Here is a 56,399-nt window from a genome sequence, read left to right as displayed (position 1 = left end):
CCAAGCTGATGATGAGGGTTCGATTCCCTTCACCCGCTCCAAAATGAAATGCGTAGGCGACTGTTCACAGGAGCCGAAGCTAGACAAAATGGGCCTATAGCTCAGCTGGTTAGAGCGCACGCCTGATAAGCGTGAGGTCGATGGTTCGAGACCATTTAGGCCCACCATTTTATATTATTGTTCCGCAGTAGCTCAGTGGTAGAGCATTCGGCTGTTAACCGAACGGTCGTAGGTTCGAATCCTACCTGCGGAGCCATATATGGGGAAGTACTCAAGTGGCTGAAGAGGCGCCCCTGCTAAGGGTGTAGGTCGGGTAACCGGCGCGAGGGTTCAAATCCCTCCTTCTCCGCCATATTGGCCCCTTGGTCAAGCGGTTAAGACACCGCCCTTTCACGGCGGTAACACGGGTTCGAATCCCGTAGGGGTCATACAAAAAAGCTGTCAACAATTTGTTGGCAGCTTTTTTGTTGTCTGTTCTGCTCCAGTTTACCCCCCCGTTAGCAGCTTCTCTGTTTTTAATCATACCTCTCTTCTTCCCTGCTTAATTTATTGCCGGGATTATTCAAGTCGATATCAGAGGATATACCCGTATATGGGCCTCTAAACATATCACCAGTGGCCATAATCTTTCCATCCGGTGCTTCAAATAGCGGAATCCTTATTTCCTCTTTGGATGCCTCATTCAATAAATGCTCCTCTTCTTTATTGCTCAAAATATTATTCTCCTTTCATTTTTTACTTGCATATTTTGTTTTATTTTGTCTAAGTTTACCGGAGATTATGTCGAAGACTGTTAAAATGGGCAAAATGCTATCGGTTATTAGCGGAATATGAACGTTGTTGTCATAAAATTAAAAAAACTTTTACAAGGACTTTTCAAAGGTGCAGCGAATATAACAGGAAAGTCAAAAGAAACGAGACTGGGTGGGGAGAAGGATGGTAGTGGATACTTTATTTCCAACCGATTATCAGCTGCATTTGTTTCATGAAGGGACATTTTATGAGAGTCACCAGTTATTTGGTGCACATGTAGTATCAAACGGAGAAGCAGTGATTACCCGTTTTTGTGTGTGGGCACCGAATGCTGAAATTATCAGACTAGTCGGTGATTTTAATGATTGGAATGGAGATGGCTATACCTTACATAGAGTGAATAATGAAGGTGTCTGGATTATTCAGCTGGATGGAAACATGGAAGGTGCCTTATATAAGTATGAAATTAAAACAAAGAGAGGAGATATGCTATTAAAGGCTGATCCTTATAGCTTTTTTTCAGAAGTAAGGCCTAATACAGCTTCTAAAGTATATTCGCTGGACGGGTATCAGTGGAATGACAGCAAATGGATGCTAAAAAAAGAAAAGAAGCCTATTTTTACAGAGCCTGCGGTCATTTATGAGGTACATCTGGGTTCGTGGAAGCAAAAAGAATCTGGAAGTCTGTATACCTACCGGGAGCTTGCAGATGAGCTCATTCCTTATGTGGTAGAGCATGGGTTTACGCATATAGAATTGCTTCCTCTAATTGAGCATCCGCTCGACGCTTCCTGGGGCTATCAGGGTACAGGTTATTACTCCATTACAAGCCGTTATGGCAGCCCGCATGATTTTATGTATTTTGTTGATCAGTGCCATCAACATGGTATTGGGGTCATTCTGGACTGGGTGCCGGGGCACTTCTGCAAAGATGCCCATGGCCTTTATCAGTTTGATGGCTCGTATTTGTATGAGTATGAAACAGAAGGCGACAGAGAGAACCGGGTTTGGGGAACCGCCAATTTTGATCTCGGCAAAAATGAAGTGCAGAGCTTTCTTATCTCCAACGCTGTTTTTTGGATGGAGAAATACCATATTGACGGCTTTCGGGTTGATGCGGTGGCTAATATAATTTATTGGCCGAACCGGGATGGAAAAACAGAAAATCCGTTTGGTACCCTTTTCCTGCAAAACCTTAATAAAGTGGTTTCGCAATATGATTCTTCCTTTCTCATGATGGCAGAGGATTCAACAGATTGGCCGCAAGTAACTGCACCAGTTCATTATGGAGGGCTGGGTTTTCATTACAAGTGGAATATGGGCTGGATGAATGACGTTCTTACATATATGGAAACAGAGCCCGAGAGGCGATCTGGTGTCCATGGGAAAATGACATTTTCGCTTTTGTATGCTTTTACAGAGAACTTCATACTGCCTTTTTCACATGATGAAGTTGTCCATGGGAAAAAATCGCTGCTGGATAAAATGCCGGGAGATTACTGGCAAAAGTTTGCCCAATACAGGCTCCTGCTAGGCTATATGATTGCCCATCCCGGCAAGAAGCTTCTTTTCATGGGAAGTGAGCTCGGGCAGTTTTCCGAATGGAAAGACAAAGAACAGCTTGATTGGCATCTGCTGGATTACGAGATGCATAAAAAGGCAAATGATTATGTGAAAGAATTAATAAAGGTTTATAAACGTTCCAAGCCTCTTTTTGAGCTTGATCACCTTCAGGGTGGCTTTGAATGGATTGATTGTCATAATTCACACCAATCCATCTTTTCCTTTATCAGGAGAGGCTCTAAAGAGGATGATTATCTCGTGATTGTCTGCAATTTTACACCGGCTATATATCCCAAATTCCGTATAGGCGTTCCAAATATGGGAACTTATCGGGAAATACTTAACAGTGACAGTGATAGCTTTGGAGGATCAAATTGCATCAACAAGAGGGTCATTAAGAGTGAGGAAAAAGAATTTCATGGAAAGCCATTCAGTTTGGAATTGTCTATCCCGCCATTTGGCATTTCAATATTACGCCCTGTAAAACATCGGAAGGAGAGGAAAGAAAATGGGAAAGAAAAAGTGCGTCGCAATGCTATTAGCAGGAGGGAAAGGGAGCAGGCTTAGTTCTCTGACAAAAAGCCTGGCGAAACCGGCCGTTCCTTTTGGAGGAAAGTATAGGATCATTGATTTTACATTGAGCAATTGCACTAATTCCGGAATCGATACAGTCGGTGTTCTGACACAATACCAGCCGCTGGTTCTGAATTCGTATATTGGCATAGGCAGCGCATGGGATCTTGATAGAAAGAACGGCGGCGTGACAGTGCTGCCCCCTTACAGCGAATCATCGGAGGTCAAATGGTATACAGGAACAGCCAGTGCCATTTATCAAAACCTTAACTATTTAAAGCAGTATGATCCTGAATATGTCCTGATTTTATCGGGTGATCATATTTATAAAATGAATTATGAGCTGATGCTGAATTATCATATTGAAAAAGGTGCTGATGCCACTATTTCTGTTATTGAAGTGCCTTGGCCGGAGGCAAGCAGATTCGGCATCATGAACACGGATGACGAGATGCGGGTCGCAGAATTTGAGGAAAAACCGGCATATCCAAAAAATAATCTGGCCTCCATGGGAATATATATATTTAATTGGTCTGTTTTAAAGGAATATTTGGAAATGGATGACCGCAATCCGGAATCAAGTCATGACTTTGGAAAGGATATTATTCCATTAATGCTTGACGAAAATAAAAGGCTGTTCGCATACCCGTTCAATGGTTACTGGAAGGACGTTGGTACAGTTAAGAGCCTGTGGGAAGCAAATATGGATTTACTGGATGATGAATGCGAGCTGAATCTTTTTGATCATGACTGGCGGATTTATTCGGTGAATCCGAATCACCCTCCACAGTATATTTCAACTCAGGCAGAGGTTGCAGAGTCCTTGATAAATGAAGGCTGTACGGTTGAGGGCGAAATTGAAAAGTCAGTGCTATTCCAAGGGGTTCTGGTTGGGAAGAATACGGTGATCCGTGAATCGGTCATCATGCCTGATGCTGTGATTGGCGAAAATGTTTATATTGAAAAAGCGATTGTGCCAAGCGGAATGAACATTCCTGATGGCGTTGTGATTAGTGCTTCCGAAGAAGATGATGAAATTATTCTGATAACACAGGAAATGATACAGGGAATTTGTTCTTAATTTACAGCTGGATGCCAAAACGGCTCCTGGCCAATAAAACGGGAGGGAATGTCATGAAGAAGAGAATGCTTGGTGTAATAGACGCAACAACCTACCATGAAGATTTAGAGGAATTGACAGTACACAGGTCGCTCGCAGCTGTTCCGTTTGCAGGCCGCTATAGGCTGATCGATTTTGTTCTCTCCAATATGGTCAACTCGGATATTGAGAGTGTGGCTATATTTCCGAAGTATCAGTATCGCTCTTTAATGGATCATCTTGGTTCAGGGAAAAACTGGGACCTGAATAGAAAAAGGGATGGGCTATTCTTTTTCCCGTCTCCTTTGCTGGATAGTCCAAGTAAAGGGATCGGATCTTTTAATCACTTTGCTGCCAATTTGGATTATTTTTATCGCAGCAAGCAGGAGTATGCATTGATCTCAAACTGTTTTACCGTTTTTAATATGGACTTCAGGCCTGTTCTGGATAGACATATTATGACGGGGTGTGACATTACAGTTGTTCGTCAGGATGGACGCTCCCTTGAAATGTACCTTGTAAAAACTTCGCTGCTTATTAATTTAATAGAAAATAGAAACGAAACAGGATACACGTGTATGAGTGATGTTGTTACAGATATCCACCATTCGTACACGATATGCAATTATGAATATACTGGTTTGGCTGTCATGATTGATTCCATTGAAAATTACTTTGCGGCAAGCATTGGGCTATTGGAACCTGAGGCATGGAAAAATATTTTTCTGCGCAGCCAGCCGATTTATACAAAAGTAAAGGATGAACCGCCAACCCGTTATATGAAAGGTGCGAGTGCAAAGAATTCGATGATTGCGAATGGATGCATGATTGAAGGGACAGTCGAGAACAGCATTATCTCCCGCGGGGTAAAAATTGGCAAGGGTTCAGTCGTGAAAAACTGCATAATTATGCAAAAAACCCAAATTGGAGAAAACTGTGTTTTAGACTCCGTTATTTTAGATAAAGATGTTAAGGTAGAATCCGGTGCCAGGATTGAGGGAAGACATGAAATGCCTCTGGTTATTCGCAAAGGCACCGTACAAGGAGCGCTGATGAACTCGTGAAAGTATTGTTTGCTGTTTCTGAATGTGTTCCATTTGTTAAATCCGGAGGTCTTGCTGACGTAGCCGGTTCTCTCCCGAAAGAACTTGCCAAGCAGGGGACTGACGTACGGGTTATCCTTCCTAAGTATGGTTCCATATCAGATGATTTAAAAAAGAAAATGACTAAAAGGTGCGAGTTTACAGTTCAGGTAGGCTGGAGAAACCAGTATTGCGGAATTGAGGAACTTGAGCATCAGGGAATCCTATTCTATTTTGTTGATAATGAATACTACTTCAACCGTGAAAAATTATACGGTTATTATGATGATGGAGAGAGGTTTGCCTATTTTAACCGGGCCGTGCTGGATGCTCTTCAGCATATTGATTACTATCCAGATGTCATTCACAGCCATGATTGGCATACCGGGATGATTCCTTTTCTGCTCAGGGTTGAGTATCGTGCGAAAAAGGGGTATGAATTCATTCGGACAGTATTCACCATTCATAACCTTCAGTTTCAGGGGATTATGCCGGGTACTGCTTTAGGGGATCTATTAGGGCTTGACTATAGCCACTTTCATCCGGATAAGCTTGAATTCTTCGGAAATATCAATTTTATGAAAGGCGGACTTGTCGCTGCTGATAAGATTACAACAGTCAGCCCTACGTATAAAGATGAAATTCAAACAGAGTATTACGGTGAGAAGCTGCATGATTTGCTGAAGCGCAGGGCTTGTGACCTGGAAGGAATCTTAAATGGGATTGATGATGAATTTTATAATCCTGAGAAGGATCCTTATATAATAGAGAAGTATTCCGCTGAAAAGCTGCAGATTAAAAAAGAGAATAAAGTTCATCTTCAGAAAAAATTCGGCTTGCCGGTGAAGGAAAAGGTTCCTTTGATTGCCATGGTTACGAGGCTGACAAAGCAAAAGGGCCTGGACCTTGTAAAATGTGTGTTCCATGAGCTTATGCAGGGCGATGTTCAAGTCCTGATTCTGGGAACTGGAGATCCTGAATTTGAGCAATTTTTCAGGGAGATGGAAGCGGGCTGCCCAGATAAGTGCAAAGCATATATTGGGTTTGATGAAGGCCTTGCACATGAATTCTATGCAGGGTCCGATTTATTCTTAATGCCTTCACAATTTGAGCCCTGCGGGTTAGGGCAGATGATTGCGATGAGATATGGATCCATTCCTATCGTCAGGGAAACAGGCGGTTTAAATGATACTGTTCATTCTTACAATGAATACACAGGAGAAGGAAATGGTTTTTCCTTCAGCCATTTTAATGCCCATGACATGCTGTACACCATTCGAAGAGCAATAAGCTTTTACAGTGACAGCAAAATATGGGAGCAGATTATGAAAAATGCAATGGGAATGGATAACAGTTGGGCACAATCTGCTTTCAAATACAATCAGCTATATGCAGGCCTTGTTTCAAGGAGTGAAAGCCATGTTTTCTGACCGTGATGAGTTCAAAGAGGAATTCCTGAAAAAACTGGAGATGACCTGCGGAAAAAGCTTTGGTGAAAGTACAGAAAGAGATCAATACTTCACGCTTGGAAATATGATCAGGGAACATGTGAGCACAGAGTGGATTAATACAAATGAGCGATACCGCATCGACCGTGAAAAGCAGGTATATTACCTATCCATCGAGTTTTTATTGGGTCGCCTGCTTCATCATAATCTGATAAACCTGGGAATTGAGCAGGTTGTAAAAGATGGCCTGGCTGATCTGGGCATTGACCTCAACCGCCTTGAAGAAATCGAAGCAGATGCAGGGCTTGGGAACGGGGGACTGGGACGGCTGGCGGCGTGCTTTATGGACTCGCTGGCATCTTTAAACCTTCCTGGCCATGGCTGCGGAATTCGCTATAAGCATGGCCTATTTGAGCAGAAAATTGTGGATGGCTATCAGGTGGAGCTTCCGGAACAGTGGCTTCGGAACGGCCATGTCTGGGAAGTTCGAAAAGCAGATCTGGCAATCGAAGTTCCTTTTTGGGGCAAAGTCGAAACGGCAGAGGAGAACGGCAGGCTTGTGTTCCGCCATGTGAATGCTGAGACAATTTCGGCTGTTCCTTACGATATGCCTGTGGCCGGGTATCAAACAGATACGATTAACACTCTAAGGCTTTGGAATGCTGAGCCGTCTCCTTATCCTGTAAATCATGATATTTTAAAATATAAGCGGGAAACCGAATCTGTTTCCGAGTTTCTGTATCCTGATGATACCCATGATGAGGGGAAGATACTGAGGCTGAAGCAGCAATACTTTCTTGTTTCGGCCAGTATCCGTTCCATTGTACGTTCCTATCGAAAGCAGCATACTAGTTTAAGAGATTTCCATGAATATGTGAGCGTTCATATTAATGATACACATCCGGTCCTTGCCATTCCTGAACTTATGAGAATCCTGCTGGATGAAGAGGGAATGGGATGGGAAGAAGCCTGGGATATTACGGTCCGGACGATTGCCTATACGAATCATACAACTCTTTCAGAGGCTTTGGAGAAATGGCCAGTCCGCATTTTCCAGCCCTTGCTTCCGCGGATTTATATGATAGTGAATGAAATTAATGAGCGCTTTTGCCGCGAACTTTGGGATAGATACCCGGGTGACTGGAAGCGGATTGAGGATATGGCCATCATCGCACATGACCAGGTGAAAATGGCACACCTTGCCCTAGTCGGCAGCTCCAGCGTAAATGGTGTTGCTGCCCTTCATACAGAAATCTTAAAGAAGCGGGAAATGAATCAGTTTTATGAAATTTTCCCTGATAAATTTAATAATAAAACCAATGGGATTACACACAGAAGATGGCTGCTGAAAGCAAATCCGCTTTTGTCAGGTCTTATAAATGAGACCATTGGGGCAGGCTGGATTAGGGAACCGGAAAAGCTTAACGAACTGGCAGATTTTAAGGATGATAGAGTTTTCCTTGGACAGCTGCATCAGATTAAGCAATTGAACAAGGAAAGATTGGCAAAGCGCATTCAGGACCAGCAGGGCATTAAGGTTGATACGTCTTCCATTTTTGACATTCAGGTTAAGCGTCTGCATGCTTATAAGCGCCAGCTGTTAAATATTCTTCATGTTATGCATCTATATAACAGGCTGAAGGAAGATTCCAATTTTCGCATGCACCCCCGGACTTTTATATTCGGGGCAAAAGCATCCCCTGGCTATTACTACGCAAAGAAAATCATCAAATTAATTAATACGGTTGCTGAAAAGGTAAACAACGATCCGCAAACGAGAGATGTTCTAAAGGTTATCTTTCTTGAAAATTACCGGGTTTCGCTGGCGGAGGAAATTTTCCCCGCTGCAGATATCAGCGAGCAGATTTCTACAGCGAGCAAGGAAGCCTCCGGCACAGGCAATATGAAATTCATGATGAATGGCGCTTTGACAGTAGGCACACTGGATGGAGCCAATATTGAGATAAAAGAAAAAGCAGGAGATGACAATATCTTCATCTTTGGATTAACAGCAGATGAGGTGCTCAGCTATTACCAAAATGGCGGTTATAATTCCAGGGAGTATTACCATCATGATAAGCGAATCCGCCAGGTGACCGACCAGCTTGTGAATGGATTTTTCCCGGATGCTGATGATGAGTTCGAGCCTATTTTTGACTCACTGCTGATGGAAAATGACCAATACTTTGTCTTGAGGGATTTTGCTTCGTATGTCAATATTCAGAAAGAAGCCGGGAAGGCTTATGAGGATCGGAATCATTGGCTGAAAATGAGCTTAATGAACATTGCAGGTTCAGGTTATTTTTCAAGCGACCGGACAATCAGCGAATATGCGCGCGAAATATGGAAAATCAAACCCGCTGGCGTTGAGATGATGAATAAGTAAAAAGAAGAACAGCCCTTCTCGTGAGAAGAGGCTGTTCTTGTGTTGAACAGAGGATCTATCCTTTACTCCGTCTAACCGGCATGGTACAGCAGCGGAAGGCTCCTCCTGATTTGATGATTTCTGTGATATCCACCTCGATAACCTGGTAGCCTCTATCTCTCAGCTCTTTATTGACATTTTTATTAACGGGAAGACTAAATACTTTTTTATTGCCAATTGAGAGGACATTCGTTCCTAGTGTGAATTGCTCCTCTTCCGTCACTTTTATTAAATCATAGCGTGATTCCAGCATTTTTACTTTTTCCCCGTGAATCTCTCCTGGAAAAATAAGAGCTTCGTCTGGTGAAATGATATTAAATACACAATCAAGGTGAAGATATGTATCAGTGAAGGGGACGGATATGACTTCATAATCTGGCATAAGGCTGCGAAGATGCTCAATTGCTTCTTCGTGGGTCCGGCTGCTGACTCCGGCATATATAGTCTGGCCATCGATGAGTACATCTCCTCCTTCTATACGGTCACCCGTAAGATTGTAAAAAGGAACCTGGTTTACTTCCAGCCATTGTTTCAGAACATTTTCCTCTCCCTGCCGGATATCAGCTGCCATTTCGGCAACATAAACCTTTTCTCCAAGCGTGAATCCTATGTCACGGGTAAAAACCTGCTCAGGATATTTTTCAAGCGGGGGCAGCAAAACGACTTCGATTCCCTGATCCTTTAATGCACTGACAAAATGCCTGTGCTGTTTCATCGCCATGTCGATATTAATTCCCTCTTTTTCATAATGCTTCTGCGTTTCATTAATGGTATCCACTATCGTCATGTACTTCGGTTCACATAACAATACTTGTTCAAGTTTGTCGTATTCTGAAAAGCATGCTGCTTTCATTCGTGCGGACATAATGAGCCTCCCAGCATTTTATTCTTAAAATAATATTGCCTATGTGAAGCAGTTTTACTCGGTAAATTAAAATTATTAGAAAAAATTTCCACTACAAAAAAGGTTTAAAAACCCTGATAATGAAATCATTAGATATAAAGGGGGTAGCTGTTAAGTGTACCAAATCGAGAGAGGATCAATGGAAGAAGTTTTGCTGCATCTTCAAAATATTGGACTGCAACTAAATGAATTCGAGAAAACAAATGATTCTATTCCGGTGAAAAATTATAAAGAATTGCTGGAATTCAGCATCTCCATTGCCCGCCGCACAAACGATGTTTCCGATACGATTGATGAGATTATCCAGGATATCGAATCCAAACTATAAATAAGGGTATCTTATTTTGCCATTTGACATAAAAAAGCGATGCAGCTGCATCGCTTTTACTTTAATCTTTATCTTCATCCACATAGCCGTCAGTCTCATGATACGGCACATCACCATATGGTGCTTCGATATCATTTTCATCCAGCATGGCTTCATACTCTTCCTGTTTCTTGGAAGGATAGATTTTTCTCTCCTTGCCTTCAAGGTCATTTCCGACAAATGTCTCATAATCTTCTGTAAAGCCTTCGTCATCATGTCCTTCATTATAAAGGGAGTTATAATCTTCATAGTCGCCCCTTAAATCAGAGGGTGTCTCAGAAGTACCAAAACGGGCAACTTCCTGAAAGCTGTCTTCATTATCTACTACTTCCCTGAATTGATGATGCTGAAAGGTATTTCCATGAGCAGGTTCAAGCACATCTTCCTCAACAGGACGGTCTCCCGGCACATTTTGTTCAGGACTATGCTCCTTACAGTACAGGGTTGCCGGGATCACTTCCAGCCGCTCGTATGGAATTTCAGAACCGCACTGTTTACATTTGCCGTATGAACCGTCTTCAATTGCCTGCAGTGCTGCATTTACTTTATTGAGTTCAGAGTCATGGTGCTCTTCTAATGCAAAGTCCTTTTCGCGTTCATAAAGTTCAGAACCCATATCTGCGGGATGGTTATCATACAGAGATAGCTCTCCTACTGCATCTCTGGCACTTGCTCCTTCCAGACTGCCTTCTTTATTGCCCTGCAGCTGGGATTCCAGTGATTCCTTCTCATCATTCAATTCCTTTTTTAAAGTGCTGATTTGTTCATTGGTCAACATATTATGTCACATCCTTGGTTTTGATGGTTTGTATAAAAAGCCTGCTGAACTGATAGAAAGGCCTATAATAAAAGCCGAGCTCTGTCATTTTTGCTCCGCCGGATATCAAATCTTAGTCCATATGGGTTTAGTATGGACGTAGTTTGCAAAATCATAACGGAAGAAATAATTTTAAGGCCTGCCTCTTCCTTAAGTAAAAAATACCCGTTAAAAATGGGATGAAACTAGATTTGCGATTTCTGCTGTTTTTTTCCAAACAAAAAACCCCTGCCATAAAAGCAGAGGTTTATTAAATGTTTATAAAAGATATCCGATAAACAGGCCAACTGATAAAAGAAAGCCAAAGATTGTATTTGTCTGTGCAGTTGCTTTCATCGCGGGCATCATTTGCATCGGGAGTGTTTTGCCGATGAAGCCTTTTGTTGCTTTAATGGCTTTAGGTGCACTAAGGACAACAATAGCCAGCCATGGTGTTATGATGTTCATGGCGATCAATATGAAGACCCATGCATAGGACACGATGAACATACCGGCGAGCAGGTTAATCGCTCCTTTTTTTCCTAAAAGAATAGCCAATGTTTTACGGCCGAATTCCTTATCGCCATCCAGGTCTCTGATATTATTGGCCAGCAGAATGGCGCCAACAAGAATTAATATAGGGAACGAAACTAAAACACTTGTTGCGGTTACGGTTCCTGTCTGGATATAGAAAGAAATAAGGATAATTAGCATGCCCATGAAAAAACCTGCAAATAACTCACCAAATGGTGTGTAAGCTATAGGAAGCGGACCGCCTGTATATAAATATCCTACTGCCATGGAGGCTAGTCCAATTGCTGCAATCCACCAGCTTGTGTTCATGCAAATGTAGAAACCAAGCAATATCGAAACTCCGTAAAGCCCAAAGGCTAAATTCAGGACCGTTTTTGGTTTGATTCCTTCACGGACGATCGCTCCGCCGATTCCGACAGAGTCTTCGGTATCAAGCCCTCTTTTGAAATCGTAATATTCGTTAAACATATTAGTAGCAGCCTGAATCAGCAGACTTGCCGCCAACATGGCAAAAAACAGGCTGAAATTTATTTCGGTAAGTTCCATTGCAAGAGCTGTTCCAAGCAAAACCGGAACAAAAGCAGCGGTCAAAGTATGAGGCCTGGTCAGCTGCCACCAGACTCTCCAGTTCTTTGAGCTGGAAGCAGGCGGAAAATTGGTCTGTGCTTGTGGTTGCATGATAACTCTCCCCTTAATTATCTATTCTGTAATGGTATCATTTATTGCATCATTCAAACTTGTTTATTTTAACCGATTATCTGGGTATTGTCAAAGTAAGCCCCATTAAGCCTAACTATACTAAACACCTTAAGTTTAGGTAAATACAGCAGGAGTGTCAACGTATTATTGCCGTAAATTGTACCGGTATTTTCCATTAGTGGTTTAACGTAACAGTTATTTAAAGTGAACCTGAGTTAATTGATATTATAGATGCCAAAAGTAAGCTATAATATAAAGGATACAATAAAAGAATGGCTGGATTGACATCATTGACATTCCTTGAATCACAGGTGTATCTTAGAATAAGTTTAAAGTAGGATAACGGCAATTTAAGCTGTTATTGGAGGGATTTTTTTGGTTACGATACAAGATACGGAACTAAAAGAAGGGATCCATGAGGCGATTGAGAGGGCCAAAGCCTTATCAAAGCCTGTTTTAGTGAGTGAAGTCAAAAAAATAAATCATATAGAACCCCTTTCTTTTTATGCGGCAGGAAAGAGCCGTTTTTTTGGTGAACGCTTTTTCTGGAAGGATCCTTCCGGTGAAGCTTATATAATCGGGCTTGGCATTTGCAGGCAAATCCAGTCAGACGAGAGTACTGGCAGATTTGATCATGTTGAAAAGGAATGGAAGCGTTTTATTAATAATAGTATTATTTTTAATCCTTATAATGAGAATGCAACAGGGCCAGTGATGTTTGGCGGTTTTTCTTTTGACCCGCTGAAGCAGAAAACAAAGCTTTGGTCGAAGTATTCCAATTCCCTTTTTCATGTGCCGGCTTATATGTACAGTGAAATCAATGGACAAGCCTTTTTGACAACAAATGTTGTCTGTACACAGCATGATAGTGAATCACTTTTTGAAAAGATAGCGGCTGAAAGAAGCATGCTGATAGGTTCAATCAATGATTATCATCCTGAGAGTGCAAATACTCTTCAGGAAGAAGCAGATATCAATCCGGAAAAATGGATGGAGACAGTGGATGAAATTGTTGATGAACTAAAAACAGGATCCCTATTAAAAAAGGTTGTGCTTGCGAGGGAATCAAGGCTCATTTATGAAAAGCCGATTGAGATTGAAAGAGTTCTCCAAAATCTGATGAAAATGCAAAGTGAAAGCTTTATTTTTGCGTTTGAATCAAACGGTGACTGCTTTATTGGAGCCTCTCCTGAACGCCTTATAAAAAAATATGGGGAAAGCGTGTTTACAACTTGTCTGGCAGGTTCCATCCCCAGAGGCAAAACGGAAGAAGATGATCATATCCTTGGAGAAGCCTTATTGCATGATCAGAAGAACTTGACTGAACATCAATATGTGGTTGATATGATAAAAGAAGCAATGGAAGAATCCTGCACAGAAGTTGAACTGCCGAATGAGCCGCAGCTGATGAAGATGCGGGATATTCAGCACCTATATACTCCTGTAATAGGAAAAACCAGGGAAGATGCTTCACTACTTGCTTTAGTCGACCGTCTTCACCCGACTCCTGCTCTTGGAGGCCTCCCTAAAAGAGAAGCAGTAGAAAAAATCAGAGAAGCAGAAGAACTGGATCGCGGCTTTTATGCGGCTCCATTAGGATGGATGGATTTTAGAGGAAATGGCGAATATGCTGTTGCCATAAGGTCCGGTCTTATTCAGGGGAATGAGGCATCCTTATTTGCAGGCTGCGGAGTGGTACAGGATTCAAATGCCGAAAGCGAATACCAGGAAACAAAGATTAAATTCCGGCCAATGCTTACGGCTCTTGGGGGTTATGAAAAGTGAATCATCAGGAAGCTTTAACTTCATATATAGCCGCATTTGTGGCTGAATTAGTAAAAAGCGGGGTAGAGGATGTCGTGGTCAGTCCCGGCTCCCGGTCTACCCCAATGGCAATGATAATGGCAGAGCATCCGGAGCTTCGTGTACATATTCATGTAGACGAGCGTTCGGCTGCCTTTTTTGCGTTGGGGATTGCAAAAGCATCCCAAAGACCAGCAGCTTTGCTGTGTACATCCGGAACGGCTGCAGCCAATTACTATCCTGCCATTGTGGAAGCCCGGTATTCCAGAGTGCCGCTAATTGTACTTACTGCGGACCGGCCTCATGAACTAAGGGATGTTGGTGCTCCACAGGCGATCGATCAGATCCATTTGTACGGTAATAATGTAAAGTGGTTTGTTGAAATGGCTCCTCCTGAGAATTCAACAGAAATGCTGCGTTATGCCCGAACAGTATGTGCGAGAGCAGCTTCCGCCGCTAAGAGTTCGCCGGCTGGACCTGTTCATCTTAATTTCCCTTTCCGTGAGCCGCTAGTTCCCCAGCTGGATCGTGCTGATTTATTTGGCCTTAGTGAACGAACAGAGGGGTATGTAAATATTCAGGGTGGCAAGCTTAGTTTGCCTAACGAAGAGTATAAAGAAATGGCACAGGTTTTAAACTGCGCACAAAAAGGGATTATAGTCTGCGGTCATCTGGAAAAATCCGGCTTCCCGGCTGCCGTTATTAAACTGGCGGAAAAGCTGAACTTTCCGATCATTGCCGATCCATTATCACAGTTGAGAAGCGGACTGCACGATGGCAGCTTCATTATGGATGCATATGATACCTTTTTGAAAAATGACGATGCAAAAAAAGCGCTTAAGCCCGATGTCATAATTCGCTTCGGTGCTACGCCTGTATCAAAGCCATTGTCCATTTTCATGAAAGAAAACAGTGCTGCCCGGCAGATTATTGTTGATGGGGGCGGCGGATGGCGTGATCCTTCACTGCTCTCGACCGAAATGATTCATTGCGATGAGGTACTGTTCTGTGAATCTGTCACATCATATTTAAACACTTCAGAGAATGATGAATTCATTGCACTATGGAAAAAGATCAATGATCTTACAAGAGTTAGGCTTGCTGATATTAATGAAGCTGATGAATTGAGCGAGGGTAAATTATTTTTCCAGCTCGCTGAAATGCTGCCGGAAGGCTCGACATTATTTGTAGGAAACAGTATGCCTATACGGGACCTGGATACTTTTTTCCATTTTAATCAAAAAGGCATTAAAGTAATGGCTAACAGGGGAGCAAATGGCATTGATGGCACAGTTTCAACTGCTCTTGGTGCTGGAATGTCATCACAGCCGCTCTATCTTGTGCTGGGTGATTTAACATTTTTTCATGATTTAAATGGCTTAATTGCTTCTAAACAGTATGGAATTGATATCAATATTTTGCTGATTAATAATAATGGAGGCGGAATTTTTTCATTCCTGCCGCAGGCAAATCACCCCAGAAATTTTGAAAAACTGTTCGGAACACCGCTGGATCTTGATTTCAGTCATGCCATTAAGATGTTTGGCGGCGAATATGATTTAATATCGGATTGGGAACATTTCATTTCCGCCTTCAAACGGAACATGGACATACCTGGTTTGAAGGTAATGGAAATTACGACAAATCGGGACAGGAATTTAACCGAGCATCGAGAATTGTGGAATTCTGTTTCCCGGGAAATAAGTCGATTGCTGGAAGGGTGAATGCCGATGAAATATGTCATGAATGGAGTTCACTACAATGTCGATACGTGGGGTAAGGGATTTCCGCTCCTGCTGCTTCATGGCTTCACGGGAAATAGTGAGGGCTGGAAAGAGTTCGCTCCATTCTGGGAAGGTCATTCGAAGACAATAGCTATGGATATCATCGGTCATGGGAAGTCGGAAGCACCATCTGATATTGGCCATTATCAAATAGAAGAGTCTGCTGCTGTGATAAACAGTTTCTTAGAAGAGATGGGAATCGGGAAAATTGATGTTCTTGGATATTCCATGGGCGGCCGGCTTGCGCTGACTTTTGCAGTTAAATATCCTGAAAAAGTCCGCACGCTGATTTTGGAAAGTGCATCTCCAGGGCTTAGGACAGAAGAGGAGAGGCATGAAAGAAGAGTTCAGGATGCCAGGCTGGCTGACAGGATCAGGAAGGAAGGCATTGAGAATTTTATCGGCTATTGGGAGAATATCCCCTTATTTCAAAGCCAAAGAAATCTTCCTGATGAAATCCGCACAAGAATAAGAAACCAGCGTATGGCCAATTCTATTGATGGTCTGGCAAACAGCCTGAATGGCATGGGCACCGGCTCACAGCCATCCTGGTGGGAGGAGCTCGGTAATCTGAAAATGCCAGTCCTTCTATTGACAGGAGAGCTGGACCAAAAATTCTGCAGAATTGGAGAAGAGATGTCGAAAGCTTTGCCAAATACTCAGTGGATGTCCGTTAAAAATGCAGGACATGCAATTCATGTGGAGAAACCTGAAATATTTGGTACAATAGTAAGTGGGTTTTTGTCGCAATCAGGGGAGATTAATACAAAAGCAGTAAAGATTGAGGAATGATGTCCCATGCTGGCGCAAAGCTGTGCGGCAATTATCACCCTATCTAATACAATACATATTGAGGAGGATTCATGTATGTCAGCTGTAGAATGGGTTGCAGGTAAAAAGTACGAAGAAATCATGTATGAAACATACAATGGAATTGCGAAAATTACCATCAATAGACCACAAGTCCATAATGCCTTTACTCCAAGAACGGTAATGGAATTAATTGATGCATTTGCGTTCGCACGTGATGATGAAAATGTAGGTGTTATTGTCCTAACGGGTGCAGGAGACAAAGCATTTTGTTCAGGCGGAGACCAATCTGTCAGAGGACATGGCGGATATGTAGGGGATGACCAGATCCCTCGTTTAAATGTTCTGGATCTTCAGCGCTTAATCCGTGTCATTCCTAAGCCGGTTATTGCGATGGTAAAAGGCTATGCGATTGGCGGAGGCCATGTCCTTCATATCGTATGTGACTTAACGATTGCAGCTGATAACGCTGTATTTGGACAAACAGGACCTAAAGTGGGAAGCTTTGATGCAGGTTACGGTTCAGGATATCTTGCAAGAATCGTCGGCCATAAGAAAGCACGCGAAATTTGGTATCTGTGCCGCCAGTACGGTGCCGAGGAAGCTCTGGATATGGGGCTTGTTAATACGGTTGTGCCGCTTGAGAAAGTGGAAGAAGAAACAATTAAGTGGTGTGAAGAAATCCTGGAGAAGAGCCCGACTGCTATCCGTTTCTTGAAGGCTGCCTTCAATGCCGATACGGATGGACTTGCTGGAATCCAGCAATTTGCCGGTGATGCAACTCTTCTATACTATACAACGGATGAAGCGAAAGAAGGCCGTGACGCATTCAAAGAGAAGCGTAAGCCGGACTTTGGCCAATTCCCGCGTTTCCCTTGATTTTGAGGAGTATACTATTTTTCAGCTTGATGGCCAGTCCATCAGGCTGTTTTTATATGAAAGAATCGCATGAAATGAGGTTTTAGGATGGAAGCTCAAATAGTGCCGAATTTTCTTCAAAAGCGGGCATTCTTAACACCTGAACGCCCAGCCCTTTCTTTTTTGGAAAAAACCTATACATTTTCCGAAGTATATGATTGTGCATACATGATAGCAGGGCAATTACAGGCAGCTGGATTATCGGGAGGCCAGTTTGCAGGTGTGCTCCTGCGTAATCATGAAGACACTGTTTTTATCCTTTTGGCTCTGCAGCTAATCGATGTTAAGGCCGTTATATTAAATAACAGGCTGACTGCCGAGGAATTAATTTGGCAACTGGATGATTCAAAGTCCGCTTTCCTTTTAACAGAGAGTTCCTTTGATGGAATTAGCCAAAAGGTTGTAAGCTCTTTACGGGGAATTTCAGCGATACATAAAGAAGAGCTCTTCAGGAAAGATCCTGACGAACCTGCATTAATAGAGGAAATAAATCTTGATGAGGTGTGTACCGTCATGTATACATCCGGTACAACGGGCAATCCGAAAGGTGTACAGCAAACCTACGGTAATCACTGGTGGAGTGCTGTGGGTTCTGCATTAAACTTAGGGCTGAATGAAACCGACAGCTGGCTGTGTGCTGTCCCGATTTTTCATATTAGCGGCTATTCTATCCTAATGCGAAGCATCATCTACGGCATGAAAATGGTTCTTTTTGAATCTTTCGATGAAAAGAAAGCCATCAAGGCCATTTCCGTCGAAAAAGTGACCATCATGTCTGTTGTGAGTACGATGCTCACCAGGATTGCAGATGAACTAAAAGATGACCGGCTGCCGGACTATTTCAGATGTATGTTATTAGGGGGAGGTCCAGCAGCGAAATCTCTTCTGGAAGTTTGCAGGGAGAAGGATATTCCAGTTTACCAGACTTACGGAATGACGGAAACTTCGTCACAGATTGTTACTCTGGCTCCCGAATACAGTTTCAGCAAATTGGGTTCGGCCGGTAAGCCTTTATTCCCTTCCCAGCTGAAAATTGCTAATCCGAATGGGGAGCTTGCGAATCCCGGAGAAGCGGGTGAGATACTTGTGAAAGGTCCGAATGTGACGAAAGGGTATTTAAACCTTGAAGAAGAAACTGAGAAAAAAATAAAGGATGGCTGGCTCTCAACCGGAGACATAGGCTATGTCGATCAAGAAGGCTTTTTATATGTACTTGATCGGCGGTCAGACTTAATCATTTCAGGCGGGGAAAATATCTATCCTGCTGAAATCGAGGGTGTTCTTGCTTCACACTCCCAAATATCGGATGCAGGAGTGATTGGCATGAAGGACAAGGTTTGGGGTGAAGTGCCGGTTGCCTTTATTGCCGGAGAAGAAAGCCTGGATAAAAAAGAAGTGGTTGAGTACTGCTTAGAAAAGCTGGCAAAGTATAAAGTGCCTAAAAAGATCATCATGATTAATGAAATTCCCAGGAATGCTTCTAAGAAGATATTAAGAAGGAAGCTTCGCGAACTGCTAGAGGAAAGCGGGAAATAGCATGGATATAAAAACAGTTACTTTATATAAAATTGCGATGCCTCTAAAAACGCCATTTTCCACTCATTTAGGAACTGTTAAGGACAGAGAGGGAATTATAGTTGAAGTAATTGATACAGAAGGACGGAAGGGATACGGGGAAGGAGTCGCCTTTTCTTCCCCCTGGTATACAGAGGAAACGGTTGAGACGAGCTATCATGTGCTAAAGGAGTTTCTTATCCCAATCTTGCGTAATGCGGATATAAAGCATCCTTCTGATGCAGGAAGTGTTTTTGATGCTCTGAGAAGGAATCAAATGTCGAAAGCAGCGCTGGAAACGTCCCTATGGGACCTGGCTGCCAAAAAAGAAGATATTTCACTTTCTAAATTTATAGGCGGTAAGAGGGAACAGATCCTATCCGGTGTGGTTGTTGGTGCCAAAACAAAGGAAGAAGTAAGAAGACAAATTGAAAACTATCTGGAAAGCGGCTATCAAAGGGTCAAAATTAAGATCAGCCCCGAAAATGATTATGAATTGATCTCAGAGATCCGCCGCTTTTACCCAGATCTGCCAATCATGGCTGATGCGAATTCAGCTTACTCATTGGATGATATAGATCATTTAAAAAGGCTTGATGACTTCGGGCTTATGATGATTGAACAGCCGCTTGAATATGATGATATTGTTGATCATGCAAAGCTTCAGAAGGAATTGGAAACACCGATTTGTCTTGATGAAAGTATCGTCACCTTTAATGATGCCCGAAGAGCGGCCGAACTGGGGAGCTGTAAAGTAATTAATATTAAGATTGGCAGGGTTGGAGGTTTAGGGACAGCAAAGAAGATTCATGATTATTGTCTGGATAAAGGGATCGCAGTCTGGTGTGGAGGTATGCTCGAGTTCGGAATCTCCCGTGCACATAATATTGCGCTGGCTTCTTTGGAGGGCTTTGCCATTCCCGGTGATATTTCAGCGTCAGAAAGGTATTGGGAGGAAGATATTATTCTCCCTGAAGTCACCGTTAAAAACGGGATAATAAGGGTTCCTGATAAACCGGGGATTGGTTATGAGATTAATGAGAAAAGACTGAGTGAAGTTACAATTTCAAAGGAAAGCTTTGTCTTGTAGCATAAGACCGCAGTTCTATTTTGGCAGAACTGCGGCTTTTCGTTTAATTGCAAAAAAATAAGGCGCATCCATAGCGCCTTCTATAATCAATTATTGAGTAATTTCGTCTTTAATAAATGAATCTTCTTTAATGGCAAAGGAGCTTAATCCAGCAGCAGCGGCAAAAGCAGCTCCAAGCAAAATAACGGTTGATAACATATGTATCACTCCTATTAGTTATTGTTATTATATACATTCCCGGTAAAAAAAATAATAAACTAATTTATATTAAAAAAAAGCGGTGCAGCACATGCACCGCTTTTGCAGTGTGCATTAATGGCATTGCCGGAATTTGACAAAATTCGGGCGGTGCCTGTCACCATTAATGCGGTTCGAACGTTTTGCAGTCTGTTTCTTTGGTGTCGTCTGCCGTTTTGCCAGTATGGCTGACTACGTATATCTGGTCTGCGCTGCATCGGTTTCCATTTTTCCAGAAAGCACAGTTATTAACTTCACATAGTACGTCTTGTGCCATTTTCAAACACCCCTTAACAGAGATTTGTGACCACATTGAAATTGATAAATTTCCGGAGCATGTCACTTCTTTATTTTCTGCAGTGCTTTTTTTGTTCAGTCATGGCATTTGCAGGAAGATCAAGCCGGGTCTTTGGTTTGTTTTTGCCGAAGATATCGTTTGTCGTTCATGAAAAGGCTCCAAAAGTATATGAACCCGGGGAAAAGGATAAGGAATCCTGCGATATAGGTGGCAAATATGGCCCGGAATGAGCTTGGATCAGTAAACGCAGAAGCAATAGTCACTTCAGGGTAGACGATATAGGGAAGATGAGCTTTTCCATATGCATAGCTGGCAGCAAGGTATTGGAGGGTTATGGCAATAACCGCCAATCTGGGAATTCCCCTAACTCCTTTTTTGTTTACGGATGGAAGGAACAGAGCAAGCCCTCCTATTAGAAACAATCCAAGAGACAGCAAAAGCAAAGGCATATCATCTATCATCTTTTCATAAATCCAAAATGCTTCTCTTTTCAAAGTAAACATAATAAGAAATGCCATTATGATTGAAATTGGCCCAAGCACGATTGCATCCCTGCGGTATACTGAGTAAGCTTCCATCTCTTCCGAGGCTTTTGAGTAGTCCGCGAGGAGAAGGGAAGACAAAAACAAAGTGCTGCTGATTGCAAAGCCGATAAAAGCATATTCGTTCGGGCTTGTAAAAAGATGCGCCAGGTCCAGAGATTGCCTGCCATCACTAAATTCAACAAAATCTCCATGGGTGATGGGCAAAACGCTGATCAGCAATCCGGGGATAAGGATTCCGGATAGGCCTGAAATATAGGTAAGCGGCTTCCTGTATTCTTCAGCAATGTTGGAAAACACCAGGAATGCACTGCGGATCGCCAGCAGGAGCAATATGATGCTGCCTGGAATTAGAAGTACGGTTCCCAGTGTGTAGGCTGCAGTCGGAAAAAGGCTATAAACTGCCACTACAATTGCAACGATAAAGGTGTTTGTCACTTCCCAGGTAGGAGACAAATAGCGGTTTGCTACATTTGTCGCCTTTATTTTGGGCCGATTAAAGTAAATCATGGACCAGAAGCCTGCGCCAAAATCCATCGTCGCCATAACCGCATATATAAAGACGAATCCCCATAACACTGTGATGGCCAGTAATTCTTCCGCCATTGGATTCACTCCTTCATGTATTTGATCCGTATAGAGGAACGTTTCTCTGTTCGGCTCTATTTATATCATCTATTACGGTATTCTTTTTAAAGTAGTAAAGCATAACAAACACAACTGCTACTCCAAGCACTGCATACACGAGGGCAAAAAGAATAAATAAAATCCCCAGATTCTCAGCTGTCGTAACAGAATCAGCGGTGGACAGCACCCGGTAGATGGTCCAGGGCTGACGGCCGGTACAGGCAAATACCCACCCGAATTCTATTCCAAGAACTGCGAGCGGGCCAGAGGCAACAAATGCCCACATGAGGAAGCGCGGAAAATGGTCTCTTTTCAGAAATTTATTCCATACGAAAGCAATAAGAGATAATAATATGAGCAATGAACCAATTCCGACCATCGCATTAAAGAGAGTATGAACAAAAAGCGGAGGCCACTCTTCTTCAGGAAAATCATTCAGACCCACTACAACGGTGTCAAAGCTGTTGCCCGCCAAAAAGCTTAGTGCCCATGGAATTTCGATTCCCCACTTAACTCTCTGTGTTTCACGGTCTGTAAATCCTCCGATCGCAAGGGGAGCATAGGATTGTGTTTCAAACAATCCCTCTGCTGCTGCAAGTTTTTCCGGCTGGTATTCATGCAGGTATTGAGCCGATTCATGCCCGTTTATAGCCGTTAGAAAAGAAAAAATTCCGCCGACAATCACACTCAGCATAAGTGCTTTTTTATGAAATTTATATACGCGTGTTCCGAATGGAGTTCTCAGCATTTTAAAAGCAGCAACTGACGCTACAACAAATGCCCCTGTTGTATATGCTGACAGTGCCACATGGCCAGCTGTAACAATAAAGCTTGGGTTAAAAAATGCTGCCCATGGATCGATATCAACAATTTCCCCATCAACAATCCTGAAGCCCTGAGGGGTACCTTCAAATGCGTGAACATTGGTTATCAGAACAGCAGAGGCGAAAGCGCCAAGGGCAACCAGTACAAGGCTGGATATCCGCATCCATGGAGGAATTCTTTCGGCAGCATACACATAAATTGACATAAATAAAGCTTCAATAAAGAAAGCGTAGATTTCAATCTGGAATGGCAATGCCATCACCTTGCCGATAACCTCCATAAAACCAGGCCATAAAAGGGAAAGCTGAGTCCCTGCTATGGTTCCTGTCGGAATTCCTACTCCAAGCAGCACTGCAAATGCCTTGGTCCACCTTTTTGCCATAATGACGTAATCATGATCCTTCGTTTTCTGGTAAAGAAGTTCCGCTGTCAGCATCATCAGCGGCAAGCCAACTCCAATTGTTGCAAAAATAATATGAAAGCCCATTGTAGTCCCAAATAAAGACCTCGCAATCAATAAATCACTCATTGCCATTTCATCCCTTCAATTTCTTCAATGAAAATAGTTTTTACAAAAAACAGATAACTATGTAAACTTTTCCTGAATTAACTATATTAAGGAAATGAAAAAACCTCCCAATGTGGGAGGTTAGTGAAAACTTATTCATTTAGCGCTTTTTTCAATGAAGCCAGATTATCTTCCATGAGTGTAAAAAATGTTTGATTTTCTGTTATATTTTCTTCTGTAAGGACCGATAAATTATGAAGCATTAACGGTTCTGCGCCGATTTCTTTTTGCAGAATTTCAGTCAGTCTTGAGCTGACATTCTGTTCAAAAAAGACATATTTTAAGTCATGTTCTTTTGCTTCTGCTATGATTTTCTGCAGTTCTTTCTGAGTAGGCTCGCTTGAAGAATTTAAACCGGATACACTGATTTGATCCAGACTATATCGTTCTTCCCAATAGCCATATGCTGCGTGTGAAACGATGAATTCCTTATGCTTTGCACTTTGAACTGTCTGTTCAAAATCATAATGAAGATTATCAAGCTTCTTTGCAAGCTCCATATAATTTTGTTCAAACTGCTCTTTCTGATCAGGCATCTGTTCCACTAAAGCATCTTTTATAGATTCAGCTAATTCCTTGGAGTATAAAGGATCCAGCCAAACATGGGGGTCGATATCTCCATGGTTATGATCATGGTCCTCTTCAGATGATTCAGCTCCGTGTTCATCTTCATGCTCAGCTTCATCAGCATGTTCATCTTCATGCTCCGTTTCGTCAGCATGTTCTACATCTTCATGTGCAGGATCATGATTTACATCTGAGTGGACAAACTCAATATTTTCTCCTGCGGCGACCATTTTAACATTCTCATTTTTCAATGTTTCTTTTGCCTTTTCCACAAAACCCTCAAGACCCAGTCCTATAAAAATGAATAGATCTGAATCGGCCAGCTTCATCATATCTTTTTGAGAAGGTTCAAAGGTGTGTTCATCCGACCCCGGCGGGTAGATGGTTTCAACTTCTATCGCTTCTCCTCCGATTTGTTCTGTAAAGTATTGTAGAGGATAAACGGTTGTATAAACCATAGTTTTATCGCTGCTGCTCTCCTCTCTCTTTTCACCTGTACAGCCAGAAAGAACAAGGATTAGCCCTAGAATATATATCAAAAATGACTTTTTCATTTTTTTTCCTCCTTTTCATAAAGCGTATCTATTACGATTTAAAGTGCAGACCATATTTTAAATAATGTATAATTATGACCTTTAATACGTAACCATTACGATTTCCCTTAGTAATCTTACAAAATATCCAGATAAAAAGCAAGGAAAAAATTTGTTTGGAGCACCTACTTTATGTATCATAATTATAGAGGCCAGTGAAAGGTCTTAATTAGTATTGACATTTTTTCGTCAAGTATGGGAGCGAATAGCTCTTACAATCAAAGTATTCACAAAAAGAAAGGGAGTGGAACAATTGAAACTTTTAGAAGAGATCTTAAACCATAACCAGCAATTTGTTGAAGAAAAAAAGTACGAAGAGTTTGAAACAACGAAATTCCCTAATAAGAAAATGGTAATTCTGACTTGCATGGACACACGTTTAGTGGAGCTTTTGCCAAAAGCACTAAATGTAAAAAACGGTGATGTGAAAATCATTAAGAACGCGGGAGCCTTAGTAACCCATCCATTTGGAAGTATTATGAGAAGCATATTAATAGCTGTTTATCAGCTGCAGGCGAAAGAAGTGTTTGTTATTGGCCATCATGACTGCGGTATGAGCGGAATGAAGGCTGATGCGGTTGTCAGCAGCATGAAGGAGAGAGGCATTACCGACGATGCACTGGATACGATGACATACTCAGGAATCGCTGCAGATGATTGGCTAAGAGGTTTTGAAAATGTAGAGGATAGTGTGTCCCATAGCGTACATATGGTGAAAAAGCATCCGCTGATGCCGGCAGATGTGCCTGTGCATGGACTTGTTATTCATCCTGGCACAGGCAAGCTTGACCTTGTAGTGGACGGTTACGAGGATTAATTTTTATTCTTTTTGGGCCATTGCTCCGGGACCAGATCGACACCGCCCGGATGAAGGGGATGACATTTAAGGATCCGTTTAATTGTCAGCCAGCCGCCCTTGAAGGCGCCGAATCGCTTAACTGACTCAAGCCCATAATGGGAACACGTGGGATAAAACCGGCATGTAGGAGGCTTGAGCGGGGAAATCACAATTTGATAAAAACGAAATATTGAAATTAGTATCTTTTTAAGCATGGCATTACCTTTCCCGGTTAAACATAATTTCTTTTAAAATAACATATTATCAAGAAAAAGTCATAATTTTCATATTAATTTGATGAACTTAGTCGGATATTATGTTATAGTAAAAGGAAAACCTTAGGGGAGTGTTTTGTATGCCTTCAGTAGAAAGTTTCGAGCTGGATCATAATGCTGTTAAAGCTCCATACGTGAGGCACTGCGGTGTCCATAAAGTGGGCAGTGATGGATTAGTGAACAAGTTTGATATCCGGTTCTGCCAGCCAAATAAACAGGCGATGAAACCCGATGTCATTCACACACTTGAGCATCTGCTTGCGTTTAATATCCGGACTCATGCAGAGAAATATGAGCATTTTGACATTATTGATATATCCCCGATGGGCTGCCAGACCGGCTATTATTTAGTCGTAAGCGGGGAGCCGTCAGTTGAAGAAATAATTGATCTGCTGGAAGCTACAATGGAAGATGCAGTTGAAATTACCGAAATCCCCGCGGCAAATGAGAAGCAATGCGGGCAGGCAAAGCTTCATGATCTTGAAGGGGCAAAGCGTCTTATGAGATTCTGGCTGCAGCAATCAAAGGATGACTTGAAACAGGTTTTTGCATAAAGTGAAACTTCAATCAGTGGGGGTTTTCCTTATCCCCCACTGATTGTTAGTCGCGTTCTAGTGTCGCTAAGATCTCCGCTAGCGCTTCGATCAATCGACACTACGAACCCGATTGGTTCAACTAAGCCTCTGCATGCGCGTCGGCAAGTTTCACTGTATCTCACCAATCGGGCCTTTACGGGCAGTTTGACCCCCGCTTATCCTCCTTTGATTCTTCTGAGTCTTGAAGTGGGGGTCTTACTGCCCGTTAGACTGCGATAAAGAAAACGGGCTGATTTTTTCAGCCCGTTTTATAGTATTGGCGATAGCAGCCTTGAAATGGATTCTTTCAATTTTATTTTTAAGGCTCTTTTTCTGTAATCTTCTGCAGTCAGGTTTGCTGAAAGCTGGACATCTTCCTTAAAGCTCTCAGTCAGTTCTTTTGAAACATCCTGATCGTAAATAAAAGCATTTACCTCAAAATTGAGCCTGAAGCTTCTCACGTCTATATTCGCAGTTCCTACCGATGCTACTTTTTCATCCACAATCAGGGTTTTTGCATGTATGAAGCCATTTTCATATATATAGATATTTGCATTTACTTTTAGCATTTCCCCAATATAGGAGTAAGTGGCCCAATAAACAAACATGTGGTCAGGTTTATTCGGAATCATAATGTTCACTTCCACACCTGACAATGCAGCTATTTTCAAGGCATCCAGGAGGCTTGCATCAGGAATGAAATATGGGGTTTGGATATAAATGGACTTACGTGCAGATGAAATCATTTTTATATAACCATTTTTAATTTGTTCCCATTCGGAATCAGGACCGCTGGTAACAATCTGCATCCCTACGCTATCCTGAGACTCGCACAGCGGAAAAAACTCAGGAGCATAGAAAATATCATGGCGGTGGGAAGCCTGGTTCCAGTCCAGGATAAAGCGGGTCTGCAGAGAATGGACAGCACTTCCTCTGATTCTTAGGTGGGTATCACGCCAATACCCGAACTTTGGATTCAGCCCGAGATATTCATCCCCGACATTGAAACCGCCAACATACCCAATCCGTCCGTCAATGATGGCAATTTTCCGATGGTTCCGGTAATTGATTCTTAAATTGATAAAATGCAGCCGCGAAGGGAAAAAAGCTTCAATTTCTCCTCCTGCAGCAATCAGCTCTTTAAATGCTCTTTTATGCAGGCTCCTTGAGCCGAGTTCATCATAGAGAAGCCTGACTTTAACGCCTTCCCTGGCTTTTTCCGTTAAGAGAGTAATTAAGCTTTTCCCAAGATTGTCTCTCTTGAAGATATAATATTGCAGGTGAATATGATCGGTTGCACTTTTTATATCCTCTATAAGCGAATTGAATTTTTCTTTCCCGTCTGTAAAAATTTTGACCTCGTTATCTTGGGTCAATACTGCATCATTGTTTACAAGATGCATGTAGATAAGGTCTTTGTATTTTTCAATGATTTCATTACGGAAATGGAAATCCTTTTCCTTAATTCCTCTGATTTGGTTGTTCAGCAGTTCATCAATTCCAATTTTTTTGCGGTCTTCCCATTGGAACATCTTTCTCCGTGTTAAATTCTGCCCAAAAAAGAGGTACATGAAAAAGCCAAGAAGAGGAAGAAAGAACAAAACCATGAGCCATGCCCATGTAGCGCCTGCATCCCTCCGCTCGAGAAAGATAACAAATACAGCCAGGATAATATTTAATACTAAAAATACTGTAAGCATCACGGAGTATATATCCATCTTAATGTCCTCTCCACATGTATATTTCCGTCCCTTTAAAAAGAAAACCTCCGGCTGTACGGAGGCTGTTTATATGATAGCGTATGCTTACGAACGGTTTTGGTTATCTTCTTGCTCCTCTTCAGCCTCTTTTTGTTCCCGCCCGCTGTCAGGAAGCGGATCAATCGGGTCTACCGTATGCTTGAATTGGTAAGCCTTTGATGTGGTAATGACGCTCAGCAGCAGAACCACAATCACGATTATGATCGATATGACTAATACCGTGTACATCTTTCTCCCCCTTTACTCTCAATATTTTACCATGAAAGCAGCTTAATAATGAAAAATTTCACCATGGCCATGTACAGGTTTTAATTCGCTCAATGTGGGTATTCTATTGTTGGGAGGATGATTATTATGAGTAAAGAATTAGTAAAAGCTGTTAACCAGCAAGTAGCAAACTGGACAGTTCTATATGTAAAGCTTCACAATTACCATTGGTATATTAAGGGGAAAAACTTTTTCACCCTTCATGCAAAATTTGAAGAGCTTTATAATGAAGCCAACGTACATGTAGATGAACTGGCTGAGAGAATCCTTGCTCTTGAGGCTAAACCGGTTGCAACCATGAAGGAAGTTCTGGAGATCAGTTCCCTTAAAGAAGCGACAGGAAAAGAAAATGAAGAACAAATGGTTCAATCTGTCGTTGACGACTTCGAAAAAATGGTGGACGAGCTTCAGGAAGCAATCGAGCTTGCAGAAGAAGCCAAAGATGAAGGAACAGGCGACATGCTGATTGCTGTAAAGCAAAGCTTGAAAAAACATATCTGGATGCTTAAAGCATACCTTGGATAATAAACAAAGACTGGCTGGAAAGGCTGGTCTTTTTATTTGTGAAAAATAAAAAAGCGGCTTTTGGCCGCCTTCGAGTATATGGATCGTAATTCTAAATTCGGATATGTATAGTTTAGTGTATGTTTCGGTGGTGAATGATCGGGCTTCTGCGCTGGCCGTAATTTTCACTGGCGAATTTCCCTTTTAAGCTCTCAATCAGATAAAGCCCCATTAAATCATATAATTCCTGATTATCAAGGTCCTTGATAATATTCAGCAGGTCTTCTCTGTCCATTTCTTCTAAGAAGGCAAAAGCGAGCATATCGATATCCTCTTCATCACCTGTCAGCTTATTCCTGTAAAGTTCATATAGCTCATCAATCAGTTTCATGATAACACCTCCTTAAAAAATACTCCGGTTTTCTATAGTATACTTAATTTAATACCCCTGATGCAGAAAAATATTCACCCCATGTAAATTGGAAAGGCTGACTTTCAATTGTTAAACTTAGTATATGTCAGCTTAAGAAGAATGATCGTAATTTCGTATAATTTTATCATAAATGTGGGATACGATAACTATAGAAATGAAAAATATCGTGCTATGCAAAGAAAAACTAACCGGTGTTGAATCTGCGTCACAGCAATGAACAAAAAAGGGGCTGACAGGATTGGAAGGAAATAAAAAGACGTATTATATAACGCTTGGTTCAGGTGAGATTTCTCAAAGCGCCACTGACTCCACCTGGAATTATAAAATTGAGGCAAATGATGATGAAATTATTGCCTTAAGAGAATATTTTGACCAGAACTATTCGACAGAATGGCAAAATTTTTTCAGAGCCCATGTTCCTTATGTTCAATACCACTATGACCGTGAAAACGATGCCTATGATGACGCAATGAAAAAAATATATGGGATGATTTATGATCTTGGAGATGATGAAGCGAGAAAGCATATTGAAAGCATGGGAATACTGACAGAAGAGGAACATAAATAAAAAGCTGAGGCGGCGCCTCAGCTTTTCTACATTTCCATTTCCACAGCTGTATCAAGAACTTCCTGTGGAACGGTAATAGCCTCAACTTTATTATAGTTTGAGTATTGGCCGTTCATGTTCTGCTTCATGGAGATTTTTTGGCCTTCTGCCGAGATTTCCATGTCCATAATCATATTCAGCACGCTCGGGTAAAAAGTTTCTTTATCAATCACAATTTCATATTCCACGCCTTTGATATTCATGTTATCAAGCATTTCGCCATTGGCGGCCAGTTCAGGCGGGAGCGTTTCTGCTGCCGTTTCCTTCACAAAATCATTGAATTTTTCTCCATCGGCTTTCAATTTCAGGATATAGCTTTTTGTATCCTGTTCAAAGGTGAAATCGTCCACAAACTCCTGCAGTTTTTTTAATTCCTCACCCGGATTCGTCTGCTGGCTGGACATTTGAAGCAAATCATCAGACATTTCTTTAGGGAACTTCATCCACTGCTGACCGGCTGCATCATAAAGAAACATACCTTCTTCCGTAAAATAGCTTTCAATATCATAGGATTCTTCTGCGCCTGCCATTGACATTGTCATTTTCTGATAAAAAGCCATCGGATCTGTTGTGACATTCATATCAATGACAGAATCGATATTCATATTTTCCCCTTCAGCACCAGCGCTCATTTCCTGGCTCATATCCATTTTTACTGAGAAGCTTTTAAGCTCTTCCGAAGCCTCAGTTGATTTCTTTAAAACTTCCTCCAAGGTCATTTCAGAAGATTCTTCTGTTTTGGTTTCTTCCTTTTCTGTGCCGGCTGCTGAGTCATTAACAGGTTTGGCTGTTTCATTACATGCAGTCAGCATTAAAATCATGAAGAAGCCGGTAAGGATTGCAAGAGATTTTTTCAAGATATACACTCCTCTATTTATGTTAGTCAGCTAATTTTACGGAAAAAAAAGGAGAAAAGTTTCAAAAAAATGTAATTTAATACTTTAGCCCCAGAAAGTTTTTAAATAATAGATTAACCCTTATAATGAAAACAACAGAATCTTAATTATCGAGTGAGGGGAAAGCATGGAAACCTTTTTGGATGAAAACGGCGGGAAAGTGCGCATTTCTTTTAATAAAAAAGCATTCGGAATCGAGCCTGGACATGTTCTGGTCATTTGCCGCTATGGTGACCAATGGCTGCTGACGAATCATAAAAAGAGGGGATGGGAATTTCCTGGCGGTAAAAGAGAACAGGGTGAGTCTCTTGAAGAGGCAGCCAGAAGAGAAGTATACGAGGAAACGGGAGCAGATTTAAATCATTTACATTTTATTGGTGAATATGAAGTTAACTTGGGTGAAGAGCGTTTTGTCAAAGCTATTTTTTTCGCAGAGGTGAAAAGCCTCAATAATACAAATCAATATTTTGAAACAAACGGTCCCATCCTGACAGGGGGAAACTTGCTGGAAGACAGGTGGAGCAGTCAATACAGCTTCATCATGAAGGATAAAGTAGTTGAAAAGAGCCTCGAAAAAATCATGCAGGGAAAGTAAAAAACGGCATTATCGCTGCCGTTTTTTTTATGACCCATTTTTTATCAGTTTTCGCTCGAGCAGTTCAACCAGCTGATACATCACTGTTGCAAAAACAGCAATTACAAGCAATGAAAGCATTACCAGGGTGAAGTTGAATACCTGGAAGCCGTAAATAATCATGTATCCAAGACCTTTTGAGGATACCAGGAATTCGCCGACGATCACCCCGACCCAGGATAACCCCACATTCACTTTTAAAGTTGAAATGATAGTCGGAAATGAAGCAGGCAAAATGGCTTCCCTGAAGATTTGAAATCGATTTGCTCCAAAGGTCTGAAGCACTTTAATATAATTAGGGTCTACTTCTTTGAAAGATGTATATACGACTATGGTTGTGATGATGATGGAAATAATCGCACCCATAGCAACGATCGAAGTAAAGCTCGGGCCTAAAGCGACGATTAATATCGGGCCAAGAGCAACCTTTGGCATTGAATTCAGGACAACCAAATAGGGATCCGCTATTTTGGAAAGCATGGGTGACCACCAGAGGATGGCTGCAAGCAATGTGCCTAAAAAAGTGCCCAAAATGAATCCAAATACGGTTTCTGATAATGTGTAGCCTAAATCCACCATCAAGGTACCATCCTGTATTTTGGTTAAAAATAATCCCCATACTTTAGACGGAGCACTGAAAATTAGCGGGTCAATCCATTGCTTTTGGCTTGCCAGCTCCCATCCTGAAAAAAACACGATAAAGATGACAGCCTGATAGAAGCGGACCCATTTCTTTTCACGGTTCAGCGATTGGATATATTTCTGGTGGAGGAATTTAACGTTCTCCTGCGGGCTCAAGGGACTCCAGCTCCTTCCATATAGTTTGAAAAATCGCTGGATATGCTTCATGATTTCTTGCGTTAAAAGGGGTTTCATCTTTTAATTCTTTTGGTATTACGAATGTCTTATGAAGCTGTCCGGGCCTTGCGGAGAAGAGAAAAACGCGATCACTCATGCTGATTGCCTCACCAATATCATGTGTAACCAGTATGGCTGTTTTTCCGAAAGATTTAAGCGTGTCAGAGACCAGATCCTCAAGCTTCAGTTTGGTTTGATAATCCAATGCGGAAAAGGGTTCATCAAGCATAAGCAGCTTTGGCCCGGTTGCAAGTGTTCTTACAAGGGCAACCCGCTGGCGCATTCCGCCTGAAAGCTGCTTCGGAAACTGTGTCTCTACACCTTTTAGTCCCATCTCCTGAAGGAGCTTCAGTGCATAAGCTTTTTTGTCAGGAGTGAGGCTATTCCCGATTTTCAGCCCAAGCAATATATTTTCTTCAATGTTCTTCCAGGGGAAAAGATAATCCTGCTGAAGCATATAGCCTATCTCATTTTCTGCTGTTTCAACCCGCTTTCCTTCAAGTGTGACAGTGCCTTCTGTGGGTTCAAACAGGCCTGCTATGATAGAAAGCAATGTTGTCTTACCGCATCCGCTTGGACCGAGGAAGGAAACAAATTCTCCTTCCTCCACTTCAAGCGAAACATCGGAGAGGGCCGTGACAGCAGAGGTTTTCGTAAAATAAGTGTGGTGAACAGCATCAACTTTCAGGAAATCCATGTCGGCCTCCTCTTTCGTGTAGTTACTTCATTACCCCTTCAGCAATATCTGTGTTGACAAGTGTGCCGTGCTCTATGCGCTTAGGGAGCTCTCCGGCTTCTTCCATGATGTTCTGCAGGTTATCCCATTCTTCGGTATCCAGAATAGGATCTGTTGCGAAAGACCCCTGACTCTTATAGCGGTCTACTACCATTTCAATGATTTCAAGCTCAGTGTTGTCAAAATATCCTTGAATAGCTTCTGCCGTTTCCTTCGCGCTGTGCTGCTCAACCCATTGCTGTGCTTTATAAATCGCTCTTGTAAATTTCTCAACTGTTTCCTTATTTTCATCAATATAGCTTTGTTTTGTCATGAATGTGGTATAAGGAATATGTCCGGATTCGGTTCCAAAAGAGGCAACAATATATCCTTTGCCTTCTTTTTCAAATACACTTGCAGTAGGTTCAAAAAGCTGGACAAATTCACCGGTGCCTGAAGCAAAAGCTGGAGCAATATTGGCATAATCAATATTTTGGATTAAATCCAAGTCCTGGTGCGGGTCAATGCCATGCTTTTTCAATACAAACTCGCCGGCCATCTGCGGCATGCCGCCTTTACGCTGCCCGAGAAATGTTTTGCCCTCAAGCATATCCCATGAAAAGTTATCGATTTTATTGCGGGAAACCAGGAATGTTCCATCCGTTTGGGTGAGCTGTGCAAAGTTAATGACCGGATCATTGGATCCCTGAGCCGATACGTAAATGGAAGTTTCTGAACCTACAAGCGCAATATCAGCGCTATCCGACAGCAGCGCGGTCATTGTTTTATCTCCGCCGGCTGTTGTTGTAAGCTCCACTTTAAGCCCTTCTTCTTCAAAGAAGCCATTCTCAAGGGCTACATACTGTGGAGCATAGAAGATGGAACGTGTCACTTCAGCAATGCGGACAGTTTGCATTTCATCCTTTCCGCAGGCTGCCAATGGAACGATAAGTATCAACGCAAGCAAAAACAGCATGCTTGCTTTCATCCATTTTTTCATAAGCCATAAGACCTCCCTATGCTAAAAAAGTCAGATTTAAATGCCTAGGATATCGTATGAAAATCGAAAAAATGTGTGAATGCCCATGGAAACATTTTTAGAAGAAGGGCTAAAAGCTCAGACTAAAATGAAGCCTCAAGAGGGAGGATGAGAACATGGAATTCAAGAACGGCCAAATCATCAATAAACAGAGATTCCCTTCGCCAAATCCGGCAATCGAATTAACTGTTGTTACCTATCAGGCAAATGGATTACATATAAAAGGCCTGCTGGCAGAGCCAAAGGGGGAGGACCTATATGATGGATTCCTTTACCTGAGAGGAGGCATAAAAAATGTCGGGAAAGTAAGACCATCCCGGATTGTCCAGTTTGCCTGTGAAGGTTTTATTGTATTCGCGCCTTTTTACAGAGGAAATCAAGGGGGAGATGGAAATGAAGACTTTGCAGGGGAGGACAGACAGGACGCGTTTGCCGCGTTTACTCTTCTTCAGGAGCATGCCCGGGTAAAAAGAGTTCATATATTTGGTTTTTCCCGTGGGGGCGTAATGGCATTGCTTACTGCAATTGAGTTTCCGCAAGCAGCGTCCATTGTAACATGGGGAGGGGTCAGTGATATGTTTCTCACCTATGTGGAGCGCAAGGATCTCAGGAGAATGATGAAACGGGTAATCGGCGGAACTCCGACAAAGTTTCCGGAACGATATAAATATCGCACCCCGCTATTTCAGCTGGAGCAGCTGCAGGCACCTGTCCTAATCATTCATGGAGAACAGGATCATAATGTTTCTGTGGAGCATTCCTATCGCCTTGAAAAAAGACTTAAGGCTCTTAATAAAGAAGTGGATAGCTGGTATTTCCCTGAATATACCCACTACTTTCCGCCAGCCGTGAACCGGAAGACGGTAGAGGATTTAGGTGCATGGATGAAAAGTCATGAATGACAAATGATTTTCGCTTAAAGGCTTTCAGAGCATAAAAAGGTGGGGTAAAATAGAGTAAAGTATAAAGAATGAAGGAGAGATACCAATGGGTATGCCTTTAGAGCTGAACACAATGATCGTTACAAAGGGAAGGGAAAAAAGACTTGATGAGAATTATTTTTCACTAGTCAAAGAAGGGTACAGATTATATCCGCTCGATATCCCGGTCGAGGTAAAAAGAACAATTGACGGCGACCTGAACGGAATGGGAGTCATCCGAAAAGTGGAATGGGAAAACAGCCGGACACTCATTACTTATCAGCTTGTTTCCTTAAACTCAACAAACTAGAAGAGCGCCTGGACTTGGTCCGGTGCTTTTTTGTTCTATGTGTTTCTGCAAATTGCAAGTGAGTGCCACTTGGTGCGGAAAAGGGGCCGCAAAGGGAACTAATCAGCGGGAATAGTTTCACTGAGCGAAGAGAAGGAGCCGCGAAAGGAACTAATCGGTGGGAATAGAGCCACTGGGCGAGGAAAAGAAGTTGTGAAAGGAACTAATCAGTGGGGATAGTGCCACTAAACGATGGTGAAACAGTGTGAGAGGAACTTAATCAAATTGGGCAATACGTTGGAGGTTGTAATACCACTTCCGTTAAGGCTAAATACAAAAAAAAGAATTGCCGCGAAAACGGCAATTCTTTCTTCTATTAGGCGATTGGTCCGCCTTTTTCTTCGATGTCAGATGAAACGCTTGTAAACTTCTTGAAGTTTTCACGGAATTTAGAAGCAAGCTCTTTTGCTTTTGCTTCATAAGCAGCCTGATCTGCCCATGTTTTGTTTGGCTGAAGAACTTCATCAGGCACTCCCGTAACGTGCTGCGGAATTTCCAATCCGAAAATTTCGTCCTTGATTGTTTCTACGTTGTTTAGTTCACCTTCGAGAGCAGCTTCTATCATAGCACGAGTGTAGGCAAGCTTCATGCGTTCACCGACTCCGTACTCTCCGCCAGTCCATCCTGTATTTACAAGGAAGACTTTTGCATTATGCTCATCGATTTTCTCGCCAAGCATTTCAGCATAACGATTCGCAGGAAGCGGAAGGAAAGGTGATCCAAAGCAAGTTGAGAACGTTGCCTGCGGTGAAGTAATGCCGCGCTCAGTTCCTGCAAGCTTGGATGTATAGCCGCTTAAGAAATGGTACATTGCCTGCTCTTTTGATAGTTTAGAGATTGGAGGCAATACGCCAAAAGCGTCAGCTGTCAAAAATACGATGGTATTAGGGTGTCCGGCAATGCTTGGGTCTACGATATTATCGATAGCCTGAAGCTGGTATGCCGCACGTGTATTTTCAGTTAAAGTGCTGTCATCGTAATCTGCAACGCGGGTTTCGCTGTTTACCACCACATTTTCCAGCACAGCACCAAAGCGGATTGCATCAAAAATTTGCGGTTCTTTTTCACGGGATAAGTTAATGCATTTCGCGTAGCATCCGCCCTCAATATTGAATACCCCATTAGCAGACCAGCCATGCTCGTCATCACCGATCAGCTTGCGGTTCGGGTCTGCAGATAAAGTTGTTTTTCCAGTTCCGGATAAGCCGAAGAATAAAGCCACATCGCCTTCACGTCCAACGTTTGCGGAACAGTGCATTGGAAGGATTCCGTTTTCTGGTAGCATATAGTTCATAACAGAGAAGATGGACTTTTTCATTTCACCTGCATATTCTGTCCCGCCAATTAAAACAGTGCGGCGCTCGAATGAAATGATAATGAACGTTTCGGACTTTGTGCCGTCAACAGCAGGGTCTGCTTTGAAATTAGGCGCAGAAATGACAGTGAACTCTGCCTGATGATCCAATAGCTCGTCTTCTGCCGGACGAATGAATAACTGGTGTGCAAAAAGGTTATGCCAGGCATATTCGTTGATCACCTGAATAGGCATGCGGTGTTTTTTATCAGCACCTGCGAAGCCTTTGAACACAAATACTTCTTCTTTTTCTTTTAAGTAGTTGATTACTTTATTATAAAGATTAGAGAATGCTTCTTCAGAGATAGGCTGGTTTACGCTGCCCCAGTCCATTTTGTCTTTATTTGATGCTTCTTCAACAATGTATTTATCTTTAGGGGAACGTCCTGTATACTTTCCTGTAGTAGCGCGTACGGCACCAGTAGAGGTAAGGGACCCTTCATTGCGGTTTAATACTTTTTCCACAAGCTGAGGAACGGATAATTGCACTTGAATGTTGCTGCCATTTAGTAATTCGCTCAATTCGTTTGATATGCTTACAGAGTTCATCTGATGAATACCTTCCTTTTTCCCGATTTTTTTTATGAAAGTGATTACATCTCGAAAATAGTATAACACATTAAAATGATTAGTCTATACTATTACGAATTTTTTTTATTCATGTTATAAAAATGTCATAATTGGACAAGTAATTCACTTTAATCACCTTATAACTGGTATATGTTAATATAGAAGAAAGTGTTAATTTTAACATGGGACTGATCTAAAATGAAGACTATTGCCCTCTATGATGGAACTTGTTCCTTATGCAAGGAAACAAAGAAGATATTTAAAAAACTCGATTGGCTGAATAAAGTGGAATGGATTTCTCTGCAGGAGTATGAAAAAATCCCGAACTCGCTCTCGTTTTCCAAGATTGATTTGCGCAGAGAGCTTCATATTATTACCCCATCGGGTGTTGTGAAAAAGGGTTATTCTGCAGTAAGAAGACTGCTGTTCCTCTTTCCTGCCTCTTTTTTAATCAGCCTCCTATTATATCTCCCATTGACGCCAATACTGGGCGATCCGATATACAAATGGATTGCGAAAAACAGGCATAAGTTTCTAAAGAAAAAGTGTGACGATGGAAGCTGTTCTCTGTAAGGATGAAGCTGAATTTTTAAAGTCTAAATTTTACTGTGAAAAATAATGAAAATCTGTTGACATGATTCGATAAAGTACGGTATGATTCAACCTTGAACGGATACTCTCTTATCCCGAGCTGGTGGAGGGACAGGCCCTATGAAACCCAGCAACCTGCTAAAGGCAATAATCAGCAAAGGTGCTAACCTGACGCAAGGACGTAATTCCTTGAACGATAAGAGTGAAAGGCGCGAATCGATTTGCTTTCAACCTTTTCACTAATGAGAAGGTTTTTTATTTTGCACTGGCAATGGGATGAACGGCTTTTGGAATGTACTATTTATGTGAGTTTTTAGCAGCTTGCAGTTATGCATAAAAAAATGGGTGCCTGGCTTCTGGTCAGTGCTGTCTATTTTTCTAATAAAAACTCCATGTTTATTTCATACTACTAAGGGAATGAGTTCCGTATCAAACAGAGATCCTTGAAATGCCAGGAAAAAGTTTTTTTGAGGCTGCTTCCGCGTTTCTAATTCTCGCTCAATTTTCTATTTATAAGGAGGAAGCCAGATGTCAACAAAGCGTCGTTTGTTTACTTCTGAATCAGTTACTGAAGGTCATCCGGATAAAATCTGTGACCAAATTTCTGATGCAATCTTAGATGCGATTTTAGCTAAAGATGCGAATGCCCGTGTTGCTGCAGAGACTTCTGTAACAACTGGACTTGTATTAGTTGCAGGTGAAATCACAACATCTACATACGTAGATATTCCAAAAATCGTTCGTGAAACGGTAAAAGAAATCGGTTATACCCGTGCCAAATATGGTTTCGATTCTGAAACATGTGCAGTTCTAACTTCCATTGATGAGCAGTCTGCAGATATCGCAATGGGTGTTGACCAGGCACTAGAAGCACGCGAAGGGAAAATGAGCGATCAGGAAATTGAAGCAATCGGTGCAGGAGACCAGGGCTTAATGTTCGGTTTTGCCTGCAACGAAACGAAAGAGCTTATGCCTCTTCCGATTTCTTTAGCACATAAACTTTCCCGCCGCCTGACTGAGGTTCGTAAAGAAGAGATCCTTCCTTACCTTCGTCCGGACGGAAAAACTCAGGTAACTGTTGAGTATGATGAAAATGACAAGCCTGTCCGCATTGACACAATCGTTATTTCCACTCAGCATCACCCTGAAATCAGCCTGGAGCAAATCCAGCGCAACTTGAAGGAACATGTTATTAACCCGGTTGTTCCGAAAGAACTAATCGATGAGAATACAAAGTACTTCATCAACCCCACTGGACGTTTTGTTATCGGCGGACCTCAAGGAGATGCTGGCCTGACTGGACGCAAAATCATTGTAGATACCTACGGCGGATATGCACGCCATGGCGGCGGCGCGTTCTCCGGGAAGGATCCTACAAAGGTTGACCGCTCTGCTGCATATGCTGCACGTTATGTAGCGAAGAACCTTGTAGCAGCCGGTTTGGCAGAAAAAGTTGAAGTTCAGCTTGCTTATGCAATCGGTGTGGCACAGCCTGTTTCAATTTCTGTTGATACATTTGGAACCGGCAAAGTGGATGAAGATGTATTAGTTGATTTAGTAAGAAAGCATTTTGACCTTCGTCCTGCAGGAATCATTAACATGCTTGGCCTTCGCCGCCCAATTTACAAGCAGACAGCTGCTTACGGACATTTCGGACGTACAGATGTTGACCTTCCTTGGGAGCGTACTGACAAGGCAGAAATCCTTCGTTCTGAAGCGTAATAGAAAAGCGGAAGTGCCTTGCCCACTAAAGGATCGCAGACTAAGAACTCCACGTCCTGTGGCAACGTCTGCATGACCCGCATCCTCTAAAAAAGCTGTCGCTTTTGGTCGTGCGATGATTATGCTGACGAAGCCTTCCTTGTCCTGCGGGCCTCAAGCACAAGACGAGCCTTCCGAAAAGGCGTTCTTTGCCTTTTTGGGAGAATTGGCTTGTGACCTCGAGGGGGTAGGCGCTGAAGCTAGACAATAATATAAAAAACGGGAGTTGCATTTACTATGTAACTCCCGTTTTCTTTTTTGCGTCTTTATACATATAAGGTGATAATTCACTTTTCGGTCTTTATGCTCTATAGTCGTTTATAATTATATGTTATCGTATAAACTTCGGATAATGGCTTAATTTTCCGCGCATATTTTTTTTATAATCCACGTGCTAATTATAAATGATTAGTGGTAGTATTATAGGGTATGTTTTCTAAGACAAAGGAGCCGCCTGAGGCTATATCTAAATATTGAGAATAGAATGGAGTAGGTGACGTACATAATGTGTGGTTTTATTGGTTGTGTACATGAAAAAGCACAAAATTACCGTGACGCAGATAAAGAACAATTCCAAAATATGAATGATATCATTACACACCGGGGTCCGGATGACTCAGGATACTATTTTGATGATCATATTCAATTTGGCTTCCGCCGGCTGAGCATTATCGATATTGAAAGCGGACACCAGCCGCTGACTTACGAGAATGAGCGTTATTGGATTATTTTCAACGGTGAAATCTATAACTATGTGGAACTTCGTGAAGAACTTCTCAAAGCTGGCTTAAGCTTTGAAACAAGCTCAGATACAGAAGTCATCATTGCCCTATACAGCCATATGAAAGAAAGAGCTGTTGAAAAATTGCGCGGTATGTTTGCGTTTGTCATTTGGGATAAACAGGAGCAGTTTTTATATGGAGCCAGAGATCCATTTGGGATTAAGCCTTTCTTTTTTTACGATAAGGGAGACACCACGTTCTTTGGATCAGAGAAGAAGAGCATTCTATTGGCGCTTCAGAATGATGTATTAAACTATGCCTCCCTGCAGCATTATCTGACCTATCAGTTTGTGCCTGAGCCAAACACGATGTCAGAGGGAATCCACAAGCTGGAGCCTGGCCATTATTTTACTAAAAAAATCGGTGCTCCCATGGATATTAAGCGCTATTGGAAAGCTGCTTTCCATCCAGTGCAGAAATCTGAAGCTGATTTTACAAAAGAAATTAGAGATATATTATTCGACTCGGTCAAAATGCATATGCGTGCCGATGTTCCTGTAGGTTCTTTCCTTTCAGGCGGAATTGATTCTTCCATTATTGCGTCGATTGCGAAGGAATTCCATCCTGCCATTAAAACATTCTCTGTCGGTTTTGAACGCAATGGCTTCAGCGAGGTGGATGTGGCGAAAGAAACAGCAGAAAAGCTGGGTGTCGAAAACATCAGCTATATCATAACTCCTGAGGAATACATGAATGAGATTCCAAGAATCATGTGGCATATGGACGATCCGCTTGCTGACCCGGCTTGTGTGCCCCTATATTTTGTGGCAAGAGAAGCACGCAAGCATGTAACGGTTGTACTTTCAGGTGAAGGAGCCGATGAGCTATTTGGCGGCTATAATATTTACCGTGAACCACAATCACTGGAAGTCTTCAATAAAATTCCTGCCATCGGCAAAAAGCTTCTTCGCATGATCGCCAGCATGATGCCAGAGGGAATGAAGGGGAAAAGCTTTATCGAACGCGGTGTCACGCCTATGGAAGAGCGCTACATCGGAAACGCAAAAATGTTTACAGAACAAGAGAAGCGCAATCTGCTTCACGTCTATAAAGACAGCTTAAATTATACGGATATCACGAAACCTTTATATGAAGAAAGCCGCGGCTATGATCCGGTTGACCGCATGCAGTATATCGACATTCATACCTGGATGCGCGGAGACATTCTATTAAAAGCGGACAAAATGACAATGGCTCATTCTCTCGAGCTTCGTGTTCCGTTCCTTGATAAAGAAGTGTTTGAAGTGGCTTCCAAAATCCCGACCAGCTTGAAAACGGCAAATGGCACTACGAAATATATTCTTCGCAAAGCTGCCGAAGGAGTCGTTCCGGATCATGTACTGAACCGCAAGAAGCTTGGGTTCCCTGTGCCAATCCGCCACTGGCTGAAGGACGAGATGAATGAATGGGCGAAAAATATCATTCGTGAAAGCAATACAGATCACCTGATTAATAAAGACTATGTATTGCAGCTGCTTGAAGACCATTGTCAGGATAAAGCGGACAACAGCCGCAAAATCTGGACAGTTCTGATGTTCATGGTGTGGCATCAGGTATATGTGGAGAAAAAATACTCCTTTGAAAAAGAATACTTGTTAGATAAAGATTTGCAGCCCCTTAAAGGCTAAACAAAAGCGTCCATCAGGGATACCTGGCGGACGCTTTTAAGTATAAGAATGTATAAATTTCTTCATTTAGATAATTGTCTAGCTCCAGCGCCTACCCCCTCGAGGTCACAAGCTTGTCGGGGGTGGGCAAGGAGCTTCCGCTTTTCTTATGGAAGATAGGTAATAGCCTGCTTTCCCATCTGCACCCATGCTTTTTCAAAATCGAGTATGGGCGCTTTTTTATTTTTCTCGCCTGTGAGCGGGTCGTTGAAGAACATGTATTCCTGATCATAGCCCGTTAGCAGCACAGAATGCTCTTTATAGGTAATCTTAATCTTTCCGTTTGGCGTATGCCAGGTCTGGAAAAAGTCATCAGACAGCTGTTTGTAGGCTGTGTTGATAATAACCCATACAGGTCTGCCATCTGACAAATGGATCTTTATGTCTTCAAAATCGGATCCTGTAAGGTCTTCAATTGAGCCGGGCATGTACTTTTCCGCAAGTTCTTTTACGGGTTCATGATAAACACCGAGACCGGGATTATCAAAGGAGTACATATCGCCTATGAAGCCTTCATTCGGATGTCCGAAATAGATTTTTCCGTCTTCTATGCGATAAGGTTCAGGATTTTTCTTTATTTCTTTAGCCAGTGTCATTTTATCAGCCTGGACCCCCGCATGCTGCAGGAGCATGGATAAGCTCGTGACTTCGCATCCTCTGGGGAGCTCAGGAAACTGATTGATTGCGGGCACATCTATCATTATTTCTTCCTTAATTTTAATTACAGCCGTGCTGTTTCCAAGAAAAGCGCTGGCTTTCTCAGATGGTTCAGACAGCCATGATTTTATTTTGTTCATGGCTGAAGGAGGTTTGATAGCTGGAAGATTGTTATAAACAAATGCTGCAGAAACAAGGATGAAGACAATTAATAACATCGGTGCCGTTTTTACCATTGATTTTCTGAATATTACTATTAAAAATAAGAAAAGAATAATTGCCCCGATATAAATCTTCAATTCCTTCACCCGCCAATTGCTATTGCTTTATGTTTATTATCGGCCTATTTCCCAGTCTATTAAGACCGGAGAGTTATTTTGGCTTTTTCTGCAAAGACTTATAGTATTGGCCTTTCTCAGCGTATTCCCTGCTGATCCGTTCCATATCTTTAATGTCTTCCGGCGTCAGCTCACGGATCACTTTTGCTGGCCTGCCGAATGCAAGTGTGTTGGGCGGAATTTTCTTTCCCTGCGGAACAAGGCTGCCTGCACCAATAAATGCTCCCTCCCCGATTTCTGCCTGATCTAAGACAATCGAGCCCATCCCAATTAGAGCTTTTTTACGGATAATGCAGCTATGAAGGATTACCTGATGGCCTACTGTTACTTCGTCTTCCAGTATCAGCGGGTTATTCGGGCTCTGATGCAGGACGGAATTGTCCTGGATATTGACTTTCCTGCCGATGATAGTCGGTGCTACATCTCCGCGTATTACGGAGTTGAACCAAACGCTTGAATCCTCCCCGATTTCAACATCGCCGGTAATGGTAGTAAAATCTGCAATAAATGCCGATTCTGCAATTTTAGGTTCTTTATCTTTGTATGGATAGATCATGTGAAAAACACTCCTGTATGCAGTTTATTTTGATTTTATCATATGAGGCATGATAAACGTTATTTTGGTAAAAGAGTTTTAATAAGGGGTTGATTCATGAACAATTTTTACATCTAGGCTATAATATATTTACATGAGATAGTACGTAAATAGGCTGGGAGGATTGACTATGTGGAAGTGGGAAACTGAAGGAGATGCAAAAGGCGTTATTGTCATGGTTCATGGGGCAATGGAGCATCACCGCCGTTATGGCTGGCTGATTGAAATGTGGCGCTTGGCCGGTTTCCATGTCATTATGGGAGATCTTCCCGGCCAGGGGATGACTTCAAGATCCAGAAGAGGGCATATTGATTCCTTTGATGAATATATCATTGAAGTTAAAGATTGGGTACAGGCTGCCTATGAATTTGAATTGCCGGTTTTTCTTTTAGGACACAGCATGGGCGGATTGATTGCCATTCGCCTGCTGCAGGAAGAAAGAATGAATCTCGCTGGAGTGATTTTGTCATCGCCATGTTTAGGTTTGGTTCAGCAGCCTTCGAAATTATTGAACTTTTTATCGCTTGGACTCAACTCCGTGATGCCGGGCCTGAAAATGGATGCAGGGTTATCAGTGGACATGGCTACGCGGAATCAGGATGTTCTTGATGCTGATTTAAATGATTCACTGTATGTGACAAAAGTGTCGGTCAGATGGTACAGGGAACTTGTTTACGCCATTAAGATGGCCTTTGAGAATCTTGATAATATCCAGGATGTCCCCCTTCTAGTAGTACAGGGCGGCGATGATAAAATCGTGAATAAGACAACTGTCAGAGAATGGTTTAACCTTGCGCCTTTCTCAGAGAAAAGGTTCAAAGAATGGCCAAAGTGTTACCACGAAGTCTTTAATGAACCTGAACGTGAAGAGGTATTTGAATATGCGAAGGATTTCGTGAACAGCCAATTAAAGGCCCTTGGTTATGTGGTTTAAGGGTAACTGAATTGCTTTAAATATTCACCAGACCCGATCAAAAGGAGGTATCTGCTGTCATGAGTGTCCCTTCCATGCCAATTAGTCTGATGTCACATGTCTATCGGAAGGTTCTGCCTGCTGTCCATAAGGAGCTTGCATACTGGAAGAGCCGGGCGGAAGCAATTCCTGATCCGGAGTTAAGAAAGCAGGCTCTTGCCAGCATTGAACATAAAACCTTCCACTGTGAAGGCGGAGCTATTATGTCATTGATGGCAAAGGAAAAATATGAACAAGCGATTAAGTTTATAGTCGCTTATCAGACAATCAGTGATTATTTGGACAACCTTTGCGACCGGAGCACCTCGCTTGATCCCGGAGATTTTGCCGCACTTCATGAGTCAATGGAGGATGCCCTGGATATTGATGCAGCAGTGAAAAATTATTATCGGCTGAGATCTGAGCAGGATGATGGAAACTATCTTGCAGATTTAGCAGCATCCTGCAGGGAAGTACTGTCGTGTCTCGAGCAATATACCCATATAAAAAGCCATCTGCTTGAATTATGCCGTTACTATTGTGATCTGCAAATACATAAGCATGTCGTTGTCGAAGAACGAGTACCCCGTCTGCAGAACTGGTTCGACCAATATCGGTCAGATATACCCGAGATGGAATGGTATGAGTTTTCTGCCTGCTCGGGATCGACACTGGGGATATTCTGCCTTGTTTCCTACGCATTGAGGGATGATTTTAAAGCGGAGCATGCGGTGAATATAAGAAATGGATATTTTCCATATATCCAGGGCCTCCACATTCTCCTTGATTATCTGATTGATCAGGAGGAGGACAAGGCCGGGGGAGACTTGAATTTCTGTTTTTACTATGAAAGCGAAGAGAAACTGTTTTCGAGATTGAAGCACTTTGTTGCAGAGGCAGATAAGCATACGGAAAAGCTGCCTCATAAACATTTCCATAAACTGATTAATCGCGGCTTGCTGGGGGTCTATCTCTCCGATGATAAGGTCCGGAAGCAGCGGAATGTCAGAAGATTAGCCAAAAGCATAATCAAAACAGGCGGAATGGTGAGCTATTTCTTCTATGTGAACGGAAGAGCTTACCGGACAGTGCAGAAGATAATGCCTTCCGGATTTCAAAAGCCTTTGTGAAATAAGTAAAAGCCTGCAATTTTTTTGCAGGCTATTTTAATTATCGCAGTCTTACGGGCAGTAAGACCCCCACTCCAAGACTCAGAGGAATCAAAGGAGGAAAATGGGGTCAAACTGCCTGTAAAGGCTGATTGGTTCAACTAACAACCAGTGGGGGATAAGGCCCCCCGCTGATTGAAGTTTCACTTTATCGTTTTTCAATTGCAACGATAAACGGCGGGTTATTTTTTTGATTAATAAACTGATACTGCAACACATGGACGAGGCTTTGATCCAGCTGCTTTACATATCGGAGCAGGTAATCGCGCTCAACAGCACCTTCAATATGACCGTGATAAATCACCAAAAGAATTATCCCTTCCGGAGCCATCAGTTCCAAGAGCTGATCGATGGCAGAAATGGTTGTCTGCGGACGGGTGACAATATCTTTATCGCCTCCGGGCAAGTAACCTAAATTAAATATGGATGCCGTTACTTTTCCATGGTGGACAGGCGGTACATTCTCAAGAATGTGTTCATGCCCTGTATGGAAAAGGGTAGCCCTGTCTGACAGTTCGTGATCAGCCAGGCGTGTTTTTGTATTCAGGACAGCCTCTTCCTGTATATCGAATCCGTAAACTCTGCCGTTGGGACCCACCAGATCAGCCAGAAATACGGTATCATGTCCGTTGCCCAGAGTGGCATCAATAACGATATCTCCAGGTGATACTGCTTTCTCAAGCAGCTGTCTTGCATATGGTAAGATTCTTTCAAGCTTCATGACAATGCCTCCACTTGGCTTGGATTGTAAAATTTACCTTGCCAGCTGTTTCTTCGCTTTAATTCTGCATCAATGCCATTAAGTACTTCCCACTTATTGACACTCCACATCGGTCCAATCATCAAGTCGATTGGCCCATCACCGGTGATGCGGTGTACAATCATTTCCGGCGGTAAAATTTCCAGCTGGTCACATACTAAATTTATATACTCATCAAGAGACAGAAACTCAAGCATGCCCTTTTCAAATTGCTTAACCATCGGGGTTCCCTTTAATAAATGAAGGAGATGGATTTTAATTCCCTGTACATCGAGCTTCGCAACTTCCCGGGCGGTTTCCATCATCATTTCCGGTGTTTCAAGCGGAAGCCCATTAATGATGTGGGAACAGATGCGGATCCCATGTTTGCGGAGCTTTTTTACTCCCTCCACATAGCACTGATAATCATGTGCGCGGTTAATTAAAAGGGCAGTTCTTTCATGTACAGTCTGCAGGCCAAGCTCTACCCAGAGATAGGTCCTCTTGTTAAGCTCAGCCAGATAGTCAACTACGTCATCAGGCAGGCAATCAGGGCGGGTCGCAATAGACAGCCCGACAACTCCTTCCTGCTCAAGAACCCTCTCATACATATCACGAAGCACCTCAACAGGGGCATGTGTATTCGTAAAGGCCTGAAAATAGGCCATATACTTTCCATCTTTCCATTTATGATGCATTTTTGTTTTGATTGCATTAAACTGTGTTTCCAAATCATCAGCACGGTTCCCGGCAAAGTCTCCAGAACCGGCGGCACTGCAGAACGTACACCCTCCATGTGCGACCGTGCCATCACGGTTTGGGCAATCAAAGCCGCCATCAAGTGCCACCTTGAAAACTTTATGGCCAAATTCATTACGTAAATGATAATTCCATGTATGGTACCGTTTATTATCGGATGCATATGGAAAAGGATTTACTTTATCCACAATCATCCCTCCTTTTTCAAAGAGTTATCTATAAGATAAAAATGGATATGAAGGATTTCATAAAATTAATCTTATCATGACCTAAAACCTTATCCAAGGGGAATTGGCAGGAAATAGAGTGGTAAGGATTACTGAAAAATGAACAAACTAATTATTGAAGCATGCAAGCTTCTAGACCCATTCGTTAAGGAGGGGAACAGATAATGGCAACCCGTGAATCGATGGATACACTCCTTCAGCAGTGTGAGGATGCAATCCGTTTTGCGCAGGAGCAGTTTGAATCAGGGAGAACGCAGGAGCATTACAATAATCTTGAATACTCCAATGCGCTTCAGTCTCTGGAAGCTGCTTATAATGATATAAGCCAGATGGCCCATAGCGCCAACTCCCAGCAGCGGGAACAGCTTCATCGGATGAGGCTCCAGCTGCAACAGCTCCAAAATCAGATGATAATTCTTCCTCATTAAGGAGTGGTCCACTGATGGTAAAAAAGCGTTCAAAACAAAACAATCCGGAACAAAAGACCCGCAATGGCGCCAATAGCCAGGATGTTGAATTTGGCAGGGATTTCGATGCGGTAAAGCAGTCCAAAAAGAACTATGAAAAATCAGGCGGTCAGCCTGTTAAATCAAAATTTCATCCTGAACCGGAACAATCTTCATAAATAATTATGGCAAAGCCCCGATCCACCCGAGGATCGGGGCTTTACTTTTCTGAAATCTTATGTGGAAAAGAAGAAGTATTCTGTCTATTAAAATCGATTGAAAACCTATTGCAAGGACAGGAAAAACCAACTAAAATTATTTTGGATTTCGAAATAGTGCCCGGGAGATAATGTACCGGCTCAACATAAAAAATACGAAAAAAGGGGCGTTATCTTATGCCGCGGACCTTATGGCTTTTAATTATCGGGATGGCAGTGAATGTAACCGGATCTTCTTTTTTGTGGCCTCTTAATACAATCTACATACATGACCACTTAGGAAAATCCTTATCGGTAGCCGGCCTGGTTCTAATGGTGAACGCAGCTGCCAGTGTCGCAGGAAATTTAATAGGGGGAAGCCTCTATGATAAAATAGGCGGCTATCGTTCGATTCTACTTGGAATTGTCATCACGGTAATGGCACTCCTCGGCTTGACCTTTTGGCATGGCTGGCCTGCATATGTGGTGTTTCTTACTTTTGTCGGATTTGGATCCGGGATTGTTTTTCCTTCTATGTTTGCGATGGCGGGATCAGTCTGGAAAGAAGGTGGGCGCAAAGCCTTCAATGCCATCTATGTAGCCCAGAATGCCGGTGTTGCCATTGGTGCTGCTCTTGGTGGTCTTGTGGCCTCGTACTCTTTTCAGTTGATTTTTCTGGCCAATACTGTCATGTATATCATTTTTTTATTGATCGCTGTTTTTGGCTACAGGGGAATAAACACAGTTTCGGGTCAGCAGACATCCATCCTTCAGGAAAATGGCATGGTTAAAAATCATACCAAGCTTTATGCGCTGCTCATATTATGTGCGGGCTATTTATTGTGCTGGGTCGGATATGTCCAATGGCAATCGACTATTGCCGCTTATACACAGGAGCTGAACATTTCTTTAAAGCAATACAGTTTGCTGTGGACTATTAATGGAGCCCTGATTGTATTGGGGCAGCCGGTTATCGGTGCAATGGTAAAATGGTTTAAAACATTAAAGATTCAGATGGTCGCGGGAATGGTTATTTTTATTGGCTCGTTTGCTGCTGCGGCGATCGCACAGCAGTTCTCCGCGTTTGTCACTGCCATGGTTATTCTGACAATAGGCGAAATGCTGATATGGCCAGCTGTTCCAACCATTGCCAACCAGCTTGCTCCTAAAGGGAGAGAAGGGTTTTACCAGGGAATCGTAAACAGCACAGCTACAGGCGGAAGGATGATCGGCCCTTTACTGGGGGGAATTCTTGTTGATCTTTATGGAATCACCATGCTGTTTGCTGTATTAATGGTTCTATTTGTTTTTGCCATTCTTACAACTCTTTTATATGACCGGAAATTAAAGGAGTCTAAAGAATTGGCACATGCTTCATAAGAATAATTGAAAGAATGAAACCTGCAGTTTTGAGCTGCAGGTTTTATTGTTTCATGTAATTAATTTAACCTGCGCCTTCAAGAGAGTTCTCTTTTTGGTTAGCGCAAAATACAACCTCATTGAAGAAGCTTTTCAGAATCAGCCATCTTGCCGGATAAGAATTGATAAAGTCTTCAAGAACCTCTTCAGAATAAAGAAGCAGGATATCCAGATCTGCCTTCTTTTGCTTCAAATCATACAATAGGGCATGCGGAATGGTGTAATAGTCATTCAGCTGCCATTGGTTTAGCTTCACTGTAAAAATATTATGCTTCTCAATATAGAATTCCAGTGCCTGTTTTTGCAGCTGAATACATTCCTCTTTGGATTTGTTTAAGGATTGCCAGTGAGGATTGATCAGATATATGCCTTTCAGCTGAAACACCTCCCATGTCTGCGCCGATTACTAATGGTATGGACAGTAAAAGGAATTAGAATACCTATTGAAATGAATTTGTTGTCAGAAAAATATGATAAAATTGTTTATAATATTAGAATGTCCAAAATGAGGGGATCAAAAATGAAAAGTGCATTATTTGATTTGCCTGTTCAAATGGTTGAAACCATTGTAGAAAACGCCTTTGGATGGCTTGTGGTTGTAAATAAAGAAGGAACGATCATTTACATTAATAAAAATTATTGTGATTTTCTTGAGGTGGAGAGGGAACAGGTTCTGGGGAAGCATGTTTCCGGGGTTATTGAAAATTCACGAATGCATATAGTGGCAGAATCGGGAAAGGAAGAAATTGCGGACCTGCAATTTATAAGAGGCAACTATATGATAGCAAACCGCATTCCCATTTTTTTTGATGGCGAAGTAATTGGCGCATTCGGGACAGTTTTTTTTAGAGATACAAAGGAATGGATGCAGATGAACAGCCATGTAAAAAGCATGCTCACAAAAATCCAGAGCTATATCCAGGGAATTGATCCAAGTGTAAAATACAGCCTCGATGATATATTGGGAGGCTCAAGCCAGATTCACAGCCTGAAAGAAAAAGTGAAAATGGTGGCAGCCAGTGATATTTCCGTTTTAATCCGCGGGGAAAGCGGGACAGGTAAAGAACTGTTTGCCCACAGCATTCATCAGCTCAGCAACAGGAGCCACCAGCCTTTTGTAAAAATTAACTGCGGAGCCATTCCTGAACATCTTCTGGAGTCTGAACTGTTTGGCTATGAAGAGGGAGCTTTTACTGGGGCGAAAAAGGGCGGTAAAAAAGGAAAATTTCAGCTCGCAGATGGAGGGACCTTGTTTTTGGATGAAATCGGGGATATGCCCCTTAATATGCAGGTGAAGCTATTGCGTGCCCTGCAGGAAGGCGAGATTGAAAGCGTTGGTTCAACTTCTCCGGTTAAAGTGGATGTCCGGATTATTGCTGCAACTAACAGACCGCTCGAAAAAATGATGGAGGAAAAGCGTTTTAGGGAGGATTTATTTTATCGGATTAATGTGGTACCGTTCATGGTTCCTTCTTTGCGCGACAGGATGGAGGACTTACCGCTTCTGATTGACAGCTTTATCAAGAAGATAACGAAAAAATCGGGAAAGAGAATAAGTGCAATTGAAGAGGAAGTCATAGAGAAGTTTCATCAGTACAGCTGGCCGGGAAATATCAGGGAGCTTGAAAATGTAATCGAGGCATCCATTCACTTAACAAGCAATGAAACTATCACTACAGAATCATTGCCGGATTATATGAAAGAAACTGCTGTATATCCGGTTGGAAAAAAGAATCTGAAGGATATTCTGGAAGAAACAGAGAAACGGATTCTGTCACAAAGCTTGAGTAAATATAATAATGACCGAATAGCAGCTGCAAATGCTCTTGGCATCAGTAAATCATCCATGTACGAAAAGTTAAAGAAATATGGAATTGTATAGGTTTAAACAGTCCAGAATTCCGGAATTCATTCCAGAATTCTGGACTGTTTTGATTCTAGGAATCTTTAATGCTGATAATCCTCAGTTAGACGGAATTGTCAGAAAACTATCCTATTAAATTAGAGGACGGGCTCCCTGCCCGTTCCAGAATTCCGGAAAAATAGTTCGTTAAGTGTTCACCGAGCCTTTCCCTAAAAGCAGTTAGTGTTGGCACACTTCTTGCATTAAAATTTCACAGCAAGTTATTTTTCTATTTTTTGTAAACGTTTACAAAAAGGGGGTGACAAGTTTATTTTCTTACATTTAAAACAAAGGGGGAAATGAAATGCTAAGTATGATTGGGTTAATAGGCGGGCTTGCCCTGCTGATATACCTGACGATGCGGGGAATGAACCTGCTGGTGGTCGGTCCATTATCTGCACTGTTTGTAGCTCTTTTTAGCGGTATGCCGTTATTTCCGCAGCTGGCAGGTGAAGGAGAGGCCAACTTGGTCGGGAACTATATGTCCGGCTTTTCGGGATTTGTCACATCATGGTATCTGATGTTCCTATTGGGGGCTATCTTTGGAAAGGTAATGGAGGATAGCGGTGCGGCTGACAGTGTATCCAAAATGGTCGTGGATAAGCTTGGAATGAAATATGCCGTTCTTGCCATAGTCGCATCCTGTGCCATATTAACTTATGGAGGAGTCAGTTTATTCGTTGTTGCCTTCTCTGTATATCCAATGGCGTTGAGTTTATTTAAGCAGGCAAATCTGCCGAGAAGATTTATCCCTGCAGCACTGGCTTTTGGATCTGTAACATTTACAATGACTTCTGCAGGTTCACCTGAAATTCAAAACTGGATTCCGATTGAATTCCTAGGAACAACTCCCTATGCGGGCTGGGAAGTCAGCTTAATTGTGGCTGTGTTCATGATGATCTTCGGCTACTGGTGGCTGAAGCGAATGATTACCAAGGCTGTAAACAAAGGAGAAACGTTTGAATCCCGCAAGCAGGATCCTGTAACAGAAAATAAGGATTTACCTCATCCAATTATGGGTGTTGTACCATTAGTTGTGGTTTTAATTATTTCCTTCGTTTTTCATGATTCACTTGCACAATCTGCACTTATTCTTGCTTTGCTGGGTGGAGTCATTGCCACATATCTATTGAACCGAAAGTATTTCACTAATTTCTGGAATGCTGTGTCTGATGGAACATTAGGTGCATTGATTGCTATAGGCAATACAGCTGCTGTCGTTGGGTTTGGCGGCGTAGCAAAAGCAGTGCCTGCATTTGCCACAGCAGTTGATTGGATGACGAGCATTCCTGGCAGTCCGCTGATAGGCGGTGCCATAGCCGTAAGTGTGATCGCCGGGATGACTGGGTCAGCTTCAGGAGGCCAGGCAATCGCACTGCCAATTCTGGCCCCGCATTATATGGACATGGGCGTTAATGCAGAAGCCCTGCACAGGACGGTTGCTATTTCTTCCGGAGCTCTTGACTCTTTGCCGCATAATGGCTATGTTGTTACCACTGTCCGGGCTATCTGCGGTGAAACCCACCAGGCAGCATATGGAGCAGTGGCTGCTGTTACGGTAATTGTCCCGCTGATTGGTTTAGCCCTTGCGATTGTTTTATTCTCATTTGGATTAGGAATCTAATTTCGGCAGGGGCTCTTAAAATTGGGCCCCGGCTTTGTTTTTGAAAGGAGCTTATTTATGGTACAAAATAAAGTCGTTTTTATCACTGGTGCAGCGCAGGGAATTGGCTATGAGATTGGTAAGAGGTTTGCTGAACATGGCTCGAGAATTGTTCTGACGGATATTCAGGAAGCTGCCGTGAAGAAAGCTGCAGAAAACCTGCAGAATGAAGGTTTTGAAGCGCTTGGGCTAAAATGTGATGTGACATCAGAGTCTGATATACAGTTGGCCATCAATGAAACTGTCAGCCGATTCGGTACTTTGGATGTGCTGATAAACAATGCAGGGCTGCAGCATGTTTCCTATATTGAAGATTTTCCAACTGAGAAGTTTGAATTTATGATCAAAATAATGCTGACTGCTCCATTCGTGGCTATAAAGCACGCGATGCCAATCATGAAAAAACAAAAATCAGGCCGTATACTCAACATGGCTTCCATTAATGGGCTTGTGGGGTTTGCTGGCAAGGCAGCATATAATAGTGCAAAGCATGGTGTTATAGGGTTGACTAAAGTCGCGGCATTGGAGGCTGCTGATCATGGCATTACGGTTAATGCCATCTGCCCGGGCTATGTAGACACACCACTTGTAAGAAATCAGCTGAATGACCTTGCTAAAACAAGAAATGTACCCATTGAAAAAGCACTTGAGGAAGTTATTTATCCGTTAGTGCCGCAAAAAAGGCTTCTGACGGTGGAAGAGATTGCAGATTATGCGATTTTTTTGGCTGGCGATGCAGCTAAAGGAATTACGGGCCAGGCGGCAGTTATTGATGGAGGATATACTGTTCAGTAGTTACAGGCACATTTTCGAAAAGTATTGCATATTCTATGTATTAAACTCCTGTCAGGATAAGCCTACTTGCATCCTGGCGGGAAATTTATTACAATAGTCATATTCTTTCTTATACTAAAATGCTTAGATAAGGAGCAGTAGTGGTGCAGCAGCCCGTTTTAAGAGAGTTGACGGCAGGTGCAAGTCAGCCGGGCACATCATGAACTCGCCTTTGAGCAGCAAGTGTGAAATACCAGTAATGCTTGCCGTTTTCCGCGTTAAGGATGAATGAAGCGAGTGACATGTTCACTAATGTGGGTGGTACCGCGGGAGATTTATACATAATCCTCTCGTCCCTTTTTTGGGATGAGAGGTTTTTTTATTTTATTTTCATTAATAGGAGGAAACAAAAATGAGTTTCAATCATAAAGAGATTGAAAAAAAGTGGCAAGGCCACTGGGAAGAAAATAAAACATTCAAAACAACTGAAGATAAAGGCAAGCGCAAGTTTTATGCGCTTGATATGTTCCCTTATCCTTCAGGAGCTGGTCTTCACGTTGGCCACCCGGAAGGATACACGGCAACAGATATCCTTTCCCGCATGAAGCGCATGCAGGGCTATAATGTCCTTCATCCGATGGGCTGGGATGCATTTGGTTTGCCTGCAGAGCAATATGCACTTGATACAGGGAATGACCCGGCAGAATTCACAGAACAGAATATCAACACCTTCCGCCGCCAGATTAAGGCGTTAGGCTTCTCCTATGACTGGGATCGTGAAGTAAACACAACAGACCCTGAATATTATAAATGGACTCAATGGATCTTCTTAAAGCTTTATGAAAAAGGGCTTGCTTATATCGATGAAGTAGCTGTTAACTGGTGCCCTGCACTTGGAACAGTACTTGCAAATGAAGAGGTTATCGACGGAAAAAGCGAGCGCGGAGGCCATCCGGTAGAACGCCGCCCAATGAGACAGTGGATGCTGAAAATTACGGCTTATGCGGATCGCCTGCTTGAAGATCTTGATTTATTGGATTGGCCAGAGAGCCTTAAGGATATGCAGCGCAACTGGATCGGCCGATCTGAAGGAGCAGAAGTGACATTCAATATTGACGGACATGATGGCACATTCACCGTATTCACAACACGTCCTGACACATTATATGGTGCAACATATGCTGTACTTGCTCCAGAGCACGCGCTTGTTGATAAGATCACAACAGAGGGGCAGCAAGAAGCAGTTCAGGCTTACATTGACAAAGTAAAGAGCAAGAGCGATCTTGAGCGGACAGATCTTGCTAAAGAAAAAACGGGTGTCTTCACTGGTGCGTACGCGGTCAACCCGGCCAACGGCGAAAAAATGCCAATCTGGATTGCAGATTATGTTTTAGTCAGCTATGGAACAGGTGCCATCATGGCGGTTCCGGCACATGACGAGCGCGACTATGAATTCGCCAAGCAATTTGCTCTGCCTATTAAAGAAGTCGTTGCAGGCGGAGATGTTGATAAAGAAGCATACACTGGCGATGGTGAGCATGTGAATTCAGGTTTCCTTGATGGCTTAAACAAAGAGGACGCTATTGAGAAAATGATTGCCTGGCTTGAAGAAAAAGGTATTGGCACTAAGAAGGTTACTTACCGTCTTCGTGACTGGCTATTCAGCCGCCAGCGCTATTGGGGCGAGCCGATTCCAGTCATCCATTGGGAAGATGGCACAATGACTGCCGTGCCGGAAGAACAGCTTCCATTAGTGCTTCCGAAAACAACAGAGATAAAGCCATCCGGCACAGGAGAGTCACCATTAGCCAACATCGATGATTGGGTTAATGTTGTGGATCCTGAAACAGGCAAGAAGGGCCGCAGGGAAACGAACACAATGCCGCAATGGGCAGGCAGCTGCTGGTACTATCTTCGCTATATTGATCCGAAAAATAGTGAAGCTCTTGCAGATCCAGAGAAATTAAAAGAATGGCTTCCGGTTGATATTTATATCGGAGGAGCAGAACATGCGGTTCTTCACCTTCTATATGCCCGATTCTGGCACAAGGTCCTTTACGATGTGGGAGTTGTCCATACGAAGGAACCGTTCCAAAAGCTATTTAACCAGGGTATGATTCTTGGGGAAAACAATGAGAAAATGAGTAAATCAAAAGGTAATGTCGTTAATCCGGATGAAATCGTAGAGAGCCATGGTGCTGATACTCTTCGTCTATACGAAATGTTCATGGGGCCGCTTGAAGCTTCCATCGCCTGGTCTACAAATGGATTGGATGGCTCAAGAAGATTCCTTGACCGCATCTGGCGTTTGTTTGTGGAAGAGACTGGTGAATTAAGCCCGAGAATTCAGGACATTGAAGAAGGCAGCAGTCTTGAAAAGGTTTACCACCAAACGGTGAAAAAAGTAACTGAGGACTACGAGGGACTTCGTTTTAACACAGCTATTTCTCAAATGATGGTATTCATCAACGAAGCTTATAAAGCAGATGTGCTGCCAAAAACTTTTGCAGAAGGCTTTGTTAAAATGCTTTCCCCAATCGCTCCTCATATTTCAGAAGAGCTTTGGTCAAAATTTGGCCATGGTGATTCCATTGCTTACGAAGCCTGGCCGGCATTTGATGAAGCTAAAATGGTGGATGACGAGGTCGAAATCGTTATCCAAATCAACGGCAAAGTAAAAGCGAAACTTATGGTTCCGGCGGATGCA

The 56,399-nt window shown here is 42.5% G+C and carries 53 protein-coding genes, 4 tRNA genes, 1 riboswitch and 1 other annotated feature (1 of these 59 cut by a window edge); of the genes, 35 read left to right on the top strand and 22 right to left on the bottom strand.

Annotated features, from left to right (window positions below):
• Window positions 1-90 precede the first annotated feature (90 nt).
• The 4 genes from PBF_RS13960 (at window position 91) to PBF_RS13945 (ending at window position 428) form a co-directional block, all read left to right on the top strand.
• Window positions 91-167 (top strand) — tRNA-Ile (locus PBF_RS13960).
• Between the two features lie 14 nt (window positions 168-181).
• Window positions 182-256 (top strand) — tRNA-Asn (locus tag PBF_RS13955).
• Window positions 257-261: 5 nt separating this feature from the next.
• Window positions 262-352, top strand: a tRNA-Ser gene (locus PBF_RS13950).
• Window positions 353-356: 4 nt separating this feature from the next.
• Window positions 357-428, top strand: a tRNA-Glu gene (locus PBF_RS13945).
• 87 nt (window positions 429-515) lie between these two features.
• On the opposite strand, the gene PBF_RS13940 is transcribed toward PBF_RS13945, so the two are convergent.
• Window positions 516-713 (bottom strand): hypothetical protein, encoded by a 198-nt coding sequence (locus PBF_RS13940; RefSeq protein WP_035330440.1) that lies wholly within the window; start codon window positions 711-713, stop codon window positions 516-518.
• A gap of 223 nt (window positions 714-936) precedes the next feature.
• Between PBF_RS13940 and glgB the strand changes: the two genes are divergently transcribed.
• The 5 genes from glgB to PBF_RS13915 are packed head-to-tail and all read left to right on the top strand — an operon-like array spanning window position 937 to window position 8,904.
• On the top strand, window positions 937-2,883 hold the full coding sequence (glgB, locus tag PBF_RS13935; protein ID WP_035330438.1) for a 1,4-alpha-glucan branching enzyme: 1,947 nt from the start codon (window positions 937-939) through the stop codon (window positions 2,881-2,883).
• Window positions 2,825-3,970, top strand: coding sequence for a glucose-1-phosphate adenylyltransferase (locus PBF_RS13930; RefSeq protein WP_035330437.1), 1,146 nt, complete (start codon window positions 2,825-2,827; stop codon window positions 3,968-3,970). The genes glgB and PBF_RS13930 overlap by 59 nt, the downstream gene beginning before the upstream one ends.
• Window positions 3,971-4,023: 53 nt before the next feature.
• A complete protein-coding gene (locus PBF_RS13925) occupies window positions 4,024-5,052 on the top strand; it encodes a sugar phosphate nucleotidyltransferase (protein ID WP_035330436.1) in 1,029 nt (342 codons plus the stop codon).
• Window positions 5,049-6,500 (top strand): glycogen synthase GlgA, encoded by a 1,452-nt coding sequence (glgA, locus tag PBF_RS13920; RefSeq protein ID WP_035330435.1) that lies wholly within the window; start codon window positions 5,049-5,051, stop codon window positions 6,498-6,500. The genes PBF_RS13925 and glgA overlap by 4 nt, the downstream gene beginning before the upstream one ends.
• Window positions 6,490-8,904 (top strand): glycogen/starch/alpha-glucan phosphorylase, encoded by a 2,415-nt coding sequence (locus PBF_RS13915; protein ID WP_035330434.1) that lies wholly within the window; start codon window positions 6,490-6,492, stop codon window positions 8,902-8,904. Before glgA ends, PBF_RS13915 begins: the two co-directional genes overlap by 11 nt.
• Window positions 8,905-8,959: 55 nt before the next feature.
• On the opposite strand, the gene PBF_RS13910 is transcribed toward PBF_RS13915, so the two are convergent.
• Window positions 8,960-9,808, bottom strand: coding sequence for a dimethylarginine dimethylaminohydrolase family protein (locus tag PBF_RS13910; RefSeq protein WP_035330433.1), 849 nt, complete (start codon window positions 9,806-9,808; stop codon window positions 8,960-8,962).
• Between the two features lie 154 nt (window positions 9,809-9,962).
• Here PBF_RS13910 and PBF_RS13905 point away from each other — a divergent pair, with 154 nt between their 5' ends.
• Complete coding sequence (locus PBF_RS13905) at window positions 9,963-10,175, top strand: hypothetical protein (protein ID WP_035330432.1); 213 nt, start codon at window positions 9,963-9,965, stop codon at window positions 10,173-10,175.
• A 61-nt stretch (window positions 10,176-10,236) separates the two neighbouring features.
• Here the strand turns inward: PBF_RS13905 and PBF_RS13900 are convergent, their stop codons facing one another.
• Window positions 10,237-10,992, bottom strand: coding sequence for a TraR/DksA C4-type zinc finger protein (locus tag PBF_RS13900; protein WP_035330431.1), 756 nt, complete (start codon window positions 10,990-10,992; stop codon window positions 10,237-10,239).
• A 297-nt stretch (window positions 10,993-11,289) separates the two neighbouring features.
• Entirely contained in the window at window positions 11,290-12,222 is a 933-nt protein-coding gene (locus PBF_RS13895; protein ID WP_035330430.1) for a 1,4-dihydroxy-2-naphthoate polyprenyltransferase, read from the bottom strand.
• Window positions 12,223-12,618: 396 nt separating this feature from the next.
• Between PBF_RS13895 and PBF_RS13890 the strand changes: the two genes are divergently transcribed.
• The 6 genes from PBF_RS13890 (at window position 12,619) to menC (ending at window position 20,202) form a co-directional block, all read left to right on the top strand.
• Complete coding sequence (locus PBF_RS13890) at window positions 12,619-14,028, top strand: isochorismate synthase (protein WP_035330429.1); 1,410 nt, start codon at window positions 12,619-12,621, stop codon at window positions 14,026-14,028.
• Window positions 14,025-15,770, top strand: coding sequence for a 2-succinyl-5-enolpyruvyl-6-hydroxy-3-cyclohexene-1-carboxylic-acid synthase (menD, locus tag PBF_RS13885; protein WP_035330428.1), 1,746 nt, complete (start codon window positions 14,025-14,027; stop codon window positions 15,768-15,770). The genes PBF_RS13890 and menD overlap by 4 nt, the downstream gene beginning before the upstream one ends.
• A 6-nt stretch (window positions 15,771-15,776) precedes the next feature.
• On the top strand, window positions 15,777-16,622 hold the full coding sequence (gene menH, locus PBF_RS13880) for a 2-succinyl-6-hydroxy-2,4-cyclohexadiene-1-carboxylate synthase (protein WP_035330455.1): 846 nt from the start codon (window positions 15,777-15,779) through the stop codon (window positions 16,620-16,622).
• Window positions 16,623-16,697: 75 nt separating this feature from the next.
• The gene (gene menB / locus PBF_RS13875) at window positions 16,698-17,519 is read left to right on the top strand and encodes a 1,4-dihydroxy-2-naphthoyl-CoA synthase (protein WP_035330427.1); all 822 of its coding nucleotides are present in this window, start codon (window positions 16,698-16,700) and stop codon (window positions 17,517-17,519) included.
• An 87-nt stretch (window positions 17,520-17,606) separates the two neighbouring features.
• Entirely contained in the window at window positions 17,607-19,094 is a 1,488-nt protein-coding gene (locus PBF_RS13870; RefSeq protein ID WP_035330426.1) for an o-succinylbenzoate--CoA ligase, read from the top strand.
• Between the two features lies 1 nt (window position 19,095).
• Window positions 19,096-20,202 carry an o-succinylbenzoate synthase gene (gene menC, locus PBF_RS13865; protein ID WP_035330425.1) on the top strand — a complete coding sequence of 369 codons (1,107 nt, stop codon included), beginning with the start codon at window positions 19,096-19,098 and terminating at the stop codon, window positions 20,200-20,202.
• A gap of 361 nt (window positions 20,203-20,563) precedes the next feature.
• Here menC and PBF_RS25195 read toward each other — a convergent pair whose 3' ends face one another.
• From PBF_RS25195 to PBF_RS13850, 4 genes are all read right to left on the bottom strand, one after another.
• On the bottom strand, window positions 20,564-20,716 hold the full coding sequence (locus tag PBF_RS25195) for a DUF1540 domain-containing protein (RefSeq protein WP_064503415.1): 153 nt from the start codon (window positions 20,714-20,716) through the stop codon (window positions 20,564-20,566).
• A gap of 119 nt (window positions 20,717-20,835) precedes the next feature.
• Window positions 20,836-21,885, bottom strand: a complete 1,050-nt coding sequence (locus tag PBF_RS13860) for a cytochrome d ubiquinol oxidase subunit II (RefSeq protein WP_035330424.1) — start codon at window positions 21,883-21,885, stop codon at window positions 20,836-20,838.
• Window positions 21,886-21,898: 13 nt separating this feature from the next.
• Complete coding sequence (locus PBF_RS13855) at window positions 21,899-23,260, bottom strand: cytochrome ubiquinol oxidase subunit I (RefSeq protein ID WP_035330423.1); 1,362 nt, start codon at window positions 23,258-23,260, stop codon at window positions 21,899-21,901.
• A 131-nt stretch (window positions 23,261-23,391) separates the two neighbouring features.
• Window positions 23,392-24,420, bottom strand: a complete 1,029-nt coding sequence (locus PBF_RS13850; protein ID WP_035330422.1) for a metal ABC transporter solute-binding protein, Zn/Mn family — start codon at window positions 24,418-24,420, stop codon at window positions 23,392-23,394.
• A 292-nt stretch (window positions 24,421-24,712) separates the two neighbouring features.
• Here PBF_RS13850 and PBF_RS13845 point away from each other — a divergent pair, with 292 nt between their 5' ends.
• Entirely contained in the window at window positions 24,713-25,276 is a 564-nt protein-coding gene (locus tag PBF_RS13845) for a beta-class carbonic anhydrase (RefSeq protein WP_035330421.1), read from the top strand.
• On the opposite strand, the gene yidD is transcribed toward PBF_RS13845, so the two are convergent.
• Entirely contained in the window at window positions 25,273-25,512 is a 240-nt protein-coding gene (gene yidD, locus PBF_RS13840) for a membrane protein insertion efficiency factor YidD (RefSeq protein ID WP_035330420.1), read from the bottom strand. The two genes, PBF_RS13845 and yidD, sit on opposite strands and share 4 nt — an antisense overlap.
• Window positions 25,513-25,652: 140 nt before the next feature.
• Between yidD and PBF_RS13835 the strand changes: the two genes are divergently transcribed.
• Entirely contained in the window at window positions 25,653-26,126 is a 474-nt protein-coding gene (locus PBF_RS13835; RefSeq protein WP_035330419.1) for an S-ribosylhomocysteine lyase, read from the top strand.
• Window positions 26,127-26,416: 290 nt separating this feature from the next.
• Here the strand turns inward: PBF_RS13835 and cls are convergent, their stop codons facing one another.
• Entirely contained in the window at window positions 26,417-27,865 is a 1,449-nt protein-coding gene (gene cls, locus PBF_RS13830; protein WP_035330418.1) for a cardiolipin synthase, read from the bottom strand.
• A gap of 87 nt (window positions 27,866-27,952) precedes the next feature.
• Complete coding sequence (gene ytzI / locus PBF_RS13825; protein ID WP_035330417.1) at window positions 27,953-28,135, bottom strand: YtzI protein; 183 nt, start codon at window positions 28,133-28,135, stop codon at window positions 27,953-27,955.
• 126 nt (window positions 28,136-28,261) lie between these two features.
• Between ytzI and PBF_RS13820 the strand changes: the two genes are divergently transcribed.
• Window positions 28,262-28,699, top strand: coding sequence for a Dps family protein (locus PBF_RS13820; protein WP_035330416.1), 438 nt, complete (start codon window positions 28,262-28,264; stop codon window positions 28,697-28,699).
• Between the two features lie 112 nt (window positions 28,700-28,811).
• On the opposite strand, the gene PBF_RS13815 is transcribed toward PBF_RS13820, so the two are convergent.
• Window positions 28,812-29,069 (bottom strand): DUF6154 family protein, encoded by a 258-nt coding sequence (locus PBF_RS13815; protein ID WP_035330414.1) that lies wholly within the window; start codon window positions 29,067-29,069, stop codon window positions 28,812-28,814.
• 280 nt (window positions 29,070-29,349) lie between these two features.
• Here PBF_RS13815 and PBF_RS13810 point away from each other — a divergent pair, with 280 nt between their 5' ends.
• Window positions 29,350-29,679 (top strand): hypothetical protein, encoded by a 330-nt coding sequence (locus PBF_RS13810; protein ID WP_035330413.1) that lies wholly within the window; start codon window positions 29,350-29,352, stop codon window positions 29,677-29,679.
• Window positions 29,680-29,705: 26 nt separating this feature from the next.
• On the opposite strand, the gene PBF_RS13805 is transcribed toward PBF_RS13810, so the two are convergent.
• Window positions 29,706-30,584 (bottom strand): DUF6612 family protein, encoded by an 879-nt coding sequence (locus PBF_RS13805; RefSeq protein ID WP_051488875.1) that lies wholly within the window; start codon window positions 30,582-30,584, stop codon window positions 29,706-29,708.
• Between the two features lie 157 nt (window positions 30,585-30,741).
• On the opposite strand from PBF_RS13805, the gene ytkD reads away from it, so the two are divergent.
• Window positions 30,742-31,209, top strand: a complete 468-nt coding sequence (ytkD, locus tag PBF_RS13800; protein WP_035330411.1) for an RNA deprotection pyrophosphohydrolase — start codon at window positions 30,742-30,744, stop codon at window positions 31,207-31,209.
• A gap of 27 nt (window positions 31,210-31,236) precedes the next feature.
• On the opposite strand, the gene PBF_RS13795 is transcribed toward ytkD, so the two are convergent.
• The 3 genes from PBF_RS13795 to PBF_RS13785 are packed head-to-tail and all read right to left on the bottom strand — an operon-like array spanning window position 31,237 to window position 33,821.
• A complete protein-coding gene (locus PBF_RS13795; RefSeq protein WP_035330410.1) occupies window positions 31,237-32,046 on the bottom strand; it encodes an ABC transporter permease in 810 nt (269 codons plus the stop codon).
• Window positions 32,024-32,803 (bottom strand): ABC transporter ATP-binding protein, encoded by a 780-nt coding sequence (locus PBF_RS13790; RefSeq protein ID WP_035330409.1) that lies wholly within the window; start codon window positions 32,801-32,803, stop codon window positions 32,024-32,026. The genes PBF_RS13795 and PBF_RS13790 overlap by 23 nt, the downstream gene beginning before the upstream one ends.
• Window positions 32,804-32,825: 22 nt before the next feature.
• Window positions 32,826-33,821, bottom strand: a complete 996-nt coding sequence (locus PBF_RS13785; RefSeq protein ID WP_035330408.1) for an ABC transporter substrate-binding protein — start codon at window positions 33,819-33,821, stop codon at window positions 32,826-32,828.
• Between the two features lie 155 nt (window positions 33,822-33,976).
• Here PBF_RS13785 and PBF_RS13780 point away from each other — a divergent pair, with 155 nt between their 5' ends.
• The gene (locus PBF_RS13780) at window positions 33,977-34,762 is read left to right on the top strand and encodes an alpha/beta hydrolase family protein (protein WP_035330407.1); all 786 of its coding nucleotides are present in this window, start codon (window positions 33,977-33,979) and stop codon (window positions 34,760-34,762) included.
• An 85-nt stretch (window positions 34,763-34,847) separates the two neighbouring features.
• Window positions 34,848-35,090 (top strand): DUF2584 domain-containing protein, encoded by a 243-nt coding sequence (locus PBF_RS13775; protein WP_035330406.1) that lies wholly within the window; start codon window positions 34,848-34,850, stop codon window positions 35,088-35,090.
• Window positions 35,091-35,445: 355 nt separating this feature from the next.
• Here the strand turns inward: PBF_RS13775 and pckA are convergent, their stop codons facing one another.
• Window positions 35,446-37,032 (bottom strand): phosphoenolpyruvate carboxykinase (ATP), encoded by a 1,587-nt coding sequence (gene pckA / locus PBF_RS13770; protein WP_035330404.1) that lies wholly within the window; start codon window positions 37,030-37,032, stop codon window positions 35,446-35,448.
• Window positions 37,033-37,251: 219 nt separating this feature from the next.
• Between pckA and PBF_RS13765 the strand changes: the two genes are divergently transcribed.
• From PBF_RS13765 to asnB, 3 genes are all read left to right on the top strand, one after another.
• The gene (locus PBF_RS13765) at window positions 37,252-37,626 is read left to right on the top strand and encodes a thiol-disulfide oxidoreductase DCC family protein (protein ID WP_035330403.1); all 375 of its coding nucleotides are present in this window, start codon (window positions 37,252-37,254) and stop codon (window positions 37,624-37,626) included.
• 105 nt (window positions 37,627-37,731) lie between these two features.
• Window positions 37,732-37,847: riboswitch (SAM riboswitch) on the top strand.
• 325 nt (window positions 37,848-38,172) lie between these two features.
• Window positions 38,173-39,366, top strand: a complete 1,194-nt coding sequence (metK, locus tag PBF_RS13760; protein ID WP_035330402.1) for a methionine adenosyltransferase — start codon at window positions 38,173-38,175, stop codon at window positions 39,364-39,366.
• Window positions 39,367-39,910: 544 nt separating this feature from the next.
• A complete protein-coding gene (gene asnB / locus PBF_RS13755; RefSeq protein WP_035330401.1) occupies window positions 39,911-41,815 on the top strand; it encodes an asparagine synthase (glutamine-hydrolyzing) in 1,905 nt (634 codons plus the stop codon).
• 146 nt (window positions 41,816-41,961) lie between these two features.
• Here the strand turns inward: asnB and PBF_RS13750 are convergent, their stop codons facing one another.
• Both PBF_RS13750 and PBF_RS13745 read right to left on the bottom strand, forming a co-directional pair.
• Window positions 41,962-42,810 (bottom strand): C39 family peptidase, encoded by an 849-nt coding sequence (locus PBF_RS13750; protein ID WP_035330399.1) that lies wholly within the window; start codon window positions 42,808-42,810, stop codon window positions 41,962-41,964.
• Window positions 42,811-42,883: 73 nt separating this feature from the next.
• A complete protein-coding gene (locus PBF_RS13745; RefSeq protein WP_035330398.1) occupies window positions 42,884-43,405 on the bottom strand; it encodes a gamma carbonic anhydrase in 522 nt (173 codons plus the stop codon).
• A 169-nt stretch (window positions 43,406-43,574) separates the two neighbouring features.
• On the opposite strand from PBF_RS13745, the gene PBF_RS13740 reads away from it, so the two are divergent.
• On the top strand, window positions 43,575-44,378 hold the full coding sequence (locus PBF_RS13740; protein WP_035330396.1) for an alpha/beta hydrolase: 804 nt from the start codon (window positions 43,575-43,577) through the stop codon (window positions 44,376-44,378).
• A gap of 59 nt (window positions 44,379-44,437) precedes the next feature.
• Window positions 44,438-45,526 (top strand): tetraprenyl-beta-curcumene synthase family protein, encoded by a 1,089-nt coding sequence (locus PBF_RS13735; RefSeq protein WP_035330395.1) that lies wholly within the window; start codon window positions 44,438-44,440, stop codon window positions 45,524-45,526.
• Between the two features lie 187 nt (window positions 45,527-45,713).
• Here the strand turns inward: PBF_RS13735 and PBF_RS13730 are convergent, their stop codons facing one another.
• Together PBF_RS13730 and PBF_RS13725 are read right to left on the bottom strand one after the other, a co-directional pair.
• Window positions 45,714-46,286 carry a class I SAM-dependent methyltransferase gene (locus tag PBF_RS13730; RefSeq protein WP_035330394.1) on the bottom strand — a complete coding sequence of 191 codons (573 nt, stop codon included), beginning with the start codon at window positions 46,284-46,286 and terminating at the stop codon, window positions 45,714-45,716.
• Entirely contained in the window at window positions 46,283-47,251 is a 969-nt protein-coding gene (locus PBF_RS13725; RefSeq protein WP_035330393.1) for a TIGR01212 family radical SAM protein, read from the bottom strand. The genes PBF_RS13730 and PBF_RS13725 overlap by 4 nt, the downstream gene beginning before the upstream one ends.
• Before the next feature lie 203 nt (window positions 47,252-47,454).
• Here PBF_RS13725 and PBF_RS13720 point away from each other — a divergent pair, with 203 nt between their 5' ends.
• The 3 genes from PBF_RS13720 to PBF_RS13710 all read left to right on the top strand — a co-directional run bounded on the left by PBF_RS13720 (window position 47,455) and on the right by PBF_RS13710 (window position 49,313).
• Window positions 47,455-47,718 carry a YtzC family protein gene (locus tag PBF_RS13720; protein ID WP_035330392.1) on the top strand — a complete coding sequence of 88 codons (264 nt, stop codon included), beginning with the start codon at window positions 47,455-47,457 and terminating at the stop codon, window positions 47,716-47,718.
• Between the two features lie 14 nt (window positions 47,719-47,732).
• On the top strand, window positions 47,733-47,915 hold the full coding sequence (locus PBF_RS13715; RefSeq protein WP_035330391.1) for a hypothetical protein: 183 nt from the start codon (window positions 47,733-47,735) through the stop codon (window positions 47,913-47,915).
• 216 nt (window positions 47,916-48,131) lie between these two features.
• Window positions 48,132-49,313: an MDR family MFS transporter gene (locus tag PBF_RS13710; RefSeq protein ID WP_035330389.1), complete on the top strand. Its 1,182-nt coding sequence runs from the start codon at window positions 48,132-48,134 to the stop codon at window positions 49,311-49,313.
• 64 nt (window positions 49,314-49,377) lie between these two features.
• Here the strand turns inward: PBF_RS13710 and PBF_RS13705 are convergent, their stop codons facing one another.
• Window positions 49,378-49,737, bottom strand: coding sequence for a hypothetical protein (locus PBF_RS13705; protein WP_235192256.1), 360 nt, complete (start codon window positions 49,735-49,737; stop codon window positions 49,378-49,380).
• Between the two features lie 135 nt (window positions 49,738-49,872).
• Here PBF_RS13705 and PBF_RS13700 point away from each other — a divergent pair, with 135 nt between their 5' ends.
• From PBF_RS13700 to leuS, 4 genes are all read left to right on the top strand, one after another.
• Entirely contained in the window at window positions 49,873-51,234 is a 1,362-nt protein-coding gene (locus tag PBF_RS13700) for a sigma-54 interaction domain-containing protein (RefSeq protein WP_035330388.1), read from the top strand.
• Between the two features lie 325 nt (window positions 51,235-51,559).
• Window positions 51,560-52,879, top strand: a complete 1,320-nt coding sequence (locus PBF_RS13695) for a GntP family permease (protein WP_035330386.1) — start codon at window positions 51,560-51,562, stop codon at window positions 52,877-52,879.
• A gap of 57 nt (window positions 52,880-52,936) precedes the next feature.
• On the top strand, window positions 52,937-53,713 hold the full coding sequence (locus tag PBF_RS13690; protein ID WP_035330452.1) for a 3-hydroxybutyrate dehydrogenase: 777 nt from the start codon (window positions 52,937-52,939) through the stop codon (window positions 53,711-53,713).
• A gap of 115 nt (window positions 53,714-53,828) precedes the next feature.
• Window positions 53,829-54,053, top strand: a binding site (T-box leader).
• 51 nt (window positions 54,054-54,104) lie between these two features.
• A protein-coding gene (gene leuS / locus PBF_RS13685) for a leucine--tRNA ligase (protein WP_035330385.1) crosses the window boundary here: on the top strand, window positions 54,105-56,399 show its 5' portion. The gene runs 123 nt beyond the window's last position; 2,295 of the gene's 2,418 nt are visible here — the first part of the coding sequence; the start codon lies at window positions 54,105-54,107; the stop codon falls past the right edge of the window.

Origin of the sequence: Cytobacillus firmus DS1 (genome assembly GCF_000565285.1) — a bacterium.
In the GTDB taxonomy this organism is placed as follows: Bacteria; Bacillota; Bacilli; order Bacillales; family Cytobacillaceae; genus Cytobacillus; species Cytobacillus firmus_A.
The sequence above is the reverse complement of the archived record's forward strand: the minus strand, read 5'-3'. Positions and strand labels throughout refer to the sequence as shown.

Excerpts from the sequence above, each read along its gene's own strand:
- glgB (WP_035330438.1), top strand. The coding sequence starts at position 937 with ATGGTAGTGGATACTTTATTTCCAACCGATTATCAGCTGCATTTGTTT.
- PBF_RS13930 (WP_035330437.1), top strand. The coding sequence starts at position 2,825 with ATGGGAAAGAAAAAGTGCGTCGCAATGCTATTAGCAGGAGGGAAAGGG.
- PBF_RS13925 (WP_035330436.1), top strand. The coding sequence starts at position 4,024 with ATGAAGAAGAGAATGCTTGGTGTAATAGACGCAACAACCTACCATGAA.
- PBF_RS13915 (WP_035330434.1), top strand. The coding sequence starts at position 6,490 with ATGTTTTCTGACCGTGATGAGTTCAAAGAGGAATTCCTGAAAAAACTG.
- PBF_RS13910 (WP_035330433.1), bottom strand. The coding sequence starts at position 9,808 with ATGTCCGCACGAATGAAAGCAGCATGCTTTTCAGAATACGACAAACTT.
- PBF_RS13900 (WP_035330431.1), bottom strand. The coding sequence starts at position 10,992 with ATGTTGACCAATGAACAAATCAGCACTTTAAAAAAGGAATTGAATGAT.
- PBF_RS13895 (WP_035330430.1), bottom strand. The coding sequence starts at position 12,222 with ATGCAACCACAAGCACAGACCAATTTTCCGCCTGCTTCCAGCTCAAAG.
- menH (WP_035330455.1), top strand. The coding sequence starts at position 15,777 with ATGAAATATGTCATGAATGGAGTTCACTACAATGTCGATACGTGGGGT.
- menB (WP_035330427.1), top strand. The coding sequence starts at position 16,698 with ATGTCAGCTGTAGAATGGGTTGCAGGTAAAAAGTACGAAGAAATCATG.
- PBF_RS13870 (WP_035330426.1), top strand. The coding sequence starts at position 17,607 with ATGGAAGCTCAAATAGTGCCGAATTTTCTTCAAAAGCGGGCATTCTTA.
- menC (WP_035330425.1), top strand. The coding sequence starts at position 19,096 with ATGGATATAAAAACAGTTACTTTATATAAAATTGCGATGCCTCTAAAA.
- PBF_RS25195 (WP_064503415.1), bottom strand. The coding sequence starts at position 20,716 with ATGGCACAAGACGTACTATGTGAAGTTAATAACTGTGCTTTCTGGAAA.
- PBF_RS13860 (WP_035330424.1), bottom strand. The coding sequence starts at position 21,885 with ATGGCGGAAGAATTACTGGCCATCACAGTGTTATGGGGATTCGTCTTT.
- PBF_RS13855 (WP_035330423.1), bottom strand. The coding sequence starts at position 23,260 with ATGAGTGATTTATTGATTGCGAGGTCTTTATTTGGGACTACAATGGGC.
- PBF_RS13850 (WP_035330422.1), bottom strand. The coding sequence starts at position 24,420 with ATGAAAAAGTCATTTTTGATATATATTCTAGGGCTAATCCTTGTTCTT.
- yidD (WP_035330420.1), bottom strand. The coding sequence starts at position 25,512 with ATGCTTAAAAAGATACTAATTTCAATATTTCGTTTTTATCAAATTGTG.
- PBF_RS13835 (WP_035330419.1), top strand. The coding sequence starts at position 25,653 with ATGCCTTCAGTAGAAAGTTTCGAGCTGGATCATAATGCTGTTAAAGCT.
- cls (WP_035330418.1), bottom strand. The coding sequence starts at position 27,865 with ATGGATATATACTCCGTGATGCTTACAGTATTTTTAGTATTAAATATT.
- ytzI (WP_035330417.1), bottom strand. The coding sequence starts at position 28,135 with ATGTACACGGTATTAGTCATATCGATCATAATCGTGATTGTGGTTCTG.
- PBF_RS13820 (WP_035330416.1), top strand. The coding sequence starts at position 28,262 with ATGAGTAAAGAATTAGTAAAAGCTGTTAACCAGCAAGTAGCAAACTGG.
- PBF_RS13815 (WP_035330414.1), bottom strand. The coding sequence starts at position 29,069 with ATGAAACTGATTGATGAGCTATATGAACTTTACAGGAATAAGCTGACA.
- ytkD (WP_035330411.1), top strand. The coding sequence starts at position 30,742 with ATGGAAACCTTTTTGGATGAAAACGGCGGGAAAGTGCGCATTTCTTTT.
- PBF_RS13790 (WP_035330409.1), bottom strand. The coding sequence starts at position 32,803 with ATGGATTTCCTGAAAGTTGATGCTGTTCACCACACTTATTTTACGAAA.
- PBF_RS13785 (WP_035330408.1), bottom strand. The coding sequence starts at position 33,821 with ATGAAAAAATGGATGAAAGCAAGCATGCTGTTTTTGCTTGCGTTGATA.
- PBF_RS13780 (WP_035330407.1), top strand. The coding sequence starts at position 33,977 with ATGGAATTCAAGAACGGCCAAATCATCAATAAACAGAGATTCCCTTCG.
- PBF_RS13775 (WP_035330406.1), top strand. The coding sequence starts at position 34,848 with ATGGGTATGCCTTTAGAGCTGAACACAATGATCGTTACAAAGGGAAGG.
- pckA (WP_035330404.1), bottom strand. The coding sequence starts at position 37,032 with ATGAACTCTGTAAGCATATCAAACGAATTGAGCGAATTACTAAATGGC.
- PBF_RS13765 (WP_035330403.1), top strand. The coding sequence starts at position 37,252 with ATGAAGACTATTGCCCTCTATGATGGAACTTGTTCCTTATGCAAGGAA.
- metK (WP_035330402.1), top strand. The coding sequence starts at position 38,173 with ATGTCAACAAAGCGTCGTTTGTTTACTTCTGAATCAGTTACTGAAGGT.
- asnB (WP_035330401.1), top strand. The coding sequence starts at position 39,911 with ATGTGTGGTTTTATTGGTTGTGTACATGAAAAAGCACAAAATTACCGT.
- PBF_RS13745 (WP_035330398.1), bottom strand. The coding sequence starts at position 43,405 with ATGATCTATCCATACAAAGATAAAGAACCTAAAATTGCAGAATCGGCA.
- PBF_RS13740 (WP_035330396.1), top strand. The coding sequence starts at position 43,575 with ATGTGGAAGTGGGAAACTGAAGGAGATGCAAAAGGCGTTATTGTCATG.
- PBF_RS13735 (WP_035330395.1), top strand. The coding sequence starts at position 44,438 with ATGAGTGTCCCTTCCATGCCAATTAGTCTGATGTCACATGTCTATCGG.
- PBF_RS13730 (WP_035330394.1), bottom strand. The coding sequence starts at position 46,286 with ATGAAGCTTGAAAGAATCTTACCATATGCAAGACAGCTGCTTGAGAAA.
- PBF_RS13720 (WP_035330392.1), top strand. The coding sequence starts at position 47,455 with ATGGCAACCCGTGAATCGATGGATACACTCCTTCAGCAGTGTGAGGAT.
- PBF_RS13715 (WP_035330391.1), top strand. The coding sequence starts at position 47,733 with ATGGTAAAAAAGCGTTCAAAACAAAACAATCCGGAACAAAAGACCCGC.
- PBF_RS13710 (WP_035330389.1), top strand. The coding sequence starts at position 48,132 with ATGCCGCGGACCTTATGGCTTTTAATTATCGGGATGGCAGTGAATGTA.
- PBF_RS13700 (WP_035330388.1), top strand. The coding sequence starts at position 49,873 with ATGAAAAGTGCATTATTTGATTTGCCTGTTCAAATGGTTGAAACCATT.
- PBF_RS13695 (WP_035330386.1), top strand. The coding sequence starts at position 51,560 with ATGCTAAGTATGATTGGGTTAATAGGCGGGCTTGCCCTGCTGATATAC.
- PBF_RS13690 (WP_035330452.1), top strand. The coding sequence starts at position 52,937 with ATGGTACAAAATAAAGTCGTTTTTATCACTGGTGCAGCGCAGGGAATT.